The organism is Candidatus Eisenbacteria bacterium (genome assembly GCA_005893275.1).
Classification (GTDB): Bacteria; Eisenbacteria; RBG-16-71-46; order SZUA-252; family SZUA-252; genus WS-7.
Window position 1 is genome coordinate 4,128 of sequence record VBOW01000040.1, and the last position, 50,584, is coordinate 54,711.

At 66.1% G+C, this 50,584-nt stretch carries 40 protein-coding genes, 1 tRNA gene and 1 pseudogene (1 of these 42 running past the window's edge); 32 read left to right on the plus strand and 10 right to left on the minus strand.

Going from position 1 to position 50,584, the window contains the following annotated elements:
- Nucleotides 1-767: pseudogene (locus tag E6K76_08630) on the minus strand (site-specific DNA-methyltransferase) (it extends 217 nt beyond the left edge of the window).
- A 205-nt stretch (nucleotides 768-972) separates the two neighbouring features.
- On the opposite strand from E6K76_08630, the gene lexA reads away from it, so the two are divergent.
- From lexA to E6K76_08675, 9 genes are all read left to right on the plus strand, one after another.
- Nucleotides 973-1,641: a transcriptional repressor LexA gene (gene lexA / locus E6K76_08635; GenBank protein TMQ58168.1), complete on the plus strand. Its 669-nt coding sequence runs from the start codon at nucleotides 973-975 to the stop codon at nucleotides 1,639-1,641.
- The gene (locus E6K76_08640) at nucleotides 1,641-1,937 is read left to right on the plus strand and encodes a hypothetical protein (GenBank protein TMQ58130.1); all 297 of its coding nucleotides are present in this window, start codon (nucleotides 1,641-1,643) and stop codon (nucleotides 1,935-1,937) included. The genes lexA and E6K76_08640 overlap by 1 nt, the downstream gene beginning before the upstream one ends.
- A gap of 6 nt (nucleotides 1,938-1,943) precedes the next feature.
- Entirely contained in the window at nucleotides 1,944-3,140 is a 1,197-nt protein-coding gene (gene dinB, locus E6K76_08645; GenBank protein TMQ58131.1) for a DNA polymerase IV, read from the plus strand.
- 37 nt (nucleotides 3,141-3,177) lie between these two features.
- Complete coding sequence (locus tag E6K76_08650) at nucleotides 3,178-4,074, plus strand: DUF72 domain-containing protein (GenBank protein TMQ58132.1); 897 nt, start codon at nucleotides 3,178-3,180, stop codon at nucleotides 4,072-4,074.
- A gap of 86 nt (nucleotides 4,075-4,160) precedes the next feature.
- On the plus strand, nucleotides 4,161-5,396 hold the full coding sequence (locus E6K76_08655) for a hypothetical protein (protein TMQ58133.1): 1,236 nt from the start codon (nucleotides 4,161-4,163) through the stop codon (nucleotides 5,394-5,396).
- On the plus strand, nucleotides 5,393-7,852 hold the full coding sequence (locus tag E6K76_08660) for a DEAD/DEAH box helicase (protein ID TMQ58134.1): 2,460 nt from the start codon (nucleotides 5,393-5,395) through the stop codon (nucleotides 7,850-7,852). The genes E6K76_08655 and E6K76_08660 overlap by 4 nt, the downstream gene beginning before the upstream one ends.
- Nucleotides 7,849-8,796 carry a hypothetical protein gene (locus tag E6K76_08665; GenBank protein TMQ58135.1) on the plus strand — a complete coding sequence of 316 codons (948 nt, stop codon included), beginning with the start codon at nucleotides 7,849-7,851 and terminating at the stop codon, nucleotides 8,794-8,796. The genes E6K76_08660 and E6K76_08665 overlap by 4 nt, the downstream gene beginning before the upstream one ends.
- The gene (locus tag E6K76_08670; GenBank protein ID TMQ58136.1) at nucleotides 8,793-9,347 is read left to right on the plus strand and encodes a class I SAM-dependent methyltransferase; all 555 of its coding nucleotides are present in this window, start codon (nucleotides 8,793-8,795) and stop codon (nucleotides 9,345-9,347) included. Before E6K76_08665 ends, E6K76_08670 begins: the two co-directional genes overlap by 4 nt.
- A gap of 234 nt (nucleotides 9,348-9,581) precedes the next feature.
- Nucleotides 9,582-10,076 carry a VOC family protein gene (locus E6K76_08675; protein ID TMQ58137.1) on the plus strand — a complete coding sequence of 165 codons (495 nt, stop codon included), beginning with the start codon at nucleotides 9,582-9,584 and terminating at the stop codon, nucleotides 10,074-10,076.
- A 545-nt stretch (nucleotides 10,077-10,621) separates the two neighbouring features.
- Here E6K76_08675 and E6K76_08680 read toward each other — a convergent pair.
- Together E6K76_08680 and E6K76_08685 are read right to left on the minus strand one after the other, a co-directional pair.
- On the minus strand, nucleotides 10,622-12,679 hold the full coding sequence (locus E6K76_08680) for an APC family permease (protein TMQ58138.1): 2,058 nt from the start codon (nucleotides 12,677-12,679) through the stop codon (nucleotides 10,622-10,624).
- A 143-nt stretch (nucleotides 12,680-12,822) separates the two neighbouring features.
- The gene (locus E6K76_08685; protein ID TMQ58139.1) at nucleotides 12,823-13,026 is read right to left on the minus strand and encodes a cold-shock protein; all 204 of its coding nucleotides are present in this window, start codon (nucleotides 13,024-13,026) and stop codon (nucleotides 12,823-12,825) included.
- A gap of 434 nt (nucleotides 13,027-13,460) precedes the next feature.
- Here E6K76_08685 and E6K76_08690 point away from each other — a divergent pair, with 434 nt between their 5' ends.
- From E6K76_08690 to E6K76_08700, 3 genes are read left to right on the plus strand one after another with little or no spacing between them, the layout of a single operon-like run.
- On the plus strand, nucleotides 13,461-14,825 hold the full coding sequence (locus tag E6K76_08690) for a DUF4139 domain-containing protein (GenBank protein ID TMQ58140.1): 1,365 nt from the start codon (nucleotides 13,461-13,463) through the stop codon (nucleotides 14,823-14,825).
- An 8-nt stretch (nucleotides 14,826-14,833) separates the two neighbouring features.
- The gene (locus E6K76_08695) at nucleotides 14,834-17,419 is read left to right on the plus strand and encodes a hypothetical protein (GenBank protein TMQ58141.1); all 2,586 of its coding nucleotides are present in this window, start codon (nucleotides 14,834-14,836) and stop codon (nucleotides 17,417-17,419) included.
- The gene (locus E6K76_08700; GenBank protein ID TMQ58142.1) at nucleotides 17,416-19,200 is read left to right on the plus strand and encodes a hypothetical protein; all 1,785 of its coding nucleotides are present in this window, start codon (nucleotides 17,416-17,418) and stop codon (nucleotides 19,198-19,200) included. Before E6K76_08695 ends, E6K76_08700 begins: the two co-directional genes overlap by 4 nt.
- Here E6K76_08700 and E6K76_08705 read toward each other — a convergent pair.
- The gene (locus E6K76_08705; GenBank protein ID TMQ58143.1) at nucleotides 19,185-20,822 is read right to left on the minus strand and encodes a bifunctional metallophosphatase/5'-nucleotidase; all 1,638 of its coding nucleotides are present in this window, start codon (nucleotides 20,820-20,822) and stop codon (nucleotides 19,185-19,187) included. The two genes, E6K76_08700 and E6K76_08705, sit on opposite strands and share 16 nt — an antisense overlap.
- 320 nt (nucleotides 20,823-21,142) lie before the next feature.
- Here E6K76_08705 and E6K76_08710 point away from each other — a divergent pair, with 320 nt between their 5' ends.
- From E6K76_08710 to E6K76_08725, 4 genes are all read left to right on the plus strand, one after another.
- Nucleotides 21,143-21,487, plus strand: coding sequence for a zinc-binding protein (locus E6K76_08710; GenBank protein TMQ58144.1), 345 nt, complete (start codon nucleotides 21,143-21,145; stop codon nucleotides 21,485-21,487).
- Between the two features lie 48 nt (nucleotides 21,488-21,535).
- Nucleotides 21,536-21,745: a cold shock domain-containing protein gene (locus E6K76_08715; protein TMQ58145.1), complete on the plus strand. Its 210-nt coding sequence runs from the start codon at nucleotides 21,536-21,538 to the stop codon at nucleotides 21,743-21,745.
- A 91-nt stretch (nucleotides 21,746-21,836) separates the two neighbouring features.
- Nucleotides 21,837-24,617 (plus strand): insulinase family protein, encoded by a 2,781-nt coding sequence (locus E6K76_08720; GenBank protein ID TMQ58146.1) that lies wholly within the window; start codon nucleotides 21,837-21,839, stop codon nucleotides 24,615-24,617.
- Nucleotides 24,245-25,579 carry a glycosyltransferase gene (locus E6K76_08725; GenBank protein ID TMQ58147.1) on the plus strand — a complete coding sequence of 445 codons (1,335 nt, stop codon included), beginning with the start codon at nucleotides 24,245-24,247 and terminating at the stop codon, nucleotides 25,577-25,579. The genes E6K76_08720 and E6K76_08725 overlap by 373 nt, the downstream gene beginning before the upstream one ends.
- On the opposite strand, the gene E6K76_08730 is transcribed toward E6K76_08725, so the two are convergent.
- The 5 genes from E6K76_08730 to E6K76_08750 all read right to left on the minus strand — a co-directional run bounded on the left by E6K76_08730 (nucleotide 25,576) and on the right by E6K76_08750 (nucleotide 30,698).
- The gene (locus tag E6K76_08730; protein ID TMQ58148.1) at nucleotides 25,576-26,370 is read right to left on the minus strand and encodes a TIGR00159 family protein; all 795 of its coding nucleotides are present in this window, start codon (nucleotides 26,368-26,370) and stop codon (nucleotides 25,576-25,578) included. The genes E6K76_08725 and E6K76_08730 overlap by 4 nt on opposite strands.
- A complete protein-coding gene (gene folP, locus E6K76_08735; protein ID TMQ58149.1) occupies nucleotides 26,367-27,377 on the minus strand; it encodes a dihydropteroate synthase in 1,011 nt (336 codons plus the stop codon). The genes E6K76_08730 and folP overlap by 4 nt, the downstream gene beginning before the upstream one ends.
- Nucleotides 27,304-29,355, minus strand: coding sequence for an ATP-dependent metallopeptidase FtsH/Yme1/Tma family protein (locus tag E6K76_08740; GenBank protein TMQ58169.1), 2,052 nt, complete (start codon nucleotides 29,353-29,355; stop codon nucleotides 27,304-27,306). The genes folP and E6K76_08740 overlap by 74 nt, the downstream gene beginning before the upstream one ends.
- Before the next feature lie 97 nt (nucleotides 29,356-29,452).
- Complete coding sequence (gene tilS, locus E6K76_08745) at nucleotides 29,453-30,526, minus strand: tRNA lysidine(34) synthetase TilS (GenBank protein TMQ58150.1); 1,074 nt, start codon at nucleotides 30,524-30,526, stop codon at nucleotides 29,453-29,455.
- Between the two features lie 96 nt (nucleotides 30,527-30,622).
- Nucleotides 30,623-30,698, minus strand: a tRNA-Met gene (locus tag E6K76_08750).
- 147 nt (nucleotides 30,699-30,845) lie between these two features.
- On the opposite strand from E6K76_08750, the gene E6K76_08755 reads away from it, so the two are divergent.
- Nucleotides 30,846-31,496, plus strand: a complete 651-nt coding sequence (locus E6K76_08755; GenBank protein TMQ58151.1) for a porin family protein — start codon at nucleotides 30,846-30,848, stop codon at nucleotides 31,494-31,496.
- A gap of 2 nt (nucleotides 31,497-31,498) precedes the next feature.
- Complete coding sequence (guaB, locus tag E6K76_08760; GenBank protein TMQ58152.1) at nucleotides 31,499-33,019, plus strand: IMP dehydrogenase; 1,521 nt, start codon at nucleotides 31,499-31,501, stop codon at nucleotides 33,017-33,019.
- Nucleotides 33,020-33,257: 238 nt separating this feature from the next.
- Here the strand turns inward: guaB and E6K76_08765 are convergent, their stop codons facing one another.
- Entirely contained in the window at nucleotides 33,258-34,037 is a 780-nt protein-coding gene (locus E6K76_08765) for a hypothetical protein (protein TMQ58153.1), read from the minus strand.
- A gap of 482 nt (nucleotides 34,038-34,519) precedes the next feature.
- Here E6K76_08765 and E6K76_08770 point away from each other — a divergent pair, with 482 nt between their 5' ends.
- The 14 genes from E6K76_08770 (at nucleotide 34,520) to tsaD (ending at nucleotide 50,232) form a co-directional block, all read left to right on the plus strand.
- Nucleotides 34,520-35,008 (plus strand): chemotaxis protein CheW, encoded by a 489-nt coding sequence (locus tag E6K76_08770; protein TMQ58154.1) that lies wholly within the window; start codon nucleotides 34,520-34,522, stop codon nucleotides 35,006-35,008.
- Between the two features lie 35 nt (nucleotides 35,009-35,043).
- Complete coding sequence (locus E6K76_08775; GenBank protein TMQ58155.1) at nucleotides 35,044-36,345, plus strand: hypothetical protein; 1,302 nt, start codon at nucleotides 35,044-35,046, stop codon at nucleotides 36,343-36,345.
- 1,545 nt (nucleotides 36,346-37,890) lie between these two features.
- Nucleotides 37,891-39,762, plus strand: a complete 1,872-nt coding sequence (locus E6K76_08780; GenBank protein TMQ58156.1) for an STAS domain-containing protein — start codon at nucleotides 37,891-37,893, stop codon at nucleotides 39,760-39,762.
- Nucleotides 39,759-41,426, plus strand: coding sequence for a response regulator (locus E6K76_08785; protein ID TMQ58157.1), 1,668 nt, complete (start codon nucleotides 39,759-39,761; stop codon nucleotides 41,424-41,426). The genes E6K76_08780 and E6K76_08785 overlap by 4 nt, the downstream gene beginning before the upstream one ends.
- 116 nt (nucleotides 41,427-41,542) lie before the next feature.
- Nucleotides 41,543-42,199 carry an AtpZ/AtpI family protein gene (locus E6K76_08790; GenBank protein ID TMQ58158.1) on the plus strand — a complete coding sequence of 219 codons (657 nt, stop codon included), beginning with the start codon at nucleotides 41,543-41,545 and terminating at the stop codon, nucleotides 42,197-42,199.
- A 7-nt stretch (nucleotides 42,200-42,206) separates the two neighbouring features.
- Nucleotides 42,207-43,598, plus strand: a complete 1,392-nt coding sequence (atpB, locus tag E6K76_08795) for a F0F1 ATP synthase subunit A (GenBank protein ID TMQ58159.1) — start codon at nucleotides 42,207-42,209, stop codon at nucleotides 43,596-43,598.
- 30 nt (nucleotides 43,599-43,628) lie between these two features.
- Nucleotides 43,629-43,862, plus strand: a complete 234-nt coding sequence (gene atpE / locus E6K76_08800; GenBank protein ID TMQ58160.1) for an ATP synthase F0 subunit C — start codon at nucleotides 43,629-43,631, stop codon at nucleotides 43,860-43,862.
- Between the two features lie 15 nt (nucleotides 43,863-43,877).
- On the plus strand, nucleotides 43,878-44,369 hold the full coding sequence (gene atpF / locus E6K76_08805; GenBank protein ID TMQ58161.1) for a F0F1 ATP synthase subunit B: 492 nt from the start codon (nucleotides 43,878-43,880) through the stop codon (nucleotides 44,367-44,369).
- Nucleotides 44,366-44,911: an ATP synthase F1 subunit delta gene (atpH, locus tag E6K76_08810; GenBank protein ID TMQ58162.1), complete on the plus strand. Its 546-nt coding sequence runs from the start codon at nucleotides 44,366-44,368 to the stop codon at nucleotides 44,909-44,911. Before atpF ends, atpH begins: the two co-directional genes overlap by 4 nt.
- Before the next feature lie 16 nt (nucleotides 44,912-44,927).
- On the plus strand, nucleotides 44,928-46,457 hold the full coding sequence (locus tag E6K76_08815) for a F0F1 ATP synthase subunit alpha (protein ID TMQ58163.1): 1,530 nt from the start codon (nucleotides 44,928-44,930) through the stop codon (nucleotides 46,455-46,457).
- Nucleotides 46,458-46,461: 4 nt separating this feature from the next.
- Nucleotides 46,462-47,355 carry an ATP synthase F1 subunit gamma gene (gene atpG, locus E6K76_08820; protein TMQ58164.1) on the plus strand — a complete coding sequence of 298 codons (894 nt, stop codon included), beginning with the start codon at nucleotides 46,462-46,464 and terminating at the stop codon, nucleotides 47,353-47,355.
- Nucleotides 47,356-47,379: 24 nt separating this feature from the next.
- Nucleotides 47,380-48,867 (plus strand): F0F1 ATP synthase subunit beta, encoded by a 1,488-nt coding sequence (gene atpD, locus E6K76_08825; protein TMQ58165.1) that lies wholly within the window; start codon nucleotides 47,380-47,382, stop codon nucleotides 48,865-48,867.
- A gap of 17 nt (nucleotides 48,868-48,884) precedes the next feature.
- The gene (atpC, locus tag E6K76_08830; GenBank protein ID TMQ58166.1) at nucleotides 48,885-49,151 is read left to right on the plus strand and encodes an ATP synthase F1 subunit epsilon; all 267 of its coding nucleotides are present in this window, start codon (nucleotides 48,885-48,887) and stop codon (nucleotides 49,149-49,151) included.
- A gap of 70 nt (nucleotides 49,152-49,221) precedes the next feature.
- Nucleotides 49,222-50,232: a tRNA (adenosine(37)-N6)-threonylcarbamoyltransferase complex transferase subunit TsaD gene (tsaD, locus tag E6K76_08835; GenBank protein TMQ58167.1), complete on the plus strand. Its 1,011-nt coding sequence runs from the start codon at nucleotides 49,222-49,224 to the stop codon at nucleotides 50,230-50,232.
- Nucleotides 50,233-50,584: the final 352 nt, after the last annotated feature.

Consider the following 50,584-nt stretch of genomic DNA (forward strand, 5'->3'; position numbering starts at 1 on the left):
CGTATCAGACGCGCCGCCAATTCGACCGGATAGGGTGCAGGATGCCCATTCTTGGTGGATGCGCCGCGAATATCGCTCCAGAAGGAGCGGAACCAACTTGTCATCTCATCCTTGGTCAGCATTGAAAGCGCCTTCTGAATTGGGCGGACCGATCGATACTTCTCGCCCTTCCGCATGAAAAGGATGTGTTCCACGTCGTTCTTCACAATCGCGCCGGGCTGATAGGGTTTCCCATAGAACCCGGTGCCGTTCCCCTGGGCTTCCGTCGCCCCGTTCGCAATCTTGAGCCACATGATTGGGGTGAGGCAGTCCAATCCATGTCTGCGCGCGCGTACCTGTATGTCCGAATGCAGGGGCATGACATAGTGCCGCCCCCCTGACTTCCGTGGAACGCACACGTCTCCCACCACACAGCAGATTCGACCGCCGGGAACAAGCACGCGTTTACACTCGGACCACACCCTGTCGAGTTGCGTCAGAAAATCCTCATAGCTCTCAATGGCGCCCATCTGGTTTCGAGAGGGCAAGTATTCCTTCAAAGTCCAGTAGGGTGGAGAAGTCACGACGAGCTGGACCGATTCGTCTTTCAACCAGGAAAGATCTCGAGCATCAGCGATTCGGAGTGCGTGGTGCGTTTTGTCGAATGGCGCAGGCCAAGGACGGGTTCGATAATGTCGGTTGGCCTCTAGAAGCGCTCTCAACCCCCCGGGAGTATTGTCAGCTCCGTCGATCTCAAAGTGATGGCGAATACTCGGGCTGGCTTCCATGCGAGTGTTGTCTCCTAATCCGGGGTTTTAGGGGGGCCGACTGAGCGGCAGTATGCTTGCCGCATCGGTCGCGGGCAACAGGTCTCCCCAAATGCCTCTCTTGACAACTGCACAAATGTGCACTATACTAGGGGTCATGGTCAAGCCCAATTCGCCTAAGACGTCGCGAGGTGCCAGGAGACGCAAGCTCAAGCGATTCCCAGACATCGAACCCGTTGACCGCGAACAGGCGATCCTAGATATGATTGCGGGGTCGCTCCGCGAGCAGGGCCGGCCGCCGACGATCCGTGAAATCGGGGAGGCCTTCGGGATTGCCTCGACGAACGGTGTGCGGTACTACCTGGACCGCCTCGAGAAGGCGGGGAAAATCCGCCGCGACCGATGGACCTCGCGGGGGATCGAGATCCAGCACATTCCCGCGAGCGCCCCCGCGTCGGTTCGCGCGATCCCAGAACGGGCTTCCGAACATATCACCACCACCCGCAACGCCATCGAAATCCCCCTGCTGGGCCGCGTGGCCGCCGGCGCGCCGATTCTCGCCGAGGAGAACATTGAGGACGTGCTCATCGTAGACGGCGCGTTCGTGCGGCCCGGCAAGCATTTCGCCCTGCGCGTCAAGGGGGACAGCATGAAGAACGCGGGGATCCTGGACGGCGACGTCGTCATCGTGCACCACGAGGCGCCGCTCCGCTCCGGCGAGATCGCGGTGGCGGTGATCGGCGACGAGGCGACCGTGAAACGCTACTTCCCGCGCCGCGACAAGGTCCTCCTCATTCCTGAGAACGAAGCATACGAGCCGATCGAGGTGCGCCCGTCCGATCCGGACTTCCGGCTCGCGGGCAAGGTGGTGGGGGTGTTCCGGAGGCTTGGCTGATGGTCCATGCGCACTCATTCCCTAAGGCGAGCGACGGCTACTTCATGATCGAATCGATCCACGACCCCATCGAAGTCATCACGATGTTCGGAAACGGCCGGATGCGCCCCATCCGATTCCGCTGGAAGAACAAGATCGTGAAGGTGGCGAAGGTGACGGGTGACTGGGTCCGCCACGAGGGGCAGAACAAGATCCATTACTTCGCGCTCATGGCGGACAACTCGGATTACTACGAGGTCTGCTACAACGCAAAGGACATGACCTGGCAGCTCACCCGCGTCTGGATGGAAGGGTGACACAGCGTGCGGGTCGTCCTGCACCTCGACATGGATTCGTTTTTCGCCTCGGTGGAGGAGAAGCTGAACCCACGCCTCAAGGGGAAGCCGATCCTCGTGGGGGGCACCGAGCGGCGCGGCGTCGTGGCCTCGGCGAACTACGCGGCGCGCCCCTTCGGAATCCGCGCGGGAATGCCCATAGCGGAGGCGAAGAGGCTCTGCCCGCACGCGGTCTTCGTCGAGGGTAATCCGCAGAAGTACGTCCACACCTCATTACAAGTCCTCGACGCATTGAAGAGCTTCACGCCAGCGGTCGAGCCGTTCAGCATCGACGAGGCGTTTCTCGACCTCACGCAGGTGCCTTATGCGGGGAAGCCAGGCGCCGAAGAGCGCGATCCGGCCGCAATCCTCGACTCCGCGATCCCGGTCGCCCACGCGATTCAGCGCGCTGTGATGCGCCGCGTGGGGCTCACCGCCACGATCGGCATCGCACCGAACAAATACGTCGCGAAGATGGCGAGCGGGGTGCAGAAGCCTCGCGGGCTCACGGTGCTGACCCTCGAGCGCTACCGGATACGCTTCTGGGATCGAGGCGTCGAGGAGCTGTGGGGAATCGGAGAGAAGACGCGCGTCGCGCTCTCGAAGCTCGGCATCCGCACGATCGGGCAGCTCGCGAAGTTCCCGCGCGAGTTTCTCACGTATCACTTCGGGCTGAACGGCGAGAACATGCAGGAGGCAGCGCTCGGCCGCGACGAGAACCCGGTCGTCCCGTACTACGACGGCATCCCGGTAAAATCGATGGGGCACGAGATCACGCTGCCGTCGGACATATCCGACAAGGACGCGCTCTTAGCACAGCTCCTCCGCCTGAGCGACATGGTGGGGCGGAGGCTCCGCGCGGACCACTACTTAGGAAGGATCGTCTCGGTGAAGATCCGCGATTCGAAATTCCGCACCACAATCCGCCAGCGCGCGCTCCCCGAGGTCATCGACGACGAGCACGAGATCTTCCACACGGCGTCACTATTGCTCGACGAGCACTGGGACGGACGACCGCTGCGATTGATCGGAGTCTCGATGTCGGGGCTGGTCAACGCGGCAGGGCACTACCAGCACAGCCTGTTCGGTGAGGACGAGCATCGCAGGAAGATGCTCGAGGCGGTGGATTCGCTCCGGGACAAATTCGGCGAGAGTTCATTAGTGAAAGCTGGGGTGTTGCGGTGACACGCGCGGGGGCGGGCTGTTCGGTGGGTGTGGCGCGATGATCCTCCTGGGCACTTCCGGCTACTCCTTTCCCGACTGGGGCGGCGTCTTCTATCCGCCTGGGCTCGACCGCTCCAAGATGCTCGACTACTACGTTCGGCAGTTCAAGACGGTCGAGGTCAACTCGACGTATTACCGGATCCCGCCGCCCTCGACGTTCGCCGCGATGGAACGGAAGACGCCCGCCGATTTCGAGTTCGTCGTGAAGGTGCACCACGACATGACCCACGCCCAGACGCGCGACCCCGAGGCGTACGCGGCGTTCCACGCCGCCCTGGAGCCCCTGCGCCGCGCGCGCAAGCTGAGCGGCGTGCTCGCGCAGTTCCCGCAGGCGTTCCACCGCTCGGAGGACAACGAGAGGTTTCTACTCGAGCTTCAGGGGCGGATGGAGGGCGTCCCGCTCTTCGTCGAGTTCCGGCACAACTCGTGGATGAAGGAGGACCTGTTCCAATTCCTCGAGCGCGAGAGCCTCGGTTACGTGAGCGTGGACGAGCCCGATCTCCCGGGCCTCCTGCCGCGGGTCGCGCGCGCGACCGGGCCGCTCGCATACGTGCGGTTCCATGGACGGAACAAGAAGAGCTGGTACGACGGTGCGCCGCGCGGGGAGGATGAAGGCCAGGGGCGCAAAGGGGCGCCTCGAGAACGCGAAGGCCCGGGCGTCAAAGCGCCGCCCCGCGAGCGCGACCGACGTCTCCTCCGCTACGACTACCTCTATTCCGAGGCGGAGCTCAAGGAATGGGCGGACAAGATTCGCGCGCTGAACCAGAAGACCGAGAAGACCTTCGTCTTCTTCAACAATTGCCATGCCGGCCAGGCCGCCACGAGCGCGAAGCTGATGCGAAAGCTCCTCGACATGCCCGAGCCGAGCCTCACGGAGCAGACGGGGTTCCTGTGATCGTGGCGCTACCCTGCCGCACTTTGAGCTATCTCCCGCCGAGCCGCCTCCCCTCTACGCGACCTTCCCCGCGAGTACATGTTCCGATGCGCGAATACACGTTGACCCATCTGAGTGACGCGGTTCTTCTTCGCGACCTGGCCGCGCTGGTCGCTCGAGATCGCCTCACCACGGCTACGCTCCTGGCCCACATCGCCGAAGTGGACGCCCGCCGGCTGTACGTTCCGGCCAGCTACCCGTCCATGCATGCCTATTGTGTTGACGAGCTGCACCTGTCCGAGGACGCAGCTTCGAAACGCATCCACGCCGCGCGAGCGGCCCGGCGATTCCCGGTGCTTTTCACGGCCCTAGCCGAAGGTCGCCTTCATCTGGCAGCGGTCTGCCTCCTCGCACCCCACCTCACTCCAGAGAATGTCGACGAGCTGATCGAGATAGCGACGCACCGGCGCAAGTCGGAGATCGAAGAGCTGCTTGCGGGCCGCTTTCCGCTTTCGGGATTGCAGCTTTCGGAATTGCCCGCGAAAATTCGGCCAATTGCCACAATGACTTACGAGCAACAACATGCCCCAGGGCATGTTGAACGTGATGTTTCGACGCCGATCGCAACACCCGATGAACATGCCGTGGGGCATGTTGGTCATCCGACACCGCCTCCTTTAGCCCAGCTTCCTTCCGCTGATCGATTCTTAGTTCAGCTCACGATCCCGAAGAGCACCCATGACAAGCTTCGCCACGCCCAAGCCTTGCTCAGCCATGCAATTCCCAACGGGGACATGGCTCAGGTGCTCGACCGGGCGCTCGATGCTCTAATTCATAAGCTCGAGAGACAGAAGATAGGGGTCGCTTGCCGTCCGCGACGACAGCACGACAATGTTCACCCCGACCCCAAGGTCAGGAATCATTACGTCCCCGCACACGTTCGCCGCGCTGTTTGGGAGCGGGATCAGGGTCAATGCACCTTCGTGAGCAAGAGGGGAGGCCGCTGCAAGGCACGTAGATTTCTTGAATTCGATCATATTGACCCGGTGGCGCGCGGGGGAAAGGCGATCGTCGATCGCATGCGCCTGCGATGTCGCGCACATAACCAGTACGAAGCCGAGCGGGTGTTCGGCGCCGGGTTCATGGCCAGGAAGCGGCTAGAGGGGCGCCGACCCGTGGCCGACCAACACTCCCGAGACGTCCTGGCCGGCCTACGCAGCCTCGGATGTCCCGTCAACGAAGCGCGTCGCGCCGTTGAGATCTCCGAAGCTCATCATGGAGCAACCCTGGAGGAGCGCATGCGGCTCGCACTAAAATTTCTTCGCCGAACGGGATCGCCATGATCCGGAACGTCCCCGGTCCCGGCTCCGGGAACCCTGGGTTCCCGCAGCTTTTCGCGGACGAGCCGCGCGTGGCCGCTTCCAGCGTCGAGACAGTGGAAGAGTTCCACAAGATGCTCCTGTCGCTACAGGACGGGAACGACCAGCGCGAGAACATGCGCGGCCGTGGCGGCGCCCCACACGGCCGTGGCGCCCCGGAGCTGGTTCACGCTGAATCGCTGCCCGCGCGGCCGGCGCGCTACGGGGACCTTGCCGAGCCGCTCCCTCGTACCCTCGCGCACGTCCTCGACGCGCAGGGGATCTCCCGCCTCTATTCGCACCAGGCCGAGGCGATCGATCTCGCCCGCGCGGGGAAGCACCTCGTGGTCGCGACCGGCACCGCCTCGGGGAAGTCGCTCGCGTACCATATCCCGGTCCTGGAACGCCTCCTCCTCGAGCCGCACGCCACCGCGCTCTATCTCTTCCCAACGAAAGCGCTCGCGCAGGATCAGCTCCGCGGGCTCAACCGATTCGCCGAGGCGTCCTACGACCTCGCCCGCGTGCTCGCGACCGGCACCTACGACGGCGACACGCCTGGCTCCGCGCGGCGGAAGCTCCGCGAGACCGGAAACGCGATCCTCACGAATCCAGACATGCTCCACCAGGGGATCCTGCCCTATCACGCGCGCTGGGGGCGCTTCTTCTCGAATCTGCGCTACGTCGTCGTCGACGAGGTGCACACCTATCGGGGCATCTTTGGCTCGCACGTGGCGAACGTGCTCCGCAGGCTGCGCCGAATCGCGCGGCACTACGACGCCGAGCCGCAATTCCTTCTTTCCTCGGCGACGCTCCGCAATCCGCAGGAGCTGGCTGAGCTTCTCGTGGGGGACGAGGTTGCCTTGGTGGACCAGGACGGCTCTCCGCGCGGGCCCAAGCTCTTCGCGTTCTGGAATCCGCGCCAGTATGGCCTCGATTCGCCCGAGCGGCGCAGCGCCTCCGTCGACGCCGAGCGGATCCTGGTCGCGCTCTTGAAGCGCGGCGTGCAGTCGATCGTGTTCACCAAGGCGCGCGTCGTGGCCGAGCTGATCTACCGCTACGCGCGCGAGCGTCTCGAACGCGAAGAACGCGGGCTCGCGGATCTCCTTAGCCCGTATCGCGGAGGCTACCTCCCCGAAGAGAGGCGCGCGATCGAGCGGCGGCTTTTCGAGGGTGAGCTGCGTGGGGTCATTTCGACCAACGCCCTCGAGCTGGGGATCGACGTGGGCACGCTCGACGCCTCGATCCTCGTCGGCTTCCCGAACACGATCGCGAGCACGTGGCAACAGGCGGGACGCGCGGGTCGGAAGCAGGCGCCCTCGCTCGCGGTGGTGGTCGCGTACGAGGATCCGGTCGACCAGTACCTCATGCGGCATCCGAACTATTTCTTCGGCCAGTCCGTGGAGAGCGCGGTGCTGGACCCCGAGAATCCCTACGTCCTCGCCTCGCAGCTCTCGTGTGCGGCCTACGAGCTGCCGCTGAGCGAAGAGGACGAAGCGATCTTCGGAAGTCGCGCGCCGGCGATCGCCTCCATCCTCGAGGAGGAGGGCTCATTCAAATCGCTCGACGGGCTCCGCTACTGGTCCTCGGCCGAATACCCGGCGGGCAGCGTGAACCTGCGCACGATTTCCGACGACACCTTCACGATCCTCGACCAGACGCGGGAGAACGCGGTGCTCGGCACCGTGGATTCGATCAGCGCGCCGGAGCTTCTCTATCCCGAGGCGATCTACCTCCACGAGGGGGACACCTACTTCGTTCGCGATCTGGACCTGCGTCAAAAGGTCGCCTACGTGGAGCCGCGCGAGGTGGACTACTACACCCAGCCCGTGCTCGACACGCACCTGAAGCTCGAGGAGACGCGAGAGTCGAAGCGGTTCGGGGAGGAGGCGATCGGGTTGGGCCCGGCGGAGGTTTCGTGGCAGACCGTCGCGATGAAGAAGATCCGCTTCCGGAGTCTCGACGCGATCGGCTATCACCCGCTCGATCTGCCGCGGCAGAAGCTGGACACCATGGCGCTCTGGATCCAACCGAGCGAGGGGACTCGGAATAAGGTCCGGACCGCGGGGATGAACCCTCGCGAGGGCATGTCGGGGCTTCGGAACCTCCTCATCACGATCCTTCCGCTCCACGTCATGTGCGATCGCCCCGACATCGGCGGCATTTTGGAAAGCGCGAATCTGGGGGAGGCGACGATCTTCATGTACGACCGCTATCCGGGCGGGCTCGGCTACGCGGAGCGCGGGTATGCGATCGTGGGGGAGCTTCTGGGCGCGGCGCTTCGGCTGGTCGAGGACTGCCCGTGCGAGCTGGGCTGTCCCTCTTGCGTGGGGCTGCCGATATTGCGCCCGGCGCAGCAGCAGGATCCCGACCTCTACGGCGGCTGGCCGATCCCGAGCAAGGCGGCGACGGTGGCCCTGCTCAGGCGGATGCTCGGGCGATGATCTCTCCGGCGGTGCGACAGCGGATCGGGGAGTTCCTGCGGCGCGAGCCGCGCACGGAGGTGAGGTTTCCACGCCCCGAGCCCCGCATCGTTCCAACCTCGATCGAGGAGATCCTCCCCGGCGGGATCCTCATCGGACGCGAAGGCCCGTGCTTCGTGCACGAGCGGCTCTACACCGAGCTAAACGAGCGCCCCATGCCGCTCCTCAGGCGATTCGAGCAGATAGGGAGGCCGGATCTGGCGGAGGTCGAAGATGGCGCGTACTGGGAGCCTGTCGACGGTCCGGATGGCTCACCCGCCCCCCATCGCGAGCCCCGCACGCTTCCCGAAGCCGTCGCGGCCCTCGATCCCCCGGAGCGCGGCCTCTTCCGAAAGTTCGGACACAGGCGCATGCTCTTCCTCGATATCGAGACGTGCGGGCTCCAACCGGCGCCGGTTTTCCTCGTCGGGTTCTGCCACATCGGAGACCGCAATCTCGTCCTGCGCCAGCTCTTCGCGCGCGATTACGCGGAGGAGCGCTCGCTAATCGTGGAGGTGGAGCGGATCGTCGGAGAACACGACTTCCTCATCACGTATAACGGAAAGACCTTCGACATTCCCTTCCTGCGCAACCGAGCCGTGCATCACCGCCTGGGCTTCGAGGCCCGGATCCCGCACCTCGACCTGCTCTGGATGGTGAGGCGCCGCTGGCGCGACCGTCTTCCCGATTGCAAGCTCCGGACGCTCGAGTGGCGCGTGCTTCGCCGGCTTCGCGCGGGGGACATCGACGGCGCGGAGATTCCGGGCGTTTATCACGAGTACGTGAAGCACGGCCAGCCGCACCGGCTGATTCCCGTCTTCCACCACAACCTGCTCGACCTGGTCGCGATGGCGGAGCTACTGCCGAGGCTCTTCGAGCCGGAGACCTTCGCGAGGGATTACGCGGGGGTCAGCCAAAGTTCATGAACACGCGCGATGCAGTGTCGCTGATTCGTGAGGCGATCCCCCGCTGCAGGGGCGCCTGGGCCGACCTCGGTGCGGGCGACGGGACGTTTACGCGGGCGCTCGTCGACTTACTCGAGCCGAGCCGGGTCTATGCTGTCGATCGCGATGCGCGCTCGCTGTCGAAGCTGACGCGTTGGGCGAGGACGGAGGCGCCGGGCGTGATCCCGGTGTTGGCCGATTTCTCGGCTCCGTTCGATCTGCCCGGGTTCAATGGGCGCAAGCTCGACGGGATGCTTCTGGCAAACTCCCTCCACTTCGTCCGCGACCCGGGGCATGTGCTCGCTCGCCTCGTCACTTGGTTGCGGCCCGGCGGACGCGTCGTGCTCGTCGAATACGACCGCCGTCGGGCAAGCCGATGGGTCCCCTATCCCATCCCTGCCGCGGAGTGGCCCGCGCTTGCTGCCTCCGCCGGCCTTTCGCTGCCCGTAATCACCGCCTCGCGACCTTCCGCGTTCGGCGGGGACCTCTACGTGGCGGCGGCAAACCTGTCGGGGGATGAACAGGACGGCTGACGTGCCAAACAAAGCAGGGCACAGGACGGCGTCACTCAATCACCTGCTTTTCCCACGGCCCCCGCGGTCCCGATGGTCTCTCGCGGAGACGACTGTAGCCGGGCTGGCCGCCGCCGGTGGCTGCGAGGCGGTAGGGAGGCCCCCGATGTTGACCGTGGTTCACCCCAGGGCTAGCCTCAATGGAGGTGTTGCCGGGCCCCACCCGCTAGGGGCATGCACAAGGAGGAATGCACCATGAAAGCGATCAACCCCTGCCTGTGGTTCGATAGTCAAGCCGAGGAGGCGGCGCGTTTTTACACCTCTATTTTCAAGAAATCCAAGATTGGAACCATTACCCGCTATGGAGAGTCAGCATCGAAAGCCGGCGGAAGGCCGAAGGGGTCGGTGATGACCGTAACGTTCCAGCTCGATGGCCAGGAGTTCATGGCCCTGAACGGCGGTCCCATCTTCAAATTCAGCGAGGCGATCTCGCTCATGCTGAACTGCGACACCCAGGAAGAGATCGACTATTTCTGGCAGAAGCTTTCCGAAGGTGGAGAGCAGAGGCCGTGCGGCTGGCTCAAGGACAAATACGGCCTCTCCTGGCAAATCGTCCCCGCAATCATGGGTGAATGGATGAAAGACAACACCCGATACGAGAGAGTGATGGATGCTCTTCTCAAAATGAAGAAGCTCGACATCAAGGTTCTGAAGCAAGCGTACGAGGGCGAAAAGGCCGGAGTTCGCTAGCGGTGTCGCTGTCGGATCGCTGACGGCGTCGAACCTTCGTCGCATGTTCGCCGACCGTCAGTGTCGGTCCGCCGACGCACACGCTCCGTCGCGCAAGCCTGTAAGTCCAATATTCCCCGCGAGTCGTGAGGGCACGGCGATTGCACAAGGCCCTTCTGTGCCGCGGCCGAAACGACCTCGCTTGCGTGACGAGCGCGCGGATCACGACCCGCTGGATGGGTAAGGCCGTGGACGGGGTGGTCGGGGGGAGGCGAGCGGCGCGGTGGAACCCGGCGCCGGTCGCTCCCAAGGGGGTGGTGGAGGGACCGCGCCCTTGTGGTGGGATGGACGTCCACGACGAGCCCAGGTTCATGCGGGACCATAGAGAGGGGAAGGGCCCGGCGCCCACATAGCACAGCTAGGCCGGGCCCTCCCTGTTTTCCGCCGCGCGGCCCCTCCCGGTCGCTCGCAGCGGCGCGCCGCGCCCGGCCGCACCGCTCCACGCCCGGCCGCGCCGCTCCGCACCCGGCAGTGCTGCTCCGCGCCGCGCCCGCCGTCGCGCTGCCCTAGTACACCCGCACCGGAAGAATCACCATCGGCAGGCCGTGGAACGCCAGCCGCCGCTGGAGCGCGGGGCAGGTCTGATTGTGGAGCCATCGGACGATGGCCCCTTCCTTCTGGAACACGAGCTGGCCGCCGAACGTGACGGACCGGGGGTAGTCCTTGCTCGCCTGGAGGCAGAGCGCCTCCAGCTCGTCGACGATGTCGGTGCCGATCGAGTAGCGATACTCGGCGGGCATCCCGAGCTTCCGCGCGAAGTCCACGTACTTTTGCAGCTCCGCCTCGGTGCTCTTCCGCAAGGCTTCGATTTCGTCCGCGCCTTTGAATTTTCCTGAATCGATCGCGCCCACCGACACGAAGACGATCTGCTTGAACTGATTCGGGAAGATGCGGAACTGGTTCAAGAGCGAGTGGATGCCCAGCCCGCCGAAGTTCGTCACCGTCAGGATCGCCGTCTGCGCGTTCCGCTGCATCGGGGCGGTGGTGGGCTCACCCCGGGGCAGCGGGACCGTGGTCAGCGTGTCGTCCAGCCGGTGCAGGCTCTGCGCGGTCCGGATGTAATGTCGGCGGATCGCAACGCAGCAAAGCGCGAGGATCGTCGTGACGAGCAGGGTGGCCCATCCACCCTCGCCGAACTTGAATGAGACCGTTCCAACCAGAAGAAGCCCGGTGACGACGAACCCGATGCCGCTCACCATGAGGGGCTGGCGCCACTGCTTTCCCTCGCGTCTCAAGTGCAAGGCGTCGCGAATCATTCCCAATTGAGCGAGCGAGAACGTCAGAAAGACGTTGATGCTGTAAAGCACGACGAGGACGTGCACGGCTCCGCCTGTGACGGCGAGCACCGTAGCCGCCGCGATCGCCATGAACATGACCCCGTTCGAGCTGACAAGCCGCTCGGAGAGGTTGGCGAATCGCGAGGGGACCCAGCGGTCGAGCGCCATGTAGACCAGCACGCGGGGCCCGCCGAGAAATCCGGTCTGGGCGGCGACGAAGAGCAGGGCGCCCGCCGAGAGCAGGACAACGGCGACCAGCGCGCTCCCGAGATGGCTTCCCGGTGGAAAGAGCTGCCCGGCCACGGCATACCACAGCACCGCGTTCAGAGTCTTTCCCGGCACCGGGCGGACCTGGTACAGCAGATATCCGACCAGGATCCCCCCGGCGATGAGAGCGAGCGAAAACGCCATGTACCGCATCGTCGCCTTCGCCGTCTCGACTTTCGGCTCCCGCAGCATCGGCACGCCGTTGCTCACCGCCTCGATGCCGGTATAGGTTCCGCCGCCCAGGGTGAAGGCCCGGAACAGCAGCATGAGGAGCGGGATCCACCCCGTCTCCTGCACCGCGCGGACGGATTGCTCTCGCAGATGATTCACCTCGATGGGGACCTGATGGAGATTCAGGACGACGGCGGCCAGGATTGCTCCCACGTGGCTCACGATGAATACCAAGAAGATGGGGGAGATGACCGCAACCGACTCGCGAACGCCGCGCAAGTTCAGCAGGGTGAGGCTCGCGAGCAGAAGAAACGTGAAAGGACCACGGAGCGGCTGCATCGCCGGCGGGAACAAGCTGAATATCGACTCCGAGCAGCTCGCGAGCGAGATCGCGATCGTGAGCACGTAATCGACGAGGAGCGCGGATCCCGACATGAGCCCCGCTCCGGGACCCAAGAGCTTCGTCGCGACGACGTATCCTCCGCCCCCCGCCGGGAAGCGCTCGATGATCCGCATGTAGCTCACCGCGATGACCACAACCGTGACCGCGGTGAGAATCGCGAGCGGGATCGCGAGGAACGTGTTTTCCCCCAAGGCCCGGAACGCGGCCTCAGGGCCGTAGGCCGAGGACGAGAGCCCGTCCGCGCCCAAGCCGACCCAGGCGAGAAACGCCGCGAGCGAGATCTTATGGAATAGGTGGGGGTCGGTGATCCGGCGCGCGGGGCCGACGACGATCTCGAACGCACGCTCGAGGAATCGCAACACGCCGGACACCTGGACCGGCCCTCCCTCCTCGGGAGGCAGCTCGGGGATGCTGGGGGTGGGTCCTTCCGGCGGGTGATCGGCCATGCAAGGCGTGGACTATATAATGAACGGCCCATCCCGGCCACAGCCGGAAAAATTTCGTAGTTGCCCCAGAGGCACGGCCAAAAATTTCGCCCCGGCGAGTGCGCCCGCCGGGGCGGCCCTTCTATCGGTACAATGGGACGGCCCTAGACCGTCGTCACGTTGGCTGCCTGTTTGCCTTTCGGGCCTTCGACGATCTCGAACTCCACCGCCTGACCCTCGGCGAGGGTCTTGAAGCCCTCTCCCTGGATGGCCGAGTAGTGTACGAACACGTCCTCGCCCCCCGGCTGCTGGATGAAGCCAAATCCCTTCGACTCGTTGAACCATTTCACGGTTCCGCGCTTGCGCATTGAATCTTCACCTCCTCCCGAGTATGGCTACCAAGTGGAGACACAAGCCGATGGGAGGCCCGATGCCGGCGGCGATTCGCCCGCGTGAGGCACTGCGGGTCGTAGGCGGGGCGCTCCCATCATTTGTCGTTTGATCCAGGAGATTGCTTCAGCGTATGGACACCGATCGATGCTTTGAACCTTGCCGCGTGCCAGCGCTGAAGCCGAGATTCCCGATGCGAGGCAACACCATTGCAGGTTTCCAAAGCGAGCCTTGATTGGCCGTTCTTGCCGGCCCCAGACACGCCGGTACCGTAGCTTCGCCGCGAAATCGTGTCAACGTAAACTTGGCCGCGCCGCGCGCGCGGGGATTCTTGACCGCGCCGCGGGAGCGCCGTAACGTGCGCCCCATACGAGAGAACTACCCCCAACCTTGTATCGCGCCCGGAGGTCGAATGACCGGATTCCGGCTCCCAGTTTCCACCCTGCTCGCGCTGTTCATCACGGTACTTCCCGCCGCGGCGCATGCGGCGGTGGCGCAGCGGGCGCCGGGTCGTGTGGAGCTCGTGATCTACAATAACGATCTGGCTCTCGTGCGCGAGCCGTATGTCTTGAAGCTCTCGCCGGGCCGGAACGACGTGACGCTCGAGGGGGTGCCTCGCCGCATCGATTCGACCTCGGTGCGCCTCGAGGGGGATGGCTTTCGAGTTCTCAGGCAGAGCTTCGACTACGATCTCTGGAACGGCGACCGCGTCTTCCGCCGCTTCCTCGGCGACTCGATCGTGTACCGGTACGCCAGCAGGGCGTACCACGGACGCCTCGTGGGAATCGAGGGGGACGACCTCTTCATCGAGCGCCGCGATTCGGTTGGGGTTCTCACGATGATCGACCGGCGGCAGATCAGCGAGCTCGAGTTTTCGTCACGCATGGGCCTGGCCACCCGCCCCTCGCTTCGCTGGCAGGTGGAGAGCGCGAAGGGAGGGACGGAGGCCGCGATCCTTTCCTATCTGACCTCCGGGATCGAGTGGAGCGGCGAGTACGCGGTGATCCTCGATCCGGGCGAGAAGGAAGTCGAGCTCTCAGGCTGGGCGTCGGTCGTGAACCGTACGGGGACGACCTACGAGGACGCGAAGGTGGCGCTCGTCGCGGGCGACCTGCATCGCGCGGGGGAGACCCCGGATCGCGGCCCCGCCTCGGAAGAGGCCCCCTCCGCGGCGCCGGCTCCCAAGGCCCAGGATCTCTTCGCGTACCACCTCTACCCGCTCCCGGGCTCGATGGATCTTCGCTACCTCGAGACGACCCAGATCCCGCTCGTCGGGCCGGTACGCGTCCCCGCGCGCCGGGCCTACGTCTACGACGCGGCGCGCGATGGATCGCGCGTTCGCGTGCGACTGGAGCTCGGGAACGAGAAAACCCAGGGGCTGGGGGTGCCGCTTCCGGCGGGACGCGTGCGCGTCTACCAGGCGGACCGCGGCGGGGCTCAGGCGCTCGTCGGCGAGGATGCGATCGGCCACACGGCGGCGGGAGAGAAGATCAAGATCCTGAGCGGCACGGCTTTTGATCTCGTGGGCGATCGGGCGCGCACGTCTCACTCCCGAATCTCACGCAGCGTGACCGAGGACGCATACAAGATCACCATTCGAAACCGCGGCGGGAAGCCCGCGACCGTCACGGTCATCGAGACCTTGTACGGAAACTGGGAGATCACCGCGAAATCCTCCGAGTACCGGAAGAAGGACGCCGATACGATCGAGTTCGATGTCCCGGTGGATGCCGGCCGGTCGGAGGCCATGACCTACACGGTTCGATTCAAGTACTAGAGGGATCGATGGCTCTTTCCGCGGGCGCGCGGCTGGGTCCCTACGAGATTCTCGCCCTGCTGGGCGCGGGGGGAATGGGCGAGGTCTACCGCGCGCGCGACACACGTTTGGCCCGCTACGTCGCGGTCAAGGTTCTCCCGGGCGCCTACTCGGCGGATCCGGACAGGATGCGCCGCTTCGAGCACGAGGCTCGCGCCGCGGCCGCCCTCAATCATCCCAACATCGTCGCCGTCTACGACGTCGGTACCCACGACGGCGCCCCCTACGTGGTCTCCGAGCTGCTGGAGGGGATGACCCTGCGCGAGCGCCTGGCGGGGGGCTCGATTCCGGAACGGAGGACGATCGAATTCGCGCTGGATATCGCGCACGGCCTGGCCGCGGCCCACGCCAAGGGAATCGCGCATCGCGATTTGAAACCGGAGAACCTCTTCGTCACACGGGACGGCCGGATCAAGATCCTCGATTTCGGTCTCGCGAAGCTGACCCGTCCCGAGGCGATGGAAGGAAGCCGGAGCAAGGCGCCCACCGTGACCGCAGGCACCGACCCGGGAGTGATTTTCGGCACCGTGGGCTACATGGCGCCCGAACAGGTCCGCGGCGAGCCCGCCGACCACCGCGCCGATCTCTTCGCGCTCGGCGCCATTCTCTACGAAATGCTCTCCGGGAAGAGGCCGTTCCATCGCGCCACGCCCGTCGAGACGATGAACGCGATCATGAAGGAGGACCCGCCGGATCTCGCGCACGCCGCGCGGCCCGTCTCCCCCGCGCTCGAGCGAATCGTGATGCATTGTCTCGAGAAGGACCCGGGCGCCCGTTTCCAGTCGGCGCAGGACGTCGCGTTCAATCTGGAGGCCCTCTCCGGGCTCAGGGAGCCGGGCACGCCCCTCCCCGGAGGGGCGAAACCGCGCCTCGGTCTCAAGCCCCTGGGCGCGGCACTCGCCGTGGCGGCGCTGCTCCTCGCGGCATTCGCCGCCGGGCGCGCGATCCGGGCAGGGCGCGCCGCGGTACCGGAATATCATCAGCTCACCTTTCGCAAGGGGCCGGTCTTCGGAGCGCGCTTTGCGCCGGATGGAGAGACCTACGTTTATGCGGCCGCGTGGCAGGGGTCTCCATACAGGATCTACATGGGAAGGCTCGGCTCGCCGGAGTCTCGCGATCTGGGTCTCACGGGGGCGACGCTTCTCGCGGTTTCCCCCACCGGGGAAATGGCCCTCTGCCTCGGCGCGCGCCGGGAATCCGGTCTCTTTACGAGAGGCACACTCGCACGGGCGCCTCTCGCGGGCGGCGCCCCCCGGGAAATGATGGCGGACGTCCTCGGGGCCGACTGGTCGCTGGACGGATCCGCCCTCGCCGTCGTCCGAGAGGTCAAGGGCGCGTTCCGTCTGGAATACCCGATCGGAACCGTTCTTTTCGAGACAAATGGCAGGCTCACCAACCCGCGCGTTTCCCCGGACGGAGACCGGGTTGCCTTCCTCTTCCATCCAGCCCGACGCGATGACCGAGGCACGGTCATGGTGGTCGATCGGGCCAAGAAGGCTCGTACGCTCTCCCCGGAGTGGAGCAGCGAGGGAGGGTTGGCATGGTCGCCCGGGGGCCGGGAGGTGTGGTTCACCGCGGGGCGCGGGGGCATCGAGCGCTCTCTGTACGGGGCCACGCTCTCAGGCAAGGTGCGCGTCGTGGCCCGGATCCCCGGCGGGATGACGCTCCACGACATTTCGCGCGACGGCCGAGTGCTCCTGGCGTCGGACGACCAGCGGGCGGACATCTACGGTCTCGTGGCCGGTGACGACAAAGAGCGGGAGCTGACCTGGCTCGATTTCTCGGTTCCTGCCGACATCTCACCGGATGGGAAGACCGTGCTGTTCACGGAGCAGGGAGCGGCGGCGGGAGACTTGTACACCATATTCGTGAGGGGTATCGATGGTTCCCCTGCGGCCCGACTCGGCGAGGGAGAAGCGCTGGCGTTCTCCCCGGACGCGAAGTCCGTCCTCGGGATCCTGTTCACGACGCCGCCCCGGATGGTCCTGCTTCAGGTTGGCGCAGGAGAGGCGAGCCAGCTGCCCAACCCAGGGTTCGATCGGTATCTAGATCGCCCGCCAGCCTGGACTCGGGACGGCAGGAACATCGTCTTCGGCGCGGGCGAGACAGGTAAGCCTCCGCGTTGTTACGTCCAGAACGTGGAGACGGGAGCCACGCATCCAATCACGCCGGAGGGCGTCGGTGAATTTCTACTCTCCCCGTTCGGAGACTCGGCCTACGCAGACGGCGCGGACGGCAATGTCTACGCTTATCCCCTGGCGGGGGGAAAACCTACCCCGATATCCCCTGCAGGCCTCGATCCCAAGGACCAGTTCATCCGATTCAGCGACGACGGCCGTTCGGTTTTCCTCTTCCAGGAGGCGGAGCGGAGCGCCAAGCTATTCCGCTTGGACGGCCTCACCCGGCGACGGTTCCTGCTCCGGGAGCTGAAGCCGACCGACACCACGGGGCTCCTGAGGGTACGCGACGTGGTGGTCTCCCCCGACGGCCGTTCGATCGTCTTCATGGCGCGCCGCTATCTCTCGCAGCTCTACCTGGCCGAGGGCTTGCGGTGATCCCAAAGCCGTGGCGCTTCACGGCGATCGTCTCGGCGCTCTTAGCACTTCTGGCCCGGCCGGTCGCCGTATCGGCGGAGCCGGCGAGGGCCGCATCTCCGGTTTGGATCTTCTTCACCGATCTCGGCGCGCTGGGGACGCCGGGCCCTGCGCGTGAGGCGGCGCTCGCCCAGGCCTCCCGGCGCATCACCCAGCGCGCGGTCGCGCGGCGCGCGAAGGCGGCCCGCGAGCGGCTCGCCTCGGGCGGGGGTGCCGCGGGAATTCCTTCCGCGTCCCAGGCCCCCCTCGACATCCGCGACCTGCCGCCCGATCCCGCCTATGTCGCTGCCGTCGCCGCCAGGGGCGGGACGATCCGCACCCGTTCGGCCTGGCTTAATGCGGTGAGCATCGAGGCTCCGGCCGAATCGCTCGATGGGATCCGGAAGCTCCCGTTCGTTGCGGAGATCCGGCCGGTCGCAAGCGAGTCCCGGAATGACGCCGGCTCGACGCATGCCCCGCATGACGCCGGGTCGGCCGGAGCCCCCGGCACGCCCGACGCCTCCGGCGCCCCAACCGGGCAAGACGCCGAGTTCAACGCGGGGCCCTCGTACCTCCAGATCGACATGCTTCACGTGCCGGAGGTGCACGCGATGGGGCTCCACGGCGAGGGCGTCCTCGTGTGCGTTCTGGATTCGGGATTCGAGCTCGACCACGAAGCCCTCCGGCAGCTCGAAGTCCGCGGGCAGCGCGACTTCGTGAACGGCGACGATGACCCTTCCTACGATCCACGCACCGACCAACCGACCCAGTCGAGCCACGGGACCTCGGTGCTCTCGACGATCGCCGGCTTCGCGCCCGGCAAGCTGATCGGTCCTGCCTATCGCGCCGAATACCTCCTCGGCAAGACGGAGCGAATCGGCTCGGAACGTCCCATCGAGGAGGACTACTGGTGCGCGGGCGTCGAGTGGGCCGAGGGCCAAGGAGCCGACGTCCTGACCAGCTCTCTCTCGTACCACGATTGGTACCGCTGGCGCGATCTCGACGGCCGCACCGCCGTGGCCACCCGCGCGGCCAACGTCGCGTTCTCGCGGGGGCTCCTCATCGTGAACGCGATCGGGAACCAGGGTCCCGGGGAGGGGAGCGTGGGAGCCCCGGCCGACGCCCCGGGCGCGATCTCGGTCGGCGCCGTCAACGGAATCGGGGCGGTCGCGGGCTTCAGCTCCGTGGGCCCCACCTACGACGGGCGCGTGAAGCCCGACGTGGTCGCGCCGGGTGTGGCCGTCCTCGCCGTGCGCGCACGCACCTATGACGAGTACTCGCGATGGAACGGCACGTCATTCTCGACACCGCTCGTCGCCGGATGCGTGGCGCTCATCATGGAACGGCACCCCGATTGGGGGCCGGAGATGGTGCGCGACGCGCTCACGATGAGCGCGAGCCGCGCCGAACGGCCGGACAATCGATTCGGCTGGGGCCTCGTGAACGCCCGCGATGCGCTCTTCTACCCTTTCATCGAGGGGACCATTACCGACGAGACCACCCGCGAGCCGCTCCGGGGGGCGAGCGTGCGATGGGAGCCTTGGGGAAGCGTCGATTCGCTGGACGCCGCGGCCAGCGATTCCCCCCCGCGAGGCTCGGTCGAGACCGATTCAACCGGCGCCTATGTCATTCCGAGCCTTCCGCGCGGGTCGTTCAGGATCACGATCTCGAAGGCGGGGTACCTCGATGCCGCGGCGGGGCCCTACGAGGTCCCGCCCAACCTCGGCGACGCGAACGTCGCGCTTCGCTACCGGGAGAAGTGAAACAGATCCCGCATCGGGAGCGCGCCTTCCCAATGAATGCGGTCGCGCTTCTTGAATTCGTAGCCGGGGTGCCTGCGAAGAAAATCGATGGCCGCGTCCCGCGTGAAGACGCCGCTTCTCACGGCGGGTCCCGCTTTCTCGAACATCGTGTAGCCGTCGCCGCCTCCGTAGAGGAAATCGATCGTCCCCACCCGGTAAGCGCGGTCGCTCTCCAGAGGGTGTCCCCCCACGCGGATGTAGTCCGCCCGCCCGCGCCGGATCACGAACTGGACACCCGAGACCTGGGCGAATCCCCCCTTGCCCAGCCGCCGGGCGATGAAATCGAGAAGCTCCCGCACCTGCCAGCCCTTCATCGGGACCGTCACAACCGTGTTGTCGAACGGGAGCACGGTGTAGATGTCGCCGACGGTGACGCGCCCCTGCGGCAAGGGCGCGCGGATCCCGCCCGCGTTCATGACAGCGAGATCGGCGTGCGAGGTCTCGAGGATGACGTCGGCGACGAAGTCGCCCAGCGGGGTCTCCCCCTGCTCGAGCCCCGACATGCTCACCGGCGCCGGATTCCGAAAGACCGGCTTGTCCATGGAGGTCGCGATCGAGTCCCGGAAGGGTTGGAGCATCGCGGCCACCCGCGGATCCTCCCCTTCGCTGGGGCGGACGGGAAGGAGCGCGTCGGTCAGGCCCCGAATTCCGCGGGGACCGACCCCGACCGCGATCCGTCCGACCCGGTCTCCCCAGCGGCCGGCCTGCACGATTGCGGTGCCTCCGTATCCGTTCGCGTTCCGATTGGAGACAAAGACCGGATCCCAGAGAAAGGTGTGGCTGTGCCCCCCGACGATGAGATCGATCCCGGGTACGCGCGAGGCGAGGGCGCGGTCCTCGCCGACCCCGACGTGGGTCACGGCGATCACGAAATCCGCCTTCGCCCTGAGCTCCGGGACGAGAGTCGACGCGACCGCGATCGGATCGGATACCGCAACGCCGGGGTTGCGCGTGCGGCTCACGATCGACACGATCTCTCCCGTCGTGAGCCCCAACATCGCGATCCTGACGCCGTCCACCTCGCGTACGACGTAGGGCGTCGCGAGATATCGGAGCGGCGCGCCATCCGGAACCCGGGCTCCGCCGATCCACCGCGCGCCCCGCCGGATCCCGGCCGGTACGGGGAAGAGCCGGGACGCCCACGAGCTGTCCCCCGCGACGAACACGTTGGCGCTCAGGATCGGGAACGCGGCCTCGGAGCGCGCGCGGAGCCAGGAGGCGGGGCCGTCGTCCAGCTCGTGGTTTCCGAGCGCGCCCGCGTCGTAGCGCATGAGGGTCATCGAGCGATAGTCGGGCACTCCGCGGAAGAAGTTGTAGAGCGGCGTGCCCTGAAACACGTCCCCCGCGTCGAGGAGCAGCGTCTTCCGATCGGAGGATCGGAGCCGCGCGATCAGCGCCGCGCGCGCCGCCGCGCCACCCACGACCGTCCCCTGCGAATCGTCAAAGGGAAGCAGATGGGCGTGGATGTCGTTCGTGTGGAGGATGATGAGGGAATCCGGATGGTCCGGCCAGGCCGCGGACGAAATCGTTACGCGGGCCGCGTTGAGAAAGACGAAAGCCGCGAGGGTCGCGAGGATTCGCACTCTATGCAAGACTACGTACAGGGGTCGCGCTCCAACTTGGGGACTCGCCGAGGCTTCCCATGATGCCTCGGGGCGCGCCGGCGCAAATTCCTTGACACAAGTGCCGGTATTCTATATAGTTAACATGTGCGTCGTCAAATTTCCGCGCGGCGGAGGAGTCTTCGGTAGCAACGAGCGGAACCCAGTGCATCTTCTCAACCCCGATCCGACCTTTCCCGCATCGTCCCAACGAGCCCTTCGTATGCTACATCTCTGCCCCTGGCGTTACTCGCCCGCCGGGGGCTTCGCGTTTTCAAAGGCGAGGACGCCTCGGAGGCTTCATGGTGGAGAGCGATAAGGTCATCAAGTGTAGGGACTGCGGGGAGGAGTTTGTATTCACTGCGGGGGAGCAGGCTTTCTACAAGGAACGTGGCTTCCAGCATGAGCCGACCCGGTGCCGGCGCTGCCGTGACGAGAAGAAGCGGCAGGGCCCGGGAGCGGTGGCGGGACCACTCAGCGCGGCCCCCGCATCCACGGGAACGTCCTCGCGCGAGTTTCACGAAGCGGTCTGCTCCTCGTGCGGCGTGACGACGCAGGTTCCGTTCAAGCCGACCGCGGGCAAGCCGGTCTATTGCCGGGACTGCTTCCAGTCTGTTCGCGCCGGAAGGGGGGTTGGCGCCTCGTAGAGCCACGAAAGATCCAAACGTACAAGCTCGAAAGGAGGGGCCCTGCACTTGAAGCACCACGGCTCGGTCAAGTGGTTCAACGAGACCAAGGGTTACGGGTTCATCCGCGAAGATTCCGGCGAGGAGTTCTTCGTTCACCACTCGGCGATCCAATGTGAGGGCTTTCGGACGCTCGCAGAAGGAGAGGTCGTCGAGTTCGAATCGATGGAGGGTCAGAAGGGGAAGCAAGCCGCCAACGTCGTGAAAGTCCGGACCTAGCTCGGGCGGCACCTTGAGCCATATGGCCCCGGCGGGAATTTCCTCCGTCGGGGTTCGTATTATCGGGCGAATGCGATAGAGTTCCCGATCCATGACCGCACGTCTGTCCCGGATCTCGGAGGTCCGCACCCGAATGCGCGCCAACCCAGCCCTTCTGCTCCTCGCCCTGCTCCTGGTCCCGGCTCAAGAAGCCTCCGCCCTGCCCGATCTCGTTCGGACCCTGCCCAACAAGATCACGGTCGTCGTGCGCGAAGTTCATACCCGCCCCATCGTCTCGATTCAGGCCTGGATGCGCGCGGGCACCCGCGACGAGGCGGTAAAGGACCGCGGTCTGGCGGTCGGGACCGCGCAGTGCATCATGGAGGCGACCTCCGAGCGTGATCCGGGACAGATGCAGAAGGAGGTCTACGCGCTGGCGGGCACGTACGCGAGCGATGCGGGCTACGACTACTCCTACTTCGATCTCACCGTCCCGGCGCCTTCCTTTGTAAAGGGCCTCAAGCTTCTCGCCGACGGGCTGATGCACGCGCGTCTGGACGGGCCGGTCATGGATCTGGCGCTCGGCAGGGCGAAGGGGCTCGCGCGCACGGTCCTCGCCGATGCGGATCGCGCCGCGGTGAACACGGTGCGCGCCCAGCTCCACGAGGGGACGCCGCTCGTATCACCCCTGGCGATCCACGAGCACGAGTTTACCGGGATCACGGCGACCCTGATCCAGCGGTTCTATCGCGATTACTACGTCGCGGAGAATCTGACGGTCGTCGTGGTCGGAGACGTGGACGCCGAGGACGCTGTCACGAAGGTTGGGGCGGCATTCGGCGCGATGCAGCGCGGGAAGGCCTCGTCGCGCTCGCGCTTCAACGAGCGGCCTTTCGAGGGCCCGCGCGCCGTTCTCGATCGCAATCCGCCCGATACCCACGGCGCGGCGGTCGCCGTCGGCTTCCGCGCGCCGGTCTGGGGAAGCGCGGACGCGCTCGCGCTCGACATTCTCATGGCCGTGCTGGTCGACAGCCCCTCCTCGCGCGCTCAAACGCGGCTCAACTCGGGGAACGCCGAGTTTCTCCGCGCCGCGGCGATACGGGAATACGAGACGGACGGCGGCACGGTCGCGCTCACCCTCGCCGTCAATCCCGACAGTTTGCAGGATGCCGAAGGGGCGCTCCTGACGATGGTGGAGCAGGCGCGGTCGACCCCGGTCACCGCCCAGGAGCTCGACGCCGCGGTCACGTCCGTGCTGTTGCGGGATCTCTTCACGCGAGCCGACCAGAGCGGGGTCGGGCGCGCCACCGCGCTCGCTTTCCTCCGAGGGGCTCCCGGTTCGGACGACGTCTACGTGCGGCGGTTGAAGGCGCTCCGACCCGAAGATCTAATCGCGGTCGCCCGCAAGTACCTCGACATGAAGAAGGCGGTCGTGGTGGAGATGGGTCCCTCCGACGTCATGAACAGGTTCAAGCAAAGCGATCTCGAGCGGCGGGTTCGCGAGAAGCAAGCGGTGTATGTGGCCGCGTACCGCGGCGGGCCCCAGGTGACCGCCAGCGGAGACGCCGAACGCCAGGCCAGGATCGATGCGGCGCTCAAGCAGATCCCAGCCAAAGCGGAGAGCGCCGGCCGCGGCCGGGTCGTGCGCACGGCACTTCCGGGGGGCGCGCGGCTCCTGACGAGCGAAGACCACAGCGCGCCGCTCGTCTCGGTCGCGCTCTATTTCATGGGAGGGGTGCGGTACGAGAGCGACAAGACGAACGGGGTGACGGCGCTGGTGCGCGAGGCGCTCCTCAACTCGTACGATCCCCGAGGCAAGGGGCTCACCTACCGCCAGACGCTCGGCCAGATGGGGAAGCTCACCTCCTACCAGGACAAGGACATGTGGGGGTGCGCGGTGACGCTCCCATCCGATTCGTGGCGGGAAGCGCTCCAGCGTATGGGCTCGATGTTCGCCCATCCGGGTCTCGATACGGTGAACGTGGACGCGACCCGGATTTACGTTCTCGACGAGCTCGATAAATGGCTCGACGACGACCAGGCCCAGCGCGAGCGGCTCATTTTTCCGACCAAGTACCAAATCAGCGGCTATCGGCTGCCGGCGCTGGGCTCACACCGGACGCTCGTGAGCATGCCGCACTCGGAGATCGAGGACTTCTACCGCAGATTCGTGGTCCAGCAGAACATGGTCGTCTGCGTCTTCGGGGACATCGACGCCTCCCTGGCTCCGCCAGCCGCGGAAGAGGCGGTTCGCGATGTTTCGACAAAGGCCTTCCGACCGGGAACCGTGGCGCAAGAGGGAGATTTCGAAGGGTTCCGCGAGAAGTGGGAGCTCGGGCAGGGCGCGAACAGTACCGTGGCGCTCGCGTTCAATGGGCCGCCGGCGCGAAGCCCGGACATCCCGGCGCTCTACGTGTTCGCATCGCTCCTGAGCGGGCCCAAGGGGTGGTTCGAGCAATACATCATCAAGACGGGCGGGGCCAAGGGAGCGAACGCCATCCTCTCGCAGGCTATGGACGAATGCCCCCTGATCGCGACCCTGACGGTGGGGGGCCCGCTCCAGGAAGAGGACATGGTCAAGCTCCTGTTCCGACAGATCAAGAAGGCCGCGCTCCTGCCGCTTCACGGGGACCTCGCGCCGGACCTCGTGTACGCGAAGACGCTGGCGTCCGGCGGCTACCTCATGGCCCTCGATTCCAACCCGACGCGCGCCCTCCAGTACGCGCGGGCAGAGCTCTTTGGGTTGGGGATCGATTATCCGATCCTCCTGCCGGCGAAGATCGAAGGAACGACCTCCGACGACCTCCTTCGCATCGGGCTCAGGTACTTCCAAAAAGATCAGTGGAATCGGGCGCCGTACGCGATCTGCGAGACGCGCCCCGGCGGCTGGTAGCGGGCGGATCCGCGCCTTGGCCCCGCACTGACTTGGAGCCGGTCGCCGTCATCGTCACCGTACGGAACGAAGCGGGGTCGATCGGCGCCCTTCTCGGTTCCATTCTCTCGGGCACCCGGCTCCCGGACGAGATCGTCGTGGCGGACGGCGGCTCCAGCGATCGAACGCTCGAGCTGCTCCACTCCCGCGCCGCCGCCGATCCGCGGATTCGCGCGGTCTCCGCTCCCGGCAACCGCTCCGTCGGCCGGAACGCCGCGGTCCGCGCTTCCCGATCCCCGATCATCGCGTGCACCGACGCCGGCGTGGAAGTCGAGCCGGACTGGCTCGAGCGGATCACGCGCCCGTTCGACTTGGTCCCCGAGACCGACGTGGTCGCCGGGGTTACTGTTCCTGCGGGTACGACCTGGTTCGAGCGCGCCGCCGGGGTGATCTCCGCCCCGCGCGCCGATGAAATCAACCTCGCGCGGTTTCTCCCCTCGACGCGTTCCGTCGCGTTTCGCCGTTCGGCGTGGGAGCGGGTCCGCGGTTTCGACGAATCGCTCGCCCACAACGAGGACACGCCGTTCGCGCTGGAGCTCAAGCGCTCGGGAGCGCGGTTTCATTTCGAGCCTCGCGCGCGCGTCCGCTGGCGTCCGCGCGGCGACGTGGGGTCCTTTTTCCGCCAGCACAGGCGATTCGGATTCGGGGACGGCGAGTCCCGCGCACAGGGCTGGTTCTATGCAACCCTCGCGGCGAAATACGTCTTGGGCGCGGCTCTCTTCCTGATGGGCTTTCGATTTCGAGCGGCGTGGTGGCTGCTCGGGCTCGGCGTGGTCCTGTTCGCGGTCGGACAGGCGCGAAGGGGAGTCGGAAGGATCGGAAACGTGGAGACCGCGCTGGCGGTGCCGCTCTTGAAGGTGGTCTACGACGTGGCCTATCTGAGCGGGTACGTGCGCGGGCGGCTGAGCCGCCTCGGCCGCTAGCTCTCCTGCCCGACCTCTTCGGGCCCCGGGCTTTCCTCAGGCCTCGGGTTGAAGATCGCGGCCAGCTCGCTGCGGAGCTGCCCCGAGTCTAGCTTCCATTTCAGCTCCCCTTTGTGCGCGATCGAGATCGCGCCGGTTTCCTCCGACACGACGATGACGACCGCGTCGGTCTCCTCGGCCAGCCCCAGCGCGGCGCGATGACGCGTCCCGAGAAGGGGGGAGAGTCCGCGTGTCTGGCTCAGGGGCAGGATGCAGCCGGCCGCGACGATCTGATCGCCGCGGAGGATCGCCGCGCCGTCGTGGAGGGGCGAATGCGGCGTGAAGACGGTCTCCAGCAGCTCCGAGCTGACGCGCGCTTCGAGCTTGGTGCCGGTCTCCACGTAGTTGCGAAGCCCCATGTCCCGTTCCACCACGATGAGCGCCCCACGCCGCTCCTCGCTCATCTCCTCCACCGATTTCAAGATTTCGCCGACGACGCCGTAACCCTCCACGCGGATGAGCGCGCGGAGCAGGCGGTTCTGGCCGATGTGGGTCAGGAGCGCGCGCAACTCGGGCTGGAACAGGATTACGAACAGGATGACCCAGACCGTCTTCAGGCTGTTGATGATCCAGTTGAGGGCGTTCAAGCGGAACCATTGCGCCACGATGGAGACGAACACGATCACGACGAGCCCCACGAACATCTGCGAGGCGCGGGTGCCTTTGATCATCGCGAACAGGCGGTAGAAGAGAAACGCGACGATCAGCACATCGAGGACGTCGAGGAGGATCTGGGGCTTGATCGCGATCACGCGCCGGCCCCTTGCTCGGCAGTCCCCACCGGAGTCGAATTCAGGAGTGTCTCCGCGAGGTGAAGCGCCGCCACGGTCTCGCGAACGTCGTGCGTGCGGAAGATTCGCGCACCCAGAACGTAGGCTGCGACCGAGGCGCCGAGCCCCGCGGCCAGCCTGCCCTCGGCCGGCTCGCCGGTCAGCGCGCCGAGGAACGACTTGCGGGAAAGACCGACATAGACCGGGCGGCCGAGCGGCCCAAGACCCGGAATCCCGCGCAGAGCATCGACGCTCTGCTCGGGTCGCTTCGAAAACCCGATCCCCGGATCGATCGCGATCCGCTCCCGCGGGACACCCCGCGATTCCGCGAACCGGATCCGCTCGGCGAGGAACGCGCGCACCTCGGCGGCCACGTCGGCGTAGACCTGGCGCGCGTGGATCTCCCCCGGCGCCCCGCGCGAATGCATGAGCACGAGACCCGCGCCCGCCCTCGCGACCTCATCCGCCACGGCGGGCGCGACGCCGAGTCCGCTCACGTCGTTCACGATCGAAGCCCCGCATGCGAGCGCGCGCCGGGCGACGTCCAGATGGTAGGTGTCGATCGAAACCGGCAGGGGAACGCGCGCCAGGATCGAGCGGAGGATGGGTCCAAGGCGCTCCCATTCCTCCTCGGGCCCGACCGGCACGCTGCCGGGGCGCGTGCTCTGCGCGCCGACGTCGAGCGCATCCGCTCCTTCGGAGGCCATGGCATCCGCCCGGGCAAGCGCCGAATCGGCGCCCTGGAAGCGGCCGCCGTCGTAAAACGAGTCGGGCGTGAGGTTCAGGATGCCCACGACGCGAGGCCGGTCGGCCAGATCCCAGACGCCGGTGCGGTGGACGAAGGTTAGGGGCTCGGTCGAAGCTCGGTGCGGGAGACTGTCGGTACGCGGAGCATCGGGGCTCGGGTGCACGGGATCACGCCAAGCCCGGGCTCTCGCTGGGGGCGATCCGAGGGGTGGGCGCGCCATCCCGGGCGTGCTCCTTGCCATCGTCCGATTCCTGCGTGAAGCCACTCTCGTCTTGACCGTCCGTCGAGGAGCGAGGGCGCGGGAGCGGCTCGAGCTTTTCGCCGCGCAGAAGCCTCTCGACCTGCTCCCCGTCCAGCATCTCGCGCTCGAGCAGGGCCCCGGCGAGGAGATGAAGCTTGTCCACGTTGTCGATGAGGAGCTGGCGCGCGTGGTTGTAGGCGCCATCCACGAGGCTCCGCACTTCCTCGTCGATCATGATCGCGGTCTTCTCGCTGTAATCGCGGTGCTGGGAGATCTCCCTTCCCAGGAACACGAACTCTTCCTTGGACCCGAAGGTCAGCGGGCCCAGCCGCTCGCTCATCCCCCACTCGCACACCATGCGGCGGGCGATGTTGGTCGCGCGGCGTATGTCGTCCTGCGCGCCCGTCGTGAGCTGGTTCAGCACGACCTGCTCGGCGGCGCGCCCGCCCATCAAGTGGGTGAGAACCCTCAGCCAGTATTCGCGTGAGAACGAGTGACGTTCGTCCTGGGGCAGGTACGCGGTCAATCCGAGCGCGCGCCCGCGGGGAATGATCGTCACCTTGTGGACCTTGTCGCTCCCGGGCTGCAGCCACGCCATGAGCGCATGCCCCGCCTCGTGATAGGACGTGCTCTTCTTCTCCGCGTCGGAGATGACCAGGCTGCGCCGCTCGGTGCCCATCATGACCTTGTCCTTCGCGTCCTCAAAATCCTGCGAGATGACCCGTTTGTGGTTCCGTCGTGCCGCGAGGAGCGCGGCTTCGTTGACCAGATTCGCCAGGTCCGCCCCCACCATGCCCGGGGTGCCGCGCGCGATGGTGTTGAGATTGACGTCGTCGGCGACCGGGATGTTGCGGGTGTGCACGCGCAGGATCCCCTCGCGCCCGCGCACGTCGGGAACGTCCACGACGATCTGGCGGTCGAACCGGCCGGGGCGCAGAAGAGCCGGATCGAGCACGTCCGGACGGTTCGTGGCGGCGATCAGAATCACGCCGTCGTTCGATTCGAAGCCGTCCATCTCGACCAGGAGCTGGTTCAGAGTTTGCTCGCGCTCGTCGTGACCCCCGCCCAGGCCCGCGCCGCGGTGTCGTCCCACGGCATCGATCTCGTCGATGAAGATGATGCAGGGAGCGTTACGCTTGCCCTGGTCGAAAAGATCGCGGACCCGCGAGGCGCCGACCCCGACGAACATCTCCACGAAGTCGGAGCCAGAAAGCGAGAAGAAAGGCACGCCGGCCTCGCCCGCGACCGCCTTGGCGAGAAGCGTTTTTCCGGTTCCCGGAGGGCCGAGCAACAGGGCGCCTTTGGGAATCCGCCCGCCGAGGCGCTGGAATTTCTTGGGGTCGCGAAGGAATTCGATGATTTCCTCCAGCTCCTGTTTCGCTTCATCCGCCCCCGCCACGTCCTTGAAGGTGACCTTGGGGCTGTTTTCCATGAGCACCTTGGGCCGGCTCTTCCCGAACTTCATCGCGTTCGCGCCGCCCGACTGGATCTGGCGAATCATGAACATCCAGAGCACGAGGAGCGCCACGAAGGGCAGGTAGGAAAGCGCCAGGCTCCACCAGTTCATGCCGGTGGGCTTCGAGTTGACCGTCGCATCGGGGCTCTTTGCGAGGACCGCACGCCCCAGGTCCTTGTCCTCGGCCGGAAGGTAGACTTTGAAAAAGACGTAGGAGGTTGGACGCCCTTCCTCGTGCGTGAGGGCGCTCTGCTTGAGCTCACCCACCACCTCGCGGTCGACGATCGTGACGGCCTTGAGGTTTCCGGAATCCACCTGCGCGAGGAACTCGGAGTAGGGGATCTCGTGCGTCTTGGCCTTGATCTCGCCGTAGATCTGAACGAAGAGAATGACACCGAGCACGAGGATGAGCCAAAGAAGCGCCGTGCGGATTGGCCGTGCCGGTCCGAAGGGCGTGGTCTTTCGCTGCGGGAGCCTCGGCGGGCGAGGCCGCCGTAGCGGCGGCCCCGATTTGCGGAGCATGGTGTGGATCTTCTCGTTACCGATACGATTCATGGTCTGGCTGGGCCCGTCCGGGTTGAAGGCGTCGACCGGGATATCGGCTCGCACGCCCGATTCCTCAAGCTTTGGATGGCGCCTCGGCGCGCTCCGGTTCGGCCTCGCGCTTCCTCAGCACAACCGTCCCGCGCTCGCGCCGCGCCTGGATTCCCATCGGGATGTCCGCGGACCGCCCGGCATGTGACGTGAGGAGCGAGTGGAGGGCGTCGATATGAGCCGTCGACAAATCGAGGATGTCCCCGTTCAACTCCTGCAAGACGTAGCGGAAGAGGTACTTCCGCAGAAGCTCAGGGTAGTGGAGCATCCCGGCCGCATCAAGCTCGATTTTCCCCGGACCTCGGGCGCGGATAATTCCAGGGAGCGCCCGGCGCGCCTCGGCGCTCAAATAGTCGTCCGCCTCGCGAAAAAGCGCGGCCCCCCGGAGCAGGGACTGCAGAATGGACGGGTTCATGAGCTCCCGAATACGCGGCAGGATCTCGAGCCTCAGGAAATTACGCCGGGCGTCCGGAAGAAAATTCGATGAATCGAGCCTGTGCTCCAGACCGCGGCGTTCCAGGTAATCGAGCACCTGCTCCCGCGTGGTCGTGAGGAGCGGGCGGATCAGGGTCAAGCCGTGGATCGCCCGGATCGGCCGCATCCCGGAGAGCCCCGTGAGCCCGGCGCCCCGGATCAGCCGAAGAAGCACCGTCTCGGCCTGATCGTCTGCGGTGTGGGCGACGGCCACCCGGTCCGTTCCCGCCTCCGCCGCCATCTTCCGGAGCGCCTCGTAGCGGAGCGCCCGGGCCGCCGCCTCCCTCGACTCACGGCGCTCGCGCTGCCTGAGCCCGGGCGCGACCCGTGCCGTCAGGCACCGGATGCCCAGCCGCTCCGCGGCCCGCTCGACGAACGCCGCATCCCCCTCCGATTCGTCGCCGCGGAGCCCGTGATTCACGTGCCCCGCGATGAGCCCTCCTGCCGGGATTCCCGAGCGCTCGCGGTATCCGGCTAGGAAATCGAGAAGCGCGATCGAGTCAGGACCCCCCGAGACGCCGACCACGAGGGGCGATTCCCGGGGAATGAGCCCGTGCGCGGCGATGAGGCGCTCGGCGTTGAGCTCGAGGCGCTCGTCGCGCGGATTGGGGCGGGACGCTCTCATGCCCCGGGGCGGTCGTGTCGAGGAGGGAGTCACCCCCCCAGTATAGAGGGGAGAGCGCAAAAAGCGCGGGGCAAAGCCCCGCGCCTCGGCGCAACATGGTGGCGGCGCAGGGATTCGAACCCCGGACCAAGGGATTATGATTCCCCTGCTCTACCAGCTGAGCTACACCGCCAGCGAGACGAGGATCGTAGTCACACGACCCCGCGGTGTCAAGGCGGGCCGGTTGACATAAGGGGATGCGGGTTCGTATACTAGCCAACTACCATTCAGGGCCGGCTCCACCGGCGCACCGGCGCCTTCAGGGAGATCTCCAAACGTCATGTCTCGAAATCTCGTAGGGGGGTTGTTCGTAATCCTCCTCGCGGGCTTCGCCACACCCTCGTCGGCGACCGATCTCGTCGGCTCGGGGGCGATCGGCGCGCGCGGGGGATCGATGCTATTCACCCAGGATGAGCGGACCAAGGAAGACGCGAGCCCGCGCCTTTCCGGAGACGTGGTCTTCAGCTACGTCTGGGCCGACCACGTCACGCTCGACGTCACGACCGGATATGGATGGAACCGCCTTCAGAGCGGAAACCCGGAATTCTATGTCGTGACGTCGACTCCCATCACCTTGAGCGCGCGCTATTTCCTGCGCGACGGCAAGGTGTGGCGCCCCTATCTGGGGGCGGGGGGCGGCATGTATATCTGGTCGATTCTAACGCAGGATCTGGGGGCCGCGAAGGATCCCCTGACCTTCGAGCGGCTGAGGCGGGCGCGTCCCGGGGTCCATGGCATGATCGGGATGGAACGCCGCATGTCGAAGCACATCGCCATGACGGGGGACGCTGACTACCACTACATCTTCGCGAAGGACCTGGGGCGCTTCCCGAGCGGCTACAACGGCAACAAGGCCTACGCGCAGGTCCGCCTGGGGGTGAGCTTCTTCTTCTCGCTCAGTGAGCGGATCAACACGGGGCTCCCCGAATAGGCATGAAAACGTTCGCCGCTCCCGGAGCCAAGATCCAACCGGCCGTTCCAGCCGGGCCGGGAGCGCGCGTGGGATCCGAGCCGGCGCTCACGTTCGACGACGTTCTCCTCCTCCCCGGTTACTCCGAAGTCCATCCGCGCGACGTCGACACGAGCACGCTCCTGACCCGTGGGATCACGCTCAACGTTCCCGTGGTGAGCGCGGCGATGGACACCGTCACCGAAAGCGCGCTCGCGATCGCGATCGCGCAGGAGGGCGGGATCGGGATCATCCACAAGAATCTTCCGATCGCGGAGCAGGTGGAGGAAGTGGACCGTGTGAAGCGCTCCGAGAGTGGAATGATTGTGAACCCCATTACGCTTCCCCCGGACGTGCCCATCAGCCGGGCGCTCGAGCTGATGGAGAAGTTCCGCATCTCCGGGGTGCCGATCACCGAAGGCAAGCGTCTGGTGGGCATTCTCACCAACCGCGATTTGCGGTTCGTGCGCGGGACCGATCTCAGGGTGAAGGATGTTATGACCCACGAGAATCTGATCACCGCGCCGGTCGGGACCACGCTCGAGGAAGCCGAGCGGATTCTGCACCGGAACCGGATTGAGAAGCTCCCGGTGGTGGACGAGAGCTTCCAGCTCCGCGGCCTCATCACGGTCAAGGACATCCAGAAGCGGATCCGATACCCGCGGGCCTGCAAGGACCATCTGGGAAGGCTCCGGGTTGGAGCCGCGATCGGGGTGGGGCACGATGCCCTGGACCGGGTCGATGAGCTGGTGAGGACCGGGGTCGACGTGATCTGCATCGACAGCGCCCACGGTCACTCGAAGGCGGTCGTGGATTCGACGCGCGCCGTCAAGGCCAAGTATCCCAGCCTGCAGCTCGTGGTCGGAAACGTGGCCACCGCCGAAGGCACCCGCGATCTCATCGCCGCCGGGGCGGACGCGGTGAAGGTGGGAATGGGGCCGGGCTCGGCGTGCACGACCCGGGTCGTCGCGGGCGTCGGCGTCCCGCAGATCACGGCGGTGCTGGAATGCGCCACGGCCGCCGCGGAAGCGGGCGTGCCCATCATCGCGGACGGAGGCATCAAGTATTCCGGGGACCTCGTGAAGGCCCTGGCGGCGGGTGCGCATTCGGTCATGCTGGGAAACCTGCTCGCGGGAACCGAGGAGAGCCCCGGCGAGACGATTCTCTACGAAGGCCGCACCTACAAGGTCTATCGCGGCATGGGCTCGCTCAGCGCCATGGCGGGCGGGCGCGGCGACCGCTACTTCCAGGAGGGGGTCAAGGATCTGAAGAAGCTCGTCGCCGAGGGAATCGAGGCGCGGGTTCCCTACAAGGGGCAGGTCGCGAACGTGATCTACCAGCTCATCGGCGGCCTCAAGGCAGGCATGGGATACTGCGGAGTCCGTTCCATCGAGGAGGTCCGCACCAAGACACGCTTCATCCGCATCACCCCGGCGGGGCTTCGCGAAAGCCACCCGCACGACCTCACCATCACCAAGGAAGCCCCGAACTACGAGATTCGCTAGGGGGATGCGAGGTTTCCCCCTCGGGCTCAAAGCAACGACCAGAGCCCTCGGGAGAAACCTCGCATCCCTCGCAGAGCCCGAGGCGGATACCTCTCTTCCCCTGTCGAAACCCCCCAAAACGCGGCGCCCCGCCGGGGGAGCGGGGCGTGGGATTCGAGCCGCGTTGTTCTAGGGGTGCGTGCCCTCCGGGGGTGAAGCAGTCGGGGGACGGAGGGCACGCGGGGGACCTGGGCGCCCGCTAGGGACCTCCCGCGGGCAACGAAAAGTGGAAGTCGGGCACGAGCTGACGGATCTCGCGAGCCAGCCCGCGCATTTGATCCAGGAGCTTCCGCTCGCCGGTTCGCTTCCATTCCGAGTAGGCATCGAGCAAGAGATCCTGCATCTCCCGAAGGGATTGCTCCCTCGCGTCCTCGTCGACCTTGCGCTCGAGCCGAATGACTTGCGCCTTACGGAACCGCTTCGAGACGCTCCAGTACTCGCCCTTCATATGCGAGAGGAGCTTGTGGTAGCGCTCCAGGCCGAGCGTCAGCTTCTCCAGCACGGCCGCGATCGTTTCAGCCGGATTCTCGAGCAGCTCTCCATACGTATACGTGAAGTGATACCAGTTCGGGCTCCGCCCCACGTCCGCTTCCTCGCCGGGGAGCATCCCGTCGCGGCGGCTCGGCACGTTCGGCCCGTGGTGCTCGAAGATGCCGACGGAAATCAGCAGGAGGTCCTCGGGGGTGCGAAGGATCAGGTATTTGAGGGCCCCGCGATTCGAGTTGGCCAAACGCCGCCAGGCCCCGATGTCGTACCGCGAGAGAAGCCGCGTGCGCTCCGACGGCAGCGGCACCTGCGCCTCGAACTGGTCGCGCAGCGTGCTCAGGTAAGCGTCCACATCTTCCTGCGGAAGCGGATCACCGTTCTGCGGCGTGCCCTCCGCTTTCGTGAGGAGGAGGCAGTTCATCGTGAAGTAGAGCGTCGGCTGCAGCTTCCTTTGCCCAGCTTTGGTTGCGAGATACTTTCGCGCTGCCGACATGGCCCCACTCCTTGATAAGAACGGCATCCATTCCCCGTACCCAGTCTTCTCCACATGCCAATCCAGTGCATCTGCATCCCCCGTGCCGCCCCGCATGGGCCGCGGCTCCGCGCGGGGCTAACTCGCGCGGCGGTATGGCGATCGACCCAAGTGAGATCTCACGCGACATCGGCGGCCCTAGTGCCGATTGGTCGCTGTATGGCTTGAAGGAACCGCGGAAAAGGGCGGAAGCACCCACTTCATACGCAATGCCGATAATGCGTTTTGCTGTTCTACAAGCTTTTTGCAATGAGCGGACGCGGCGCAGGCCGCATGTGGCGAGGAATGGCCTCAGGGAGACGTCGGGGAGGACACCCAATGTGCGAACGTAGGCAGGCTTGCAGGCAGGAATTGCGGGCCGCCCGTGGCACGCTATTTGCGATTCATTCCGACTTCGCGATCAGAGCCGCATCGACGCGGCAGCGAACCGAAGAGGGGTCGACGTGAACATGAACCTCGGCACGAGAGGCGCGCTCACCTTCCGGCTCGGGGACTTCTGCTTTGCCGTCCGTGTCGAGGAGGCGGGCGGGATTCTCGACGCCGAGCGTCTCGCGCACTTGCCGTGCGTCGCCGAGCCGATCGCGGGGGTCGCCGCGTTTCGCGGCGAAATGGTCCCGGTCGTCGACCTCGCCGCCTATCTCGGCATTGAGACCCACGGCCTCCCCGGCCACCGGTACGCGCTCGTGCTCGCGCGCGGGATGGACCGCTTCGCTCTGCTCATTCCAGAGATCCCAAAGCTCGTTCCCGGCCGGGACCTCCGTGAAGCGCCCGCTTCCGCGGTCGATCCCGAATTGGGCGAGCTCTTCGAGTCGGAGCTGGAGACGGACCAGGATCACTTCCATTGCCTTAACTACTGGAAGATTTTCGAGACGATGATTCCGCCCGCCGGCGCGGCGGGCCCGGGTCGACCTTCCAGGGAAGGGGGGAAATAGAGATGCAAGGGCGGAGGGATGAGGACGTTCGCCGCGTGGAGACTCCCAAGCCCCCGGCGGTTCTCATCACGTTCGTCGCGGCCCTCCTGGCCGGGGCCGCCGGGATCATTCTCTCGGGTCTTGCCGCCTGGGTCTGGGTCGGAGCGATCACCTGCGGGGGGGCATACCTCGCCTCGAAAGCGTCGAGGGGGGTGAAGAGCGAGGGCCCCATCAAGGCACGACGACTCCTCCTGATGCTCGACCGCGGCGGTTCCACCGAGACCAAGGGCCCCCCGCCCGAGTTCACGGAGGAGTGGGGGACGCTCTACGACCGCCTGAACAAGATCGCCTCCGAGGCACGCACCAACGCGACCGCGCTGGCCGACTTGGAGCGGTTCCGCCAGCAGGCGGACCTCGCCGCATCCATCCTTCGGGACGACAAGGACCCGCTGACCGAGGCGCCCGAGCTGCGCGTGGGACCGCTGCAGTCCCTGCTCGAAAGCGTCAAGAGCGTGGCCGGGGCCCCGGTCGTGAGCCGCCTCCCCTTCGGCGAGGAGGAGCTGATCGGCGCCGACGGGGAGGGGCTTCCCCCGACGTGGCCCAAATCGGCCCCCGGGTCGCCGCCGCAAGGATCGGCGATCCCGGGCGAGGTCGAGAATGGGCTCCGGCATCTCGTCCGGGACCTCGAAGGGCTGGCGGCCTCGCTCGCGGGAGAAGGGCGCAGGCCGTCTGCGCCGGCGGGTGAGAACGCGGATCTGAGGAGTCCCGCCCAGCTCGTCGACGCCGTGGTGCTCACCGCGGCGGACGGGATCGAGGACCTCGCGGCGGGGCTCATGCGGGCGAACGAGCTTGCTCTGGTCGCCGAGCGCGTGACCAATCGCGCGACCCTGCTCGCGTTGAACGCGGCGCTCGAGGCGACCCGCTCCGGGAGCGAAGCCTTCGCCGCGATCGCCGAAGAGACCCGGCGACTTGCCGAGTTCGCGCGCGAGGCAACCGACACCATTTCACGCCTGTCCTCGGAAATCGAGTACAAGGTCGGCGAAACCATCACCGCGATCCATGCGACGAGCGAGGACGCGAAGACCTCCCTGGCCGAGATGTCCGGAGCGGCCACGCCCGTCCCGGCCTCGGCGCGAAGTGCGCGCGTCCAAGTCGGGAAACTGCTCGATCGGGCCCACGGGCTCCTGCACAGGCTCGGCGCGTCCCCCCCTCCCGAGCCGACCGGAGGGGACCCCGCAGCCAATCGGAATTCGGCGCAGGATGTCGTGGAGAACGATCCTCCACCGGCCGACAACTTGCCTGCGGAGGGAATCTTGCTGATCGAAGGGCTGAAACCCGGGGCCCACCTCGAGAGCTGACCCCTCGCCCGGGCCATCGAGAGGCAGCATGAGAACCGCCGCGTCCGAATATCTAAGCCAAACCCAAATCATGTCGCGCCTGGGGGCGACCTTCGGCGCGCTCATCCACGAGCAAGTCGCGGCCGTCCGCCGTTTCCTGGACGACGAGACCAATTACGATTCGAGCGAGCTCCTGCCGATCGCCGAGCTGGCCGTACGGCTCGTGGAGCGAAGCGCCGAATGGCTTGAGGTCAGCGAGATCGCGAGTCTCGCCCTCGAGATGAGGGAAGCGCTGGCGCAATTGGGCCAGCTCCGCCCGACCGACCGCCAGGATGTGATCACCCAGTGCCGCGTCGCGCTGGAGGCCGAGGAGCGCCTGGTCGACCGGCTGCGGGCCGATGGGTTCACGGCTCTGGTCGACCACGCCGGGATCGTGAGCGATGCCCTGGACGGGCTACGCGCGAATTTGAAGCAGGCGCGCGCGCAGGAGCTCAACTCGGCGCGCGGCATGATCGACGACGCCACGCCGGATGTCGGCAGCCAGGAAAACCTCCTCGCGCTCACCTTCGAGATCAAGAACTCGCTCATTCACCAGAATGAACGAATCGGGTCGATGAGCGAGACCGTCGGCGAGGCGTTGGCCGCCGCGCATTCGGCGCTGACGGAGTGGGACACCGTTCAAAAGGCGGTCGAGCGCCAGCGGATGTCGCCGGGAAAGAAAACGGGCCACGGTCCGAGCCCCTTGGAGGGGAGGTCCCTGACCATCAACCAGCTTCTGCAAGACACGGCGTCGGGGCTGCGCGCCGTCTCTCACGAGCTGAACCAGCTCCTGGGCCTCCAGTACTCGCTCGAACGAAGGGCGCGGGATCTGGACGAGCACCTCCTTTGGGAGTTCCTGGATCCCCTCGACCGGTATCTCGACGACATGTACACCGCCGCCCATTGTGGGAGCCGCGGCCAGCGCATGGGCCTTTCGATTCAGACCGGAGGGGTCGGTTTCGAGCCCGAGATCGGGGCGATCCTGCTCCCGCTCGTGCTGCGCCTCCTCGAGTCCATGCAGCCCCTGACCGACGCGGGTGAGACGCTCGAGATTCGGATCACCGCCGCCCGGGAAGGGCTCGAGGCGAGACTCCAGATTGAGGGACCCGTCACGCTCGATCTGGAGCCGGTCCGACTCCTCGAAAATGCTCTGGAGAGTTTGGGCGGGTTTGCGTCGTTGAACGAGTCCCCCGGCGTGGGGTCCACGCTCAGGCTCCAGTTCCCCATGGCGCGGTCGCTCCGGAGCTTCCTGATCGTGGAGGCGGGGGGGCAGCGAATCGCGCTCCCGTGGAGCGCGATCGAGCGAATCTATTCGAGCGACGCGGATCCGGCCTGGACATCGGCCGCCAACCCCGGTCGGATCTACTCGCTCGCGGCGCTCTTCGGCCGGGATCCCGTCCGGGGGTCCGAGGCGACCCCGCCGACCCAGTCATCGGGCTCCCGCGCCGCGACGGGCGGCGAGGGGCACCCGCTGGCCGTGCTTCGGTCCGGGAGCGGTTCGGCGGTCGTCAGCTTCGACCGGCTTGTATGGCGCGAGAACGCCCGGCTGAAGCCCCTTCCTCCGAGGCTCTTTCCCGTCGAGGAGGTCCTCGGAGGCATCATGACCCCCGATTCGGGCATCACGCTCGTGCTGAGTCCGGGCGCGCTCTTGAAGCGCGCCCGCATGGAAGGCGGGGCCTCGTGAGAGCGCTCCAGATCGAGCGCGTCGGTCCGCGCGAGGATTTCCACTTCGCGCTCCGGGGAGTCGTCGATGCCGAAGGGGCGCGCTCCATCGACCGGCTCCTCCTGAATTGCCAGGGACGAAGCGCGCCGCGCGTCCGGCTCGACTTCACACATGTCGAGAGCATCTCGAGCCTCGGCATCTCGGTCTTGAGCCGGTGGGGGCGCGTCTACGAAAAGACCGAGCGACGAATCGAGCTGAACGGCCTGGCCCCCGAGGTCCGGGCGACGCTTCATCAATCCGAGGCGATCGTCTACCTCGCGAACGCGCGCCCGTCGGCTCCCGCGCCGGCGCCCGATGCCCGCCGCGTGGACGTCCCCGAGGCCGTGCTCGAGCCGGTCCCGGTGAGGCCCTACCTCGCCCCGCCGGTGGACCCTCCCGCGGGTCCCGAGCTGGCTTCGCTCCAATCGAAGCTCAAGCGAAAGATCGTCGAGTTCCGAAACCTGTTCGAGATCACCCAGGCGCTCAACCTCGCGCAGGACCTGGACGAGGTCCTGAACCTCTTCGGCTTGAGCGTCATGGGTCAGTTCGGACTGGAGCGCCTCGCGCTTTTCCTGAGCGATCCCGACAGGAACGGGGATTTGGTTCCTCGTCACGTGCGCGGGTTCGCGCAGAACCATTTTCAGGATTTCTCCGTCCCGTGGACCGCGTTTCGAAAGTTCGCTCCCGATCGCTCGTTCGTGACCCTCCACGACATGGAGGGCAAGCAGAACGGCGCGGAAGAGATCGAAGCGCTTCGGGAATCGGGATTCGAATGGGGAATCCTGCTCTGGGTGCGTCGCGATCTCGAGGGCGTGCTCTTCCTGGGAGGCCGCGGCAGCAGGAAGAGGTTCGAGGAGGACGAGCGCGACCTCCTGACCATTCTTTCCCACCAGGGAGCCGTGGCGATTTCAAACGCAAGGGTCCAGCGGGCCCAGGAGGAGCGAAATCTCGGGCTCGTGCGGGGGATGATGGCGCTGATCGAGAGCCGCGACGGATACGCGAAGGGCAGCACCGAGCGCGTCGTCCGGTACGTGAGCGCGGTGGCGCGGCTCCTGGATTATCCGAAGGAGTACTTGAAATCGCTCGTGTACGGGGCGGTGCTCCGCGATATCGGGATGATCACCGTGAGCGGGCTTATCTTGAAAAACCCCGCGCACCTGTCGGAAGAGGAATGGGCGCTCATCAAGCAGCATCCGCTTCGCGGGGCCCAGATCCTCGAGGAGATGAACTTCCCCAAGGAAGTGATCGCGATCGTCTTGAATCATCACGAGCGCTGGGGAGGGGAAGGATACCCGAACGGTATTCGCGGCCAGGACATTCCGCTCGGCGCGCGCATCGTGTCGCTTGTGGACGCCTACGTCGCGATGACGAGCGAGCGGCCCTATCGGCGGGCGCTCCCCTATGAGAAGGCCCGGCAGGTGATCGCGGAGAACTGGGGAAGCCCCTTCGACCCGAGCGTCATCGAAGTGTTCCTGACCGTCCTCGACAAGATCGAACGCCGTACCCGCCTCAAGGCGGGCCAACCGCTGGCCGAAGTGACCGGGACCGGCACGGACGCCGGACCGACGTCCGCCGGCGACTCGGTCCTGGACCCGCTCTCCTCGGGCGCGACGATTCCGCCTGAGAAGGACTCCGCATCCGACGCCGCCGCGGGAACCGGGTCCGGACCCACGATGGAGGCGGGAAGGCGCCGATGACCCCCGAGAGCTTGAAGCCGGCCCTGGAGGCGCGCGAAGGCAAGCAGAAGCGAACGATCCTCGTCGTCGACGATGACCGGCGCGTCGTGGATCTCCTGCAAATCTCCCTGTCGCAGAACGGCTACCAGGTCACGACCGCTTCGACCGGCGAGGAAGCGCTCGAGGCCGTGCGCCGGGAGATACCGGATCTGATCATTCTCGACTTGAGGCTCCCCAAGAAGAACGGGTACGAGGTCTGCGCGGCGCTGAAGAGCTCGAAGGAGACCGTCGCGGTCCCGGTCATCATGGTCTCCGCGACCGCGGAGGTCGACGCGCGCCTCCAGGGCCTCATGCACGGCGCGGACGATTACCTGACGAAGCCGTTTTCGCCGAAAGAGCTTCTGATCAAGGTGCGCCGCATTTTCGAGAGGATGGAGAAAACCGAGGTCCTGAGCGTCAAGAACCGGGAGCTCGAGACCGAGGTGGCTCGGAACCGCGAGGACCTGGTGGTTCGCAACAAGGAGCTCCGGTTCCAGGTGTTCAGCCTCGAGACCCTGATGGGTCTTACCCACCAGCTCAATTCCTCCCTCGATCTCGATTCGCTCATGGGGACCGTCATTCTGAGCGTCGTGGGCCAGCTTCGCGTGAACTCCGCCTGCCTGTTCCTCACCGACTCGCGCGAGAACCCGAAGCGGCTGGATGCCTGGACGTTCAAGGGCGTTAAGGAGGATCTGGTTCGTTCCATCACGTTCCGCTACGAGGATGATTTTGTCCAGGCGATCCGGCCGGTCGAAGGCGAGGAAGCGCGGCCGATCCGGCTGCAAGACCTGTCGGAGGATCCCTCCCTCGAGCGCGACGTGGGACCTCTCTACGCCGCCGGGTTCACGCTCGTGTGCCCGGTCGTGATGAAGCAGAAGCTCACCGCCATCCTCGCCGTCGGCGAAAAGGTGAGCGGGCAGGACTTTCAATCCACCGACCTCGAGATGGTGAAGGCTCTGTCCGAGTCGGCGGGCATCGCGATCGAGAACGCGCGGCTGTTCAAGGATCTTCAGGACACCTATCTCGCCACCGTGCGCGTGCTGGTCTCCACGATCGAGGCCAAGGATCCATACACGCACGGGCACACGGAGCGCGTGGCGCAGTACGCGGTCGGGATCGCGAAGGCGATGGGGTTCAGCTCGGACGAGATCCAGACGATCCAGCTGGGCGCGATCCTTCACGACATCGGCAAGCTCCACACGAGCGACTCGATCCTGCATAAACCCGGAGCGCTCACGGACGAAGAGTGGCGCCTCGTCAAGGCACATCCCGTTCGCGGCGCGCAAATGCTTCAAGGCGTGAAGTTCCTCGAGAAGGCTACCGACCTGGTCCGCCACCATCACGAGCGGGTGGACGGAAAGGGCTACCCCGACGGGCTGAGCGGTGACGAAATCACGATCGGGGCGAAGATCGTGAACGTGGCGGATGCGTTCGACGCGATGACAACGGAGCGCCCGTATCGCTCCGGCCTCAGCGTCGATCAGGCGGTCGCTCAGCTGCAGGAGAAGGCCGGCACCCAGTTCGCCGCCGAAGTGGTCGAGGTGTTCGTGGGGGCGCTCCGCGACGGGAGCATTCAGCTGATCCGGAACACCCGCGCTTTCGACGACTCGGCCAGGGCGACCATCTCCGGCGACCGCGGACGCTAGGCGACCGCGGCGCCCCTCGCGTTGACGCCCGGCGAAGCCGCCGGGCCTGAGCCGCTTACCCCCGCGTTCGACATTCCCGAGCCCTCGTTGCGTCAACCGCAGTGGGCACCGCCCGAATGCGACCTTCCGGAGCGCGGAGCCGCTCGGCCCGCGCTAGCTCCCGCAGAACAACGGCTTGCTCCACCGAGCTCCATGTGCGGGCGGCAGGCACGCCGGTTGCGATGCAGATTCGCCGGCGGGACGCTCTCTGTTTGGGGGAGAGCACTGCGGAGTCGGGGCCGCGGTGTGATGAAGCCGAGGAGGCAAGGAGGCGTCCCGCCTTGACTTCATTCGTGGGGGCAAAGCGCGGGCGGTGGATCCCTGGCGGCTTCAAGCGCCGGTCGGTCGCGATCGCGCCGCCCTCATTTTTCGTTGACCCTCCTGGCACCATCCGCTATGGTTTTCGGCTCGTAGTCGGCGGTACCATTCCTCCTGCAACCTACGGACGGTGGACGTATCGGCGTCCGTACGCCGCCGCGAGTTTCGCGTGCGGAGACCCTCAAGTGGCCGGAAAGACACCGAAAAGGGTCACGGGCTGGCGGCAGGTGGGGCTGCTTTCGTCGATTCCGTTCATTCTCGCCCTGGCGCCCATCATCGGATTCGTCATCGGGCAGTTACTCGATCGACACTTCCGGACCCGCCCATGGCTGAGCATCATCCTGCTCGTCCTGGGCTTCGTAGCCGGCGTGCGTGAGACGATCAAGATCGTGAAGCTTTCACAGCAGGAGGACTAACCCCGACATGGTTGAGGCCCGCCCCGGGCGCGACATCTTGAGCCGTTCGCTTCGAACCTCGTGGCTCGTCGCGATCGTGCTCGCCGCGTCCCTGGCCCCGAGCCTTCCCCGCGCCGCGCTCGCGATCCTCGCGGGCCAGCTCATCTCGTTCCTCAACTTCATTTTCCTCCGCCAGATTGTGAAACTCTTCACAGAGGGCGGGAGGGACGCGCGTATCCTGCTCGCGATCGCGGCAAAGGTGACGCTCGTGTACGGGGGACTCGCCGCGCTGATTGCGTGGGGTGGCGTCCGCTACGGGCCGCTCTGCGCGGGAATCGGGCTTCCCTTCGCCGCGCTTTTCCTCAAATCGATCCTGTTGGCCCTGGGCGCCGGGCCTTCCTCGCTCACGGCACGGCGGGCAACCGAAACGGCTCGTTCCCTGGGGAACGCGGCCAAGCCCGCCGTGTTTCTGCTGCTCCTGGGCGCCTCGGCGCTCCTCGCTTTCTCGGCGCTGCCCGGGCCGGCGCATGCAGGCGAAGCGGCGCATGCAGGCGAAGCGGCGCATGCAGGCGAAGCGGCGCACGGCGCGCCGGCGGCCCACGCGGGGGAGGCCCGGCACGGCGAGGAGGGCGCGGCGGAGCTTCCGAACTGGCTTGTGATCCTCCACGATTTCAACCCCGGGAACCCACTGATCGCCTGGCTCGAGAAGAACCAGGTCATCGTATTCGCGTGGATCGCGGGACTCCTCTTCCTCCTCGTGAGCTGGCTGGCGATGCGCAAGCCGAAGATGGTGCCGGGCCCCTTTCAGAACGGCGTGGAGTGGATGGTCGAGAGCATGGAGGACGTGTGCGGCGGGCTCCTCGGCCCGCAGATCGAAAAACACTTCCCGCTCATCGGGGCGCTCTTCTTCTACATCCTCACGATCAACATGCTGGGGATCATCCCCGGGATGAAGTCCGCGACTTCCTCGCTCGACCTGACGCTGGCGCTGGCCCTGATCACGTTTCTCTACGTGCAGTTCTGGGGGATCCGGAATCTCGGGATCGTCGGCTACCTGGACCACCTCGCAGGGTCGCCCCGCGACGCGATCGGCTGGGCGATGCTCCCGGTGATGCTCCCGGTCCACATCCTGGGAGAGCTCGCCAAGCCCGTGAGCCTCTCCTGCCGACTCTTCGGCAACATCTTCGGGGAGGACACGCTCATCGTTGTGTTCGTCGGGGCCACGGCGCTCTTGATCAAGGCCTCCCTCGTGGCGATCGCGGTCCCTCCCATGGCCGGTATCACCGCGCTCTTCATGATGCTCCAGACGCTCACGAGCATCGTGCAGGCGCTGATTTTCTCCCTCCTTGCGACCGTGTACCTCTACATGATGCTGCCTCACGAGGCGCACGAGAGCGGGGAGGCCAAGGAAGCGCATTGAACGGAAAACGGAACAGGAGGAGGTAAATCCATGCTTTTTCCAGCCGCGCTAGGACTCGGACTTCCGGTCGGGATCGGCCTTGCCGCCATCGGGTCGGGGATCGGCATCGGTTTCCTGGGCAAGGGAGCGATGGAGGCGATGGGACGCCAGCCGGAGATCCTCCCGAAGCTCCAAGTCGCCATGATCATCGGCTTCGGCTTCGCCGAAGCGCTCACGATCTACGCGTTCGTCACGATGTTCTTCCTTCAGGGTCGTATCGGTTAAGTCGCGAAGGGGTTCATGGAAAAGCTCGTTCACCTAAATCAGCTCCTCGCCCACGCGATCAGCTTCATCATTTTCCTCTTCCTCGTCCGTGGCGCGTTCAATGCGATCATCTTTCCCCCCATGCGCGAGCGCCGCGAGCGGATCCGCGCGGAATTCGAGCGCATCGAGCGGGAAAGGGCGGAGGTCCAAAAGATCCGCCAGGGGTACGAGGCTCACATGAAAAAGCTGGACGCCGAAAGCCGCCAGCGCATCCAGGAGGCGGTGGCGGAAGGCCAGCGCGTGGCCGCCGAGATCCGAGAGGCGTCGCGCAAGGAGGCCCAGGAGATGATCACCCGCGCGCGCCAGGAGATCGGGCTCGAGCGGGACAAGGCGCAGGCCACGCTCCGGAACGAGGTGGTCGATCTGGCGGTCGAGATCGCGGGGAAGGTGATCCGGGAAGAGCTGACCGCCGAGAAGCATCGGAAGCTCGTCGATGGGTTCCTCGCCGAGGTGGAAGAGGTCAAGTGATCTCCGCCGTTCTCGCGCGCCGCTACGCCCGCGCCCTTCTCGCTCTCTCCCAGCGTCTCGATGATGTGGAACGGACGCATCAGGATCTCCGGGGGGTCACGAGCATTTTCGAGAGCGACCCGCGTGTCCGGAGATTCTTCGAAGCGCCCAACATCGCGCGCACCGAGAAGGAAGCGTTCCTCGAGCGGAGATGGAAGCCCAAGCTCAACCGGAACGTCTACGGGTTGCTCGTGATCCTGCTCCGCCGCCGGCGCTTCGACCATCTGGTCGCGATCGCGGCCGAGTTTCACAAGCTCGCGGAGGAAGCGCAGGGCATCACCCGAGCGATCGTCCGCACCGCGGTCCCGATCAGCGAACGACAGGCGGACGCGCTGACGCGCGCGCTCAACCGACGTACCGGAAGGAAGGTCACCCTCACCCGCGAAGTGGACCCCGCGCTCCTCGGGGGTGTTACCCTCTCGCTGGATCACAAGGTCATCGACGGCACCCTCGCGACGCAGCTCTGGCGCATCCGCCGGCAGCTGCGTGAGGCGCGGGTCTGAGGCCAGAGGTCAACGCATGGCGTTCAAGCCAGAAGAAGTGAGTTCGGTCCTCGAGCAGGAGCTCGAGCGCTACGAGTCTCGGCTCAAGATGGAGAGCGTCGGGACGGTGTTGCAGGTGGGCGACGGCATCGCCCGCATCTGGGGCCTCGACGACGCGATGGCGGGGGAGCTCCTCATCTTTCCGGGGGACCTGACCGGCATCGCCCTCAATCTGGAAGAGGACAACGTGGGAGCGGCCCTTTTCGGCGGGACGGACAACGTCAAGCAGGGAGACACCGTGCGCCGCACCGGACGGATCGCTTCCGTCCCGGTCGGGGAGGCGATGATCGGCCGGGTCGTGAACGCGATCGGTCAGCCGATCGACGGCAAGGGTCCGATCGTCACGGACAAGTCGCGAGCCCTGGAGGGTCACGCGCCGGGCATCGTGGACCGCCAGCCGGTGAACCAGCCGGTGCAGACCGGCCTCAAGGCGATCGATTCGATGATCCCGATCGGGCGCGGGCAGCGAGAGTTGATCATCGGCGACCGCCAGACCGGCAAGACCGCGCTCGCGATCGACACGATCCTGAACCAGACCGCGGGCGACCTCCACTGCATCTACGTCGCGATCGGGCAGAAGGACTTTACCGTCGCGAAGGTGGTGAAAGTGCTGGAGGACCGCGGAGCGATGAAGTACACGACCGTGGTGTCCGCGGGGGCGAGCGAGTCCGCGCCGCTCCAGTACATCGCGCCCTACACCGGCTGCGCGATCGGCGAGGAGTTCCGCGACGCGGGGAAGCACGCCCTCGTGATCTACGACGATCTCTCCAAGCACGCTCAGGCCTACCGGCAGCTCTCGCTGCTCCTGCGCCGCCCGCCGGGGCGCGAGGCGTATCCGGGGGACATCTTCTACCTGCACTCACGGCTTCTCGAGCGCGCGGCGAAGCTGAACGAAAAGCTGGGCGCGGGCTCGCTCACGGCGCTCCCGATCATCGAGACGCAGGCGGGGGACGTGTCGGCCTACATCCCGACGAACGTGATCTCGATCACGGACGGCCAGATCTTCCTTGAGAGCGACCTCTTCTTCGCGGGCATCCGCCCCGCGATCAACGTGGGGATCTCGGTCTCGCGCGTCGGCGGCAAGGCGCAGACGAAGGCGATGAAGAAGGTCGCGGGACGGCTGCGCCTCGACCTAGCGCAGTTCCGCGAGCTCGCTGCGTTCTCCCAGTTCGGATCGGACCTGGACAAGGCGACCCAGGACCAGCTCACCCGCGGCGAGCGGATGGTGGAGCTCTTGAAGCAGGGGCAGTACGAGCCGCTGCCGGTGGAGCGCCAGGTCGCGATAGTCTACGCGGGCACGCAGGGGTTTCTCGACGACCTCCCGACGAGCGACATCCGCGATTTCGAGACGGGGCTCTATGAGTACCTCGACAAGAGCTACGCCGACCTGATGCACGACATGAAACAGAAATACGAGCTGACGGATGCGATCGAGGCGAAGCTCAAGAAGGCGATCGCGGCCTGGAAGGAGCTGTTCACGAAGAAGCGCGGGGGCGCCTCGAGGTAATCACGTGGCGACCCTTCGCGACATACGACGCCGGATCCGGAGCGTCCGGAGCACGGCCCAGATCACCAAGACGATGGAGATGGTCTCGGCGGCGAAGCTCCGCCGCGCGCAGGCGACGGTCGAGTCGGCGAGACCCTATGCCGGCGACCTGAGCGCGGTTCTCGCGAACCTGGCCGAGGCCTCAAGCGACCTGAGCCACCCGGCGTTCGCGAAACGCGAGGTGAAAAACCGCGCGATCGTGCTCGTCAGCTCCGACCGTGGTCTCTGCGGCGCCTTCAACACGAACCTGGTCCGGGCCGTCGAGGAGCGCATGCGCGAGAAGCGCCAGCCCACGCGGCTGGTCCTCCTCGGCAAGAAGGGCTCCGATTTCTTCCGTCGGCGCGGTGCCTCGATCCTCGTCTCGAAGACGGACCTGGGCGGCGTCGCCGACTGGGGATTCGCGGAGGAGACGAGCCGCGCGGTTCTCTCGCGCGTGGCGGCGGGCGAGATCGACGAGGTGGACCTGATCTACACGCGCTTCAAGAGCGCCCTGCGCCGCTACGTCGTCATGGAGCCGTACCTCCCGCTCGGGGGCGGGACCTTCGCGCGCGCCTCCGAGTCGGTCCAGGGCGCGGGCAGGGAACGCAAGGCTTCCGGGGCGCGCGAGTACATCTACGAGCCCGACCCGGGCGCCATCCTGACCCGCATCGTGCCCTACTTCCTGGCGATGCGGCTCTACATGGCGCTCGCGGAATCCGCCGCCGCGGAGCACGGCGCGCGGATGATCGCGATGGGCTCCGCCACGAAGAACGCGAACGAGATGATCCAGACGCTCACGCTGCACATGAACCGGACCCGCCAGGCCACGATCACGCGCGAAATCGTCGAGATCGTCGGCGGGGCCGAAGCGCTCAAGTAGAAGCGCTCAAATAAAGGAAGGACCATGGCGAACGCGACTCGAAGGAACGCGACCCGGACCAGCGCTACCCCGGACCCGACCCAGACGAACGGCACGGGAGGCAACGTCGGCAGCATTATCCAGGTGATCGGGCCCACGGTGGACGTGCGGTTCGACCCGGAACATTTGCCGCCGATCTTGAACGCCCTCCGGATCGAGTACCCCGAGCAGGACATCCGCCTCACGGTCGAGGTGGCGCTCCATATCGGCGATGAGGTGGTTCGTTGCGTCGCGATGTCCTCCACCGACGGACTCGTCCGCGATATGAAGGCGGTCGACACCGGCGGCCCGATCCAAGTGCCCGTCGGACGACAGACGCTCGGCCGCGTGTTCAACCTCCTCGGGGAGCCCATCGATCAGGGCGTCCCCGTGAAGCAGCCGGAGCTCAAGCTTCCGATCCACCGCGCTCCACCCACGTTCGAAGAGCAGGAGACCGTGGCGCGGATTTTCGAGACCGGGATCAAAGTCGTCGACCTGCTCGCCCCCTACGCCAAGGGTGGAAAGATCGGTCTCTTCGGCGGCGCCGGCCTCGGGAAGACGGTCATCTTGCAAGAGCTGATCCGGAACATCGCCACGGAGCACGGCGGCTTCTCGGTCTTCTCGGGCGTGGGGGAGCGGACGCGCGAAGGGAACGACCTCTGGCTGGAGATGAAGGAATCGGGCGTCATCGACAAGACCGTGATGGTATTCGGGCAGATGAACGAGCCTCCCGGAGCCCGGCTCCGCGTCGGCTTGACCGGCGTCACGATGGCGGAGTACTTCCGCGATCAGGAAAACCAGGACGTCCTTTTCTTCGTGGACAATATTTTCAGATTCGTGCAGGCAGGATCCGAGGTGTCCGCGCTGCTGGGGCGAATGCCTTCCGCAGTGGGATATCAGCCCACGCTCTCGACGGAGATGGGCGCGCTCCAAGAGCGCATCACCTCGACGAAGCGCGGCTCCATTACCTCGGTCCAGGCGATTTACGTGCCCGCGGATGATCTCACCGATCCCGCGCCGGCGACGACCTTCACCCACCTCGACGCGACCACCGTGCTGTCGCGAAGGATCAGCGAGCTGGGGATCTACCCGGCGGTGGATCCGCTCGATTCCACGTCGCGCATCCTGGATCCCCACGTGGTGGGCGAGGAGCACTACAACCTGGCGCGCGCGGTGCAGAAAGTCCTCCAGCGCTACAAGGACTTGCAGGACATCATCGCGATTCTGGGGATCGACGAGCTTTCCGAGGACGACAAGGTCATCGTCTCCCGGGCGCGAAAGATCCAGAGATTCCTTTCGCAGCCTTTCTTCGTTGCCGAGCCGTTCACGGGCCAGCAGGGCCGTTACGTGAAGCTCGAGGACACCATCCGCTCCTTCAAGACGATCGTCGAGGGGAAATGCGACCACATCCCCGAGCAGGCGTTCTACATGGTGGGGACGATCGACGAGGTGTTCCAGAAAGCGGAGCAAATGGGAGTGGCGCCCGCCGCGTAACCGCGCACGCCCGACGAATGGCCGAGCACACGTTTCTCCTGAGGCTTGTCACCCCGCAGAAGCTTCTTCTCGAAGCCGAGGTCGCGTCTTTACAGGCACCCGGCTCCGAGGGCTACCTCGGGATCCTCGCCCACCATGCGCCTTTGATCACGGCGCTCAAGGAGGGGAAGCTCGAGGTAAAGGATCCGGCGGGCCGGGTGACTACCTACCACGTCACGGGGGGATTCCTCGAGGTTTCCGACAACCGCGCGACGGTGCTCGCGGATTCGGCCGAGGTGGCTTAAAGGGCGGGCGCGGCTCCGCCCGCCCCACAACGAGTCGCGCCCGCCCCAGAATCTGCCTTAGACTCCCCTCATGCGCATCCTCGGAATCGAGACCTCATGCGATGACACCGGCGCGGCCGTCGTCGAAGACGGCCGCATTCTCTCCAACATCGTCGCGGCACAGGACATCCATCTCGAGTACGGCGGGGTCGTCCCGGAGCTGGCGTCGCGGGCCCACATCACGCTCCTGCCCCGCGTCGTCGACGAGGCCCTCGGGGCCGCGGGAACCAAGCCCAGCCAAATCGATGCCGTCGCCGTTACGATCGGGCCGGGGCTTCAGGGCTCGCTCCTCGTGGGCATCGAGTTCGCCAAAGGATTCGCCATGGCGCGTGGCATCCCCTGGGTGGGGGTGAACCACGTGGAGGCGCACCTCGTCTCCGCGGGGCTCGAATCCGAGCTCAATCCCCCCTATGTGGGCATGGTCGCCTCCGGGGGCCATACAGAGATCTATCATGTGCCGGAGAAGGGGGTCTTTCGGCGCGTCGGTTCGACGCGTGACGACGCCGTCGGAGAGGCCTTCGATAAGATCGGGAAGCTTCTCGGCCTGCCTTACCCGGCGGGGCCGCACCTCGACCGGCTCGCCCGGGAGGGGCGGGCGGATCAGGTTCCGCTCCCCAAAGCCCGGCTCAAGGGGGACACGCTCGACTTGAGCATGAGCGGTCTCAAGACCGCGGCTAAGCTCTTCCTCGAGCGTGAGCCCCACCCGATTCCCGACGCGAGGCTCCGCGACATCGCGGCCTCGGTCGAGAAGGCGATCGTCGACGCTCTGGTCGAGCGGCTCGCGCAGGCGCTCTCCCGGTTCGAAGCCGGCGCCGTCACCGTCGCGGGGGGTTGCGCCTGCAACACGCTGCTCCGCCGCGAGACCGCGCGCCTCGCCCATACCCGGGGGATTCCGGCCCTGTTTCCCTCCCCAAAGCTCTGCCGCGACAACGGGGCGATGATCGCATACGCCGGCTCCCTGAGGCTCCAGGGCGGCCAAACAACCCCCTTCAGCGCCACCGCCATCGCCAACCTGGACTCGTTTTCGTCTTTGCCGGTCTGAATTTTTGACTGGGGCGACCCTCGTCCGCAACTCGTCCCGGGGCATGCTCTCCGGACCTGACGACCGAAGCGGAAGCCGGGGTGGCGCGTAACTTCGCCGATACCTAGGAGCAGGTAGCCGTGGGCAAGCAGCTCCTCGATTTCGGAAACTTGCCCCGGGGCAAGTGGGGCGTCACTTGCCGTTTGCCCCTGGGTTGTCACCACCGTGCAATTTGCAACGCCTCAGCCCACCCGGAACGCACCCTAATCCCACACCCCGGCTCAAGATCGCCATCGGGAAAGCCGAACATTTCCAAGAGCGGTACCAAGTTCCGCCCTTTGGCGGTTCGGAAGCCGCACGCGCAAGCCACGGC

What these genes read in the sequence shown, in the direction of transcription:
- E6K76_08640 (TMQ58130.1), top strand. Translation starts at nt 1,641, where the DNA reads ATGGTCCATGCGCACTCATTCCCTAAGGCGAGCGACGGCTACTTCATG.
- E6K76_08650 (TMQ58132.1), top strand. Translation starts at nt 3,178, where the DNA reads ATGATCCTCCTGGGCACTTCCGGCTACTCCTTTCCCGACTGGGGCGGC.
- E6K76_08655 (TMQ58133.1), top strand. Translation starts at nt 4,161, where the DNA reads ATGCGCGAATACACGTTGACCCATCTGAGTGACGCGGTTCTTCTTCGC.
- E6K76_08660 (TMQ58134.1), top strand. Translation starts at nt 5,393, where the DNA reads ATGATCCGGAACGTCCCCGGTCCCGGCTCCGGGAACCCTGGGTTCCCG.
- E6K76_08665 (TMQ58135.1), top strand. Translation starts at nt 7,849, where the DNA reads ATGATCTCTCCGGCGGTGCGACAGCGGATCGGGGAGTTCCTGCGGCGC.
- E6K76_08670 (TMQ58136.1), top strand. Translation starts at nt 8,793, where the DNA reads ATGAACACGCGCGATGCAGTGTCGCTGATTCGTGAGGCGATCCCCCGC.
- E6K76_08675 (TMQ58137.1), top strand. Translation starts at nt 9,582, where the DNA reads ATGAAAGCGATCAACCCCTGCCTGTGGTTCGATAGTCAAGCCGAGGAG.
- E6K76_08680 (TMQ58138.1), bottom strand. Translation starts at nt 12,679, where the DNA reads ATGGCCGATCACCCGCCGGAAGGACCCACCCCCAGCATCCCCGAGCTG.
- E6K76_08685 (TMQ58139.1), bottom strand. Translation starts at nt 13,026, where the DNA reads ATGCGCAAGCGCGGAACCGTGAAATGGTTCAACGAGTCGAAGGGATTT.
- E6K76_08690 (TMQ58140.1), top strand. Translation starts at nt 13,461, where the DNA reads ATGACCGGATTCCGGCTCCCAGTTTCCACCCTGCTCGCGCTGTTCATC.
- E6K76_08695 (TMQ58141.1), top strand. Translation starts at nt 14,834, where the DNA reads ATGGCTCTTTCCGCGGGCGCGCGGCTGGGTCCCTACGAGATTCTCGCC.
- E6K76_08710 (TMQ58144.1), top strand. Translation starts at nt 21,143, where the DNA reads ATGGTGGAGAGCGATAAGGTCATCAAGTGTAGGGACTGCGGGGAGGAG.
- E6K76_08720 (TMQ58146.1), top strand. Translation starts at nt 21,837, where the DNA reads ATGACCGCACGTCTGTCCCGGATCTCGGAGGTCCGCACCCGAATGCGC.
- E6K76_08725 (TMQ58147.1), top strand. Translation starts at nt 24,245, where the DNA reads ATGCCCCCTGATCGCGACCCTGACGGTGGGGGGCCCGCTCCAGGAAGA.
- folP (TMQ58149.1), bottom strand. Translation starts at nt 27,377, where the DNA reads ATGGCAAGGAGCACGCCCGGGATGGCGCGCCCACCCCTCGGATCGCCC.
- E6K76_08740 (TMQ58169.1), bottom strand. Translation starts at nt 29,355, where the DNA reads ATGCTCCGCAAATCGGGGCCGCCGCTACGGCGGCCTCGCCCGCCGAGG.
- tilS (TMQ58150.1), bottom strand. Translation starts at nt 30,526, where the DNA reads ATGAGAGCGTCCCGCCCCAATCCGCGCGACGAGCGCCTCGAGCTCAAC.
- E6K76_08755 (TMQ58151.1), top strand. Translation starts at nt 30,846, where the DNA reads ATGTCTCGAAATCTCGTAGGGGGGTTGTTCGTAATCCTCCTCGCGGGC.
- guaB (TMQ58152.1), top strand. Translation starts at nt 31,499, where the DNA reads ATGAAAACGTTCGCCGCTCCCGGAGCCAAGATCCAACCGGCCGTTCCA.
- E6K76_08765 (TMQ58153.1), bottom strand. Translation starts at nt 34,037, where the DNA reads ATGTCGGCAGCGCGAAAGTATCTCGCAACCAAAGCTGGGCAAAGGAAG.
- E6K76_08780 (TMQ58156.1), top strand. Translation starts at nt 37,891, where the DNA reads ATGGCGCGAGAACGCCCGGCTGAAGCCCCTTCCTCCGAGGCTCTTTCC.
- E6K76_08785 (TMQ58157.1), top strand. Translation starts at nt 39,759, where the DNA reads ATGACCCCCGAGAGCTTGAAGCCGGCCCTGGAGGCGCGCGAAGGCAAG.
- E6K76_08790 (TMQ58158.1), top strand. Translation starts at nt 41,543, where the DNA reads ATGCGACCTTCCGGAGCGCGGAGCCGCTCGGCCCGCGCTAGCTCCCGC.
- atpB (TMQ58159.1), top strand. Translation starts at nt 42,207, where the DNA reads ATGGTTGAGGCCCGCCCCGGGCGCGACATCTTGAGCCGTTCGCTTCGA.
- atpE (TMQ58160.1), top strand. Translation starts at nt 43,629, where the DNA reads ATGCTTTTTCCAGCCGCGCTAGGACTCGGACTTCCGGTCGGGATCGGC.
- atpF (TMQ58161.1), top strand. Translation starts at nt 43,878, where the DNA reads ATGGAAAAGCTCGTTCACCTAAATCAGCTCCTCGCCCACGCGATCAGC.
- E6K76_08815 (TMQ58163.1), top strand. Translation starts at nt 44,928, where the DNA reads ATGGCGTTCAAGCCAGAAGAAGTGAGTTCGGTCCTCGAGCAGGAGCTC.
- atpD (TMQ58165.1), top strand. Translation starts at nt 47,380, where the DNA reads ATGGCGAACGCGACTCGAAGGAACGCGACCCGGACCAGCGCTACCCCG.
- atpC (TMQ58166.1), top strand. Translation starts at nt 48,885, where the DNA reads ATGGCCGAGCACACGTTTCTCCTGAGGCTTGTCACCCCGCAGAAGCTT.
- tsaD (TMQ58167.1), top strand. Translation starts at nt 49,222, where the DNA reads ATGCGCATCCTCGGAATCGAGACCTCATGCGATGACACCGGCGCGGCC.